This window comes from Delftia sp. CH05 (genome assembly GCF_009827015.1).
Taxonomy (GTDB): Bacteria; Pseudomonadota; Gammaproteobacteria; order Burkholderiales; family Burkholderiaceae_C; genus Comamonas; species Comamonas tsuruhatensis.
The window spans coordinates 1-53,735 of record NZ_WUMG01000041.1 but is presented as its reverse complement, the minus strand read 5'-3'; the positions used below and the strand labels follow the sequence as shown (position 1 = coordinate 53,735).

Here is a 53,735-nt window from a genome sequence, read left to right as displayed (position 1 = left end):
CTGTCGGCCACGGCCAGGGCGGCGACCTTGCCGCCGACGTAGGGCGCGATCGGTCCCCAGGTCATGAAGGTCGTGGGCACATGGCCGCCGATCAGGTCGTTGACGGCAGGTGCCACGCCCTTGTAGGGAATGTGGGCGATGCGCGTGCCGGCGGCGCGGTTGAACATCTCGCCCAGGATGTGCATGGGCGAGCCGCTGCCGGGGCTGGCGTAGGTCAGGCCGTCGCGCTTGCCCTGGGCGATCAGGGTCTTCATGTCCTTGATGCCCGAGGCCTGGTTGGTGGCCACGAACATGGGCTGCACGCTGGTCTGCACGATGGGCGTGAAGCCGTGCAGCACGTCGTAGCTGGAGCCCGAGGCCGTCTTGAGCACGAACTGCGCGATGGCGAAGGTATTGGGCGCCAGCAGCAGCGTGTAGCCGTCCGGCGAGGCCTTGGCCACATGCACGCTGCCGATGGTGCCGCTGGCGCCGGGGCGGTTGTCCACCAGCACGGGCTGGCCCAGGCGCGTGGACAGCTTCTCGGCATACAGGCGCGCCATGGCATCGGTGTCGCCACCGGCCGGATAGGCCACGATGATGGTGATGGGCTTGGCCGGATAGGCCTGGGCCATCGCGGTGCCGGACAGCGTGGCTGCAGCCAGGAATGCAGCGGCAAGAGAAACCTGGCGACGTGTCTTGTTCATGGTGGGGGCCGTGGGGTGGTTGGGTTGTGGGGGTAGGCCGTCAGGCGCGGTCTCAATGCCGCTTGTCGGTGATGAATTTCCCGTCGCTGGTACCCACGCCCTTTTGGCGCCGGGTGTTGCCGTCGATGCCGCCATCGATGGCCCATTCGGCAAACACCGTGGGGCCGGGCTCGAACTCGCGGGGCTGCCAGTCGGCGGTGAGCTGGTCCTCGTCGGCGTAGTACTCGACCAGGGCGCCGGCCGGATTGCGGAAGTACCAGAAATAGGCCGAGGACACGGGATGGCGGCCCGGGCCCAGCTGGGTGTCCCAGCCGCAGCGCGAGATGTGCATGCCGCCGCCGAAGACCTCGTGGATGTCGCGCACCGTGAAGGCCACGTGGTTCAGGCCCGCGTCCTTGGCGGGGCGCTGCAGCAGGAAGATGTCGTGGTGGCCGCCGTCGGGTGCGCAGCGCAGGAAGGCACCGCGCTCGGGGTAGCGGTCCGAGGCCGCGAAGCCGAAGTTGTCCACGTAGAAGCGCTCGCAGGCCTGCACGTCCTTGACGAAGAACACCACATGGCCGACCTCGATGGGCTGGGCGCGTTCGTAGGCCGGGCTGGCCTGGTTGACGCGGTCCTTGCGGTTCCAGGTGTTGTAGGCGGCGCCTTGCACATCCACATCACGCTTTTGCGTGACCTGCAGGCGCACGGACAGGCCGTTGGGGTCGGTGCAGCCTATGCGCCCCTGGCCCTGTGTGAAGCCCGGCAGCGCGGCAATGCGGCTGGCGTACAGCGCAAGGTCCGCCTCGCTTTCCACACCCCAGACCACTTCGCGCAGCGTGGGGCCGGCCTCGATGGCGGGCGGCAGATCGGGATGGTCCACGGCGGCCACGATCACGCGGCAGCCGTTGAGGGTCTCGAACACCAGCCGGTCGTCCGCTTCCTGCACCAGCGCCAGGCCCCAGTCCAGGAAGAAGCGGCGGCAGGTGGCCAGGTCGTCCGCGCCGTAGGTGATTTCGTCTATGCCCAGTACGCTCATGTCGTGCTCCTTCAATTTGCCCAAGCGATGGGGCTCTCGTTCAAGCCCCAGTACATGCTCTTTTGCTCCATGTACTGCTGTATGCCCAGCCGTCCCTTCTCGCGGCCCAGGCCGCTGTCGCGCCAGCCGCCGAAGGGCGTGGAGATGGAGAACTGCTTGTAGGTGTTGATCCAGACCGTGCCGGCCTGCACGGCGCGGCCAATGCGCCAGGCGCTCTTGTAGTCGCGCGTCCAGATGCCGGCGGCCAGCGCGTAGACGCTGTCGTTGGCCTGGGCGAGCAGGTCGTCCTCGTTGTCGAAGGGCATGGCCACGAGCACGGGGCCGAAGATTTCCTGCTGGCAGATCTGCCAGTCGTTCTTCACGCCGTCGATGATGGTGGGGCGGTAGTAGTAGCCGCGTTCGAACTGCGCGCCCTCGGGCCGCTGGCCGCCCGTGAGCAGCCGGCCGCCCTCGGACAGGCCCAGGGCCACATAGCTCTCTATGGATTCGCGGTGCTTGGCGGTGATCAGCGGCCCCATCTGCGTACGCTCGTCGGCCGGGTCGCCCACCTGCAGCGCGGCGGCCTTGGCCGTGAGGCGCTGCATGAATTCGGCATGCAGGCTGCGCGCCACGAACAGGCGCGAGCCCGCGATGCACGACTCGCCCGAGGAGCTGAAGATGCCGTAGAGCACGCCGTTGACGGCATGGTCGATGTCGGCATCGGCCAGCACCATGGTGGCCGACTTGCCGCCCAGCTCCAGCGAGACCGGCATCATCTTGTCGGCCGCGATGTGGGCGATGTGCTTGCCCGTGGACGTGCCGCCCGTGAACGACACGCGCTTGACCAGCGGATGCTTGGTGATGGCGTCGCCGATCACCGAGCCCCGGCCCGGCAGCACGCTGACTAGGCCCTTGGGCACGCCGGCCTCTTCGCAGATCTTCGCCAGCTCCAGCGCCAGCAGCGGCGTGGCCTCGGCGGGCTTGACGACCACGGCGTTGCCGGCGGCCAGCGCCGGAGCGAGCTTTTGCGCCTCGCTGGCGATCGGCGAGTTCCACGGCGTGATGGCCGCCACCACGCCCATGGGCTCGTACACGCTCATGGTCATGAAGTCGCCGCGCGAGGGCGTGATGGTTTCCTCCATGGTCTCGCAGGCCGCTGCAAAGAACTGGAAGGTGGCGGCGGCGCTGGCCACCAGCATGCGTGTTTCCTTGATGGGCTTGCCGTTGTCCAGGCGCTGCAGCTGGGCCAGGGGCTCGGCGCGCTCGCGGATCAGCTGGGCCACGCGGTGCAGCACGGCCGCGCGCTCATGGGGCTTTTTCTGGGCCCAGCCGCTGGTGCGGAAGGCGTGGTCGGCCTTCTGGATGGCCTCCTCCACATCCTCCAGGCTGGGCGCGCGCAGGCGGCCCACCACTTCGCCGGTGGCGGGATAGAGCGTGGTGGATTCGCCACCGCCGCCCAGGCGCCATTCGCCGGCGATGTTGATGGGGAGCAGTTCCAGGTTCGACATGGTGAGCCTCTCTCGTTCGTTCGAATCCAGCCGCCTCAGGCGGCCTTGGTGGCCGTGGTGGTGGCCGGGATCTGGTCCAGCTTGTTCACGGGCGGGCCAGAGAACGTGGCCTTGAAATTGCCGATGGCACGCATGTCGATCTCCAGCAGGAAGGGGCCCTTCTTCGTCCAGGCCGACTGCAGCACCGCCGGCAGCTCCTTGAGGTCTTGCACGCGGGCATGGGGCAGCTGGATGGAGGCGCACAGCTGCGCGTAGTCGGGCGTGTGCAGCTCCACATAGCAGCGGCGGCCGCCGTAGGAGGCGTCCTGGATGTTCTGGATCACGCCGTAGCGCTGGTCGTTCATCAGCACGATCAGGGTGTCGCACTCTTCCTGCACCAGCGTGGCCAGCTCGCCCAGGTTCAGGATGAAGCCGCCATCGCCCGCCAGGCCCAGCGTCTTGCGGCCCGAGCCGCTGACCGCCGCGCCCACGGCCGCGCCGATGGCCATGGGCATGCCCATGCCGATGCCGCCGCCCGTGGCGTGCACACCCGCGTTGGGCTCGAAAAAGCGCAGCTCGCGGTTGCCCCAGGTGCTGTTGGAGACGGTCACGTCGCGCACCCAGTTGAAGTTGCGGCCCACGGCCTTTTGCAGCTCCTGCACCAGCACGCTGTACGGGCCCAGGCCGTCGCGCATGGTGGCCACGGCCTCGTCGTGCACCTGGCGCAGGTCGGCCAGCAGCTCGGGGTCGGCCTTGTAGCCGCGCGCCTCCAGCCGGTCGGCCAGGCCTGTCAGCGCCAGGGCCGAGTCGCCGCAGACAAAGCCGTCATCGGCATAGCAGCGGCCCTGCTGGGCGGCGTCCACATCGATGCGCAGCAGCGGGCGCGGCAGCTTCAATTCGTACTTCAGCGTCTCGTTGCTGCGCAGGCGCGTGCCCACGGCCAGCATGGCGTCGCAGCGCTGGTAGAAGGCCTCCACGGGCTTTTGGATGTTGTAGGCGCCCAGCGAGGCCGGATCGTCCTCGGCCACGATGCCGCGGCCCTGGCCCGTGCTGACGATGCCGAAGCCCAGCGCCTTCAGGCGCTGCACGGCAGCGACTGCGTGGCGTGCGCCGCCACCCAGCCACAGCAGCGGGCGGCGTGCCTTGGCCAGCGTGTCGGCCAGCGCATCCAGCGATGCCTCGCTGGGGGCCAGCACGGCCACCGGCAGCGGCGACAGGTCGGCCGGCATGTCGATCACGGTCTGCTGGATGTCGATGGGAATCTCCACGCTCACCGGGCCGGTCGGCGCGGTCACGGCGGCCTGCACGGCGGCCTTCAGGGTGGACAGGCAGGTCTCGGCGCTGCGCACGCGGAACGCCGCCTTGGACACGGCGCCCAGCATGGTCAGCTGGTCGGGCGCCTCGTGGATGTACGACAGCTTCTGGTCCAGGTACTGCGTCTCGATCTGGCCCGTGATGTGCAGCAGCGGCGTGCCGGCCGTATAGGCCTCCACCAGGCTGCCCGCAATGTTGCCGGCGGCCGGGCCGGTGCTGGTGATGCACACGCCCAGGCTGGAGGTGGAACGCGCGCAGGCATCGGCCATGTTGCCGGCGCCGGCCTCGCCGCGCGCCATCACGAAGCGGACCCTGCCGCGCGCATGCATCGCGTCCAGGATGGGCATGTTGTGGATGGAGATCACCCCGAACGCGGCCTGCACGCCGCAGTGTTCGAGGAACTGGGCCACAACGGCGCCGACGGTGATTTTGGATGCGGAAGAAGTCATGTTCTGCTTTGAATGGGGTGAAGGGGCTGAAGCACTACGCTTGCCGTGCAAGGCCACCGGAGACGTCGATGTGGCTGCCGGTCGTGTAGGAGGACAGGGGCGTGGCGAGATAGAAGATGGCGCGCGCGGCCTCGTCGGGCGAGCCCAGGCGGCCCAGCGGAATGGACTTCTTGCGGGCGAGGTCGGCGCTCCAGGCGTTCCAGTCCTGGCTGCGGTCCTCACGCGCCTCGAAGCGGCGGCGCCACTGGCCGGACTCGATCAGGCCGACCAGGATGCCGTTGACGCGCACACCCTTGGGCGCGAACTCGGTGGCCATGGAGCGCACCAGGTTCTTGAGGCCGGCGCGCGCGGCCGAGGTGGCCACCATGTGCGGCTCGGGCTGCGAGGCCAGCAGCGAATTGACGCAGACGATGGCCGGCTGCGCCGTGCGCTCGAGCTGCGGCAAAAAGGCGCGCGTGGGATGCAGCACCGAGAAGAACTTCAGGTGCAGCTCCTCGGTCCAGGCCGCATCGTCGGTGCTGGCAAACGTCGAGACCCGGCCCTGGCCCGCGTTGTTCACGAGGATGGAGGCCGGACCCAGCGCAGCCTCGCTGTCACGCGCGAATTGCTGCACCTGGGCGGCGTCGAGCACGTCGCAGGCCTGGGCGAACAGGCGGGCCTCGGGATGGCGCCTGCGCAGCTGCTGCACGGCCTGCTCCAGGCGTTCGGCGCTGCGCCCGCACAGGGCGACACGCGCGCCCTGCGACAGCAGCAGATCGACCGTGGCCAGGCCAATGCCCGAAGAGCCGCCGGTGACGACGGCCGTGGTGTCCTTGAGTTGGGAATCAAACATGGCCGCCTCCTGCGCGCCGGGAATTGAGGGAAAGCAGCTGTGCCGTCTGCGTCTGCGTCTGCGTTTGCGCTTGCGGTCGGTAGTTCAGCAGCTCGGACAGCTCGGCCGCCGCGTCGCAGACGCCGGCGATCAGGGTCTCGGCACGGCCCTCCTCCACATGGGGCGCGGGGACCGTCGTGCCCAGCGCCGCCACCACGCGCCCGCTGTGGTCGCGCACGGGGGCGGCGATGGTGCAGATGGAGCTTTCGTAGAAGCCCTCGCTGAACACATGGCCGCGCTCGCGGTCGGCCTCAACCAGGTTGAACAGGTCCAGCACCGTGCGCGGCGTCTTGGGCGTGTGCGCTTCCAGGTGGTCCTCGGGGTAGAGCGCGCGCAGCTCGGGCAGGGACAGGTCGGCCAGCAGCACGCGGCCCAGGGCCGTGGCATGGGCGGGCAGGCGCGTGCCCACGCGCACCGAACTGGTCAGCGGCGTGGGTGGCGTGACCTTGGCCACATAGACGATGGAGCGGCCATCGCGCACCACGATGTTGCAGGGGTAGCGGATCTCGCCGCACAGCCGCGCGATCACGGGCTGGCCCAGCTCGGTCAGGTCCATGGACGATAGGAACTCGAAGCCCAGGCGCAGCACGGACAGGCCCAGCCGGTAGTCATTGCTGCCCTCGGCACGCTGCAGAAAGCCCATGGCCTCCAGCGTGTTGAGCATGCGGAACACCGTGGCGCGCGGCAGCTGCAGGCGGCGGGCCAGCTCGGGCGCGCCCAGCGTGGCATTGCCGCGCCCGAACTCCTGCAGCAGGCGCAGGCCGCGCTCCAGCGCGGGCACCATGTACTTGTCGGTGCCGTTGTCCGCGCTGTCGGCGCTCTCGGCATTCCCGGAAGAGGGGGTGTCGGTCATGGCGAAACCCCTTCAATTCATGACGAAGCCGCCGTTGACGGGCAGCACCTGCCCCGTCACGAAGCGCGCGCCATCGGACAGCGCATAGGCCACGGCGCCCGACACATCCTCGGGCCGCTGCTCGCGCTGCAACGCGCGCTGGTCGATGTACAGGCGGTGGCGGTGCTCGGGCACGTATTCCGTGGCCTCCACCAGCACCAGGCCCGGCGCCACGGCGTTGATGGTGATGCCGTCGGCGCCCAGCTCGCGCGCCATGGAACGCGTCATGGCCATCACAGCGCCCTTGCTGGCCACATAGGCCATCAGGTTCGGGGCGCCCCACATCGCGGTGTCGGACGCCAGGTTGACGATGGCGCCCCGGCCGCTGTCGCGCAGCGCGGCGCGGCAGGCGCGCGTCATCAGCCACACGCCGCGCACGTTCACGTTCATCACCTGGTCCCACTTGTCCAGATCGATGTCGTCCATGCCCTTGCCGCCCGAATCGGTCACGGCCGCGTTGTTCACCAGGCCGTCCAGCCCGCCCAGCGCCTGCACGGCCTGCTGCGCGCAGCGCTCTATCGACTCCGGATTGCCGGCATCCAGCCCGAAGCCATGGGCCTCGAAGCCCTGCGCACGCAGCCGGGCCACGGACTCGGCCAGCAGCTCCTCGCGCAGATCGGCCATGGCGACACGCGCGCCCTGCTCGCAAAAGGCCTTGGCGAACGCAAAGCCCAGGCCGCGCGCCGAGCCTGTGACGAGGATGCGGCGGCCGGCAAGCTGGCCTGTGGAGGGCGTGGTGTTCATGGCGTACCTCAATCGAAGGGGGGTTTGTGTCTGTTTCAAATTTGAAATGACACTTTTTTCTTGAAACAAGCGTGAGTTTAGGACTGATGGTTCGGGGTGGGATTGGGGAAAACACGGAGACGTGTGGGAAATGGATGACAGAGGTGTGTCTGGGTGTGTTTTGGATGGGGGCGTTTTATGGCTTGCGAGGACATGCCCGCCCTGCGGGCGGGAGCCGGGTTTCGGCCCGGCGGCCGACCGCAGCGAGCCAGATGACGAAGCAGTCCTGTCCTTCGGCAGGACTGCAACCCCGCAACCACCACGCCGCAGGCGCGTTCATACGGGGAGTGGGTGCGGGCCGTCGCTTCGCTCGGCGTGGGGTTTGAGGCGGGGTTGTGGAATGCCTCTATGATTTCGGTGGCCCCCTGTTCCGGGGCTGGTGCTTGAAAACACCATCAACACACAGCGGCAGAGCCTCCCCGAAAGTGAGGCCTCGTCACGTCTGAACACTTGGACAGTGGGCATCGCACCCGCACGTCCACACGGTTTTGGATGGGATGGGGCTACCCGCAAGGCTGCCCGCACGTCTGTGTGCGTGTTTTCAACATCCCATCCACCCTTTCTGCGCTTGAAAACGCAGGTCGGGTGTTTCCGTCTCGCACAGGAGTACGAAAACATGAACGATCAGCGCACCGCTCTTCCCACGCGCGCCAGCTTCGAGCAACTGGCTCGCACCATCACCGACACCAATGGATGGGTACAGGAAGGCTGCAACGAAATACGGGCCCTGGCCCAACTTGCATTGGCCAGCCTCCATGCCCCAGAAGACTTGCGACGTCCGCAAGCCATGGCTCACGCACTGCGCGCCATCCGCGACGGCGCTGAGTCACTGGCCGACTATGTGCAAGGCGAAGCCAGAAGCGTAGGTTGCGACCCCACTCAAAGCCCATAGCCGCGAGGGCGGCCACATCCGGCCGAGCGCAGCGAAGGGGTCGCAGGCATTCGGGTTGCCGTCTTTGACCTGACCTTTCTTGGCGCATCAAGATGGGCCATCGGCTGCCAGGCCAGGAACCAGGCATCGAAACCAAGCAATCGCAGTAGCAGGAATTCCCCTCGCGTCCAGCGTCAAGGCTTTGGCCTCCGATGACACACGGGCTACACGGTCATCAGCAACGACACGCAGCAAAATAGTACTTTTTTAGATACACTTTTCCGATGGAAGAGCCCATTCTTTCCGTTGTCTTCTACCGGTCCGATGCCGGCAAGGAGCCCGTGCGTGACTGGCTTCTTGAACTTACGGTGGAAGACCGCAAAGCCATCGGCGCCGATATCAAGACTGTCCAATACAACTGGCCTCTGGGCATGCCCGTAGTACGCAAGATGGAGCCAGGACTGTGGGAGGTGCGGTGCAGCATTGGCGATGGCATCGCACGTGTCCTATTCACGGCCCAGAATGGAAAAATGGTTCTGCTGCATGGCTTCATCAAGAAGTCGGCCAAGACCCCCGCGCCGGATCTGACAACTGCCAGAAACCGGCTCAAGAAGCTGAGGAATACCCCATGAACAAACATCTAGGCAGCAATTTCGATGACTTCCTCGAAGAAGAAGGCCTGCTTGAGGAGGCCACAGCTATCGCAGTGAAGCGGGTGATTTCCTCGCAATTCGCACAGGCGATGAAAGCCCAGAAAGTCAGCAAGACCGAGATGGCGACACGCATGCGCACCAGCCGCATGGTGGTGAACCGCCTGCTGGACGAAAACGACACCGGCGTCACCCTGGCCACGTTGGCCCGCGCCAGCGTGGCGCTTGGCACGGCTTTGCACTTTGAACTGGACGATGCGACGGTTTTCCAGGCATCAGCGGCATAAAAGCACGACCGCTCAGCGCTGCGCCGACAGCCGCCGCAAAAACCCATCCACCACCCGCAACGCATACCGACTCGCCACCACCCTCACAAACTCCGCAAAGTCCACATGCGCACTGTCATCCGCCCGATCGGAAACAGTCCGCATGGCCGCAAACGGCACGCCATAGTCCAGGCAGGCCTGCGCCACGGCGGCGCCTTCCATCTCCACCGCCAGCACCTCATGCCCTGCAGCACGCAGGCCCTGCGCCAGGGCGCAAGAAGCGCCCGCCGTGCCCACGAACTGGTCACCGCTGGCAATCAGCCCCTGGTGCGCGCGCGGCGCCGTGGTGGCGTGGGCGGCGCGCAGGTCTTCGCCCGCCTCGGCAACGCAGGCCTGGGCAGCCGCCAGCAGCGCGGCGGTCATTTCAGGGTCGCAGGGCAGGCGCGTGCGTCCGTAGCCGGGCATTTCCCAGCGCGGGAAGATGGGCGAGGCGTCCAGGTCGTGCTGCAGGTATTCGTCGGCCACGACGACATCGCCCACGCGCACGCCTTCGCCCAGGCCACCGGCCACGCCGGTGAAGGCGATGCGGCGCACGCCGAAGCGCTCGATCAGTGCCGTGGCCGTGGTGGCGGCCGCCACCTTGCCTATGCCCGACAGCGCGCAGACCACGTCGTGCCCATGCAGCCGCCCGCGCCAGAACATGCGGCCGGCGTGGGCCGTGCCCTGGGCGTCGGACAGGGCATGGACCAGGCCTTCCTGTTCCTGCGGCAGGGCACTGAGGATGGCGATGGTCATGGTGGCTTCTCTTTCAACGGCACAGGGAAAAAGCAAAGGCGGCCCGGGGGCCGCCTGCGGGGCGAAAGCGCCCATTGTGCCGCGAGCCTGTGCCCGGCGCGGCTCAGATGGCGATGGCCGTGGCCTGGTTGAGCACGGCGCGCACCACGCTGTAGACGGTGAGGGCCGAGGTCTTGGGGTTGGCCGCCAGCGGCTTGCCGCGCATGGTCAATTCCATGGATCCAAAGGCGCCGCGCGCGGCCACATGGTGCACGTTCTCGTCCACGCCCGGGTCGGCGTACAGGCGCACCGTGGTGCGGTCCAGGCCCATGCCGGCCAGCGACAGGGTGGCGGCCACGTTGGCGTTCTTGGGGTAGAGCTGGGCGGCCTCGCGTGCGCTGCCTTCGAAGATGCAGAAGGCTTCCTTGAGGCTGGCAAGGTCGCAGCGCTGTTCTGCGGGCGTGCCGGTCCAGGCCAGGGGCGGCTTGCGGCCGGTGTAGACCACTTCATCCAGGCCGCCGATGCGCGCAGCGGCCAGCGCATCCACGCCGCCGATGGCACCCGACAGCAATTGCACCTGGGTGCCTCCGGCCTCGGCCGCCGCCTGCACGGCCTCGGCCATGCCCGGGGCGCTGAGTGCGCCGATGGAGGCCACGACGGCAGGAATGCCGCGCCGCAGGGCGGGCAGCACATGCTCCTCGATGGCGGCATGGCCCGCGCACTCCACGATGAGGTCGGACCGGTCTTCGGCCGCCAGCGCAGGCACGGCACGCGCCTGGGGCGCATGCAGGGCCAGGGTGGCGCGCACGGCGTCCGTCACTTCGGGCACAAGCACCCAGCCCACCTGCACGGCGGCATGTCCCTTGAGCAGTTCGAGCACGCTGGCGCCAATCGCACCGCAGCCAATCACAGCAATCTTCATCGTCATATCTTTCTGGGAAGGAATGCGCTGGCGGCCGGTGTGCCCACCATCCGTTCAGCGCAGAAAACCGGGATGCTGGGTGCGCAGGTGGCCGGCCAGCTCATCGGCGGCGGCACGTACCTGCTCCACCCAGTCGGCCATGCGGCCGGGAGCGATTTCGGTGAAGGCCACGGCCATGCCCAGGCCCGCCACGATGCGCCCCTGCGCATCGCGCACGGGCGCGGCGATACTGGAGACGCCGGGCTCGTAGAAGCCCTCGCCCATGGCGTAGCCGCGTTCATGGTCCTGCTGCAGCAACTGCAGCAACTGCTCCACGCTGCGCGGCGTGCTTTCCGAGAACTGGGGCAGTTCGCTGCCGCCGAACAGGGCGCGCAGCTGGTCCGCGTCCATGTCCTGCAGCAGTGCCCGGCCCAGCACGGTGGCATGGGCCGGCAGCCGCGAGCCCACGCGCACGGCACCCTGGAAGGCGCCGGCCGGCGCAATGCGCGCCACGTAGACCACGGAGGTGCCGTCCAGCAGCGCCAGGTTGGTGGTGAAGCCCAGCCGGTCGCACAGCGACTGCAGCACGGGCTCGGCCAGCTGGGCCAGCGGCTGGGTGGACAGGTAGTCGTAGCCCAGGCGCAGCACGGCCAGGCCCAGCCGGTATTCGGTGCCCGAGCGTTGCAGATACCCCATGCCCTCCAGCGTCGTCAGCATCCGGAACACCGTGGACCGGGGCAGCGCCAGGGTGCGCGCCAGGTCGGGCGCGCTCCACACGGGCTGCGAAGGCGTGAAGCAGGCCAGCAGGCGCAGGCCGCGCTCCAGCGCGGGAACGGTGTAGCGGTCGTTGTCGGTGGAGAGGGTTTCGGAGGTATCGCTCATCGCAATTCGGGCCGGTAGGCCATCAGGTCAGCAGGGTGGCCAGCCTCTGTGCGACATCCGCAGGTTGTTCGACGACAGAGGCATGGCCGGCTGCCGCAAGCGTAACGTACCGCGCCCCCAGTCTTGCGGCCCAGGCCGCGCAGGCAGCCGGCGGCGTGACCACGTCGTGCTCTCCCACCCAGACCTCGACCGACATGGCAAGGCGCCCCGCCGCCTGCCCCAGGTCGCTGCCGCACAGCAGCTCCACGGCCTGGGCGTAGCCTGCGGCATGCAGGCGCGCCGTGTTCCAGCGCACCCATTGGCGCACGGGCTCGGGCGCGGCGGGCGAGACCAGGCGCTGGTCGATGGCGGCAGCCAGGCCTTCGATGCCTTTTTCCTGCAGGGCCGCAAGACGGCCCTGGCGTACCTTGGCCTGCTGCTCGCCCATGCCGGGTGCGCCATAGCCGCCAGCGGGGCTGATCAGCACCAGTTGCTGCACGCGCCCGGCACCGGCCTGCACCGCCCAGGGCGTGCCCATGAGCGCACCCAGCGAGTGGCCCACCAGCAGGCAGCGGCGCACGCCCAGCGCCTGCAGCGACTGCTCCAGCACGCGGGCGTAGTCGGCGCCCGTGGGCGCGGCGGGTGTCAGCGGTGTGGAGCGGCCATAGCCGGGCGCGTCCCAGGCCAGCACACGCGTGCGCGGCGCCAGCGCCAGGGCCACGTCCATCCAGGACGCGGCGCCCGAGCTGATGCCGTGCAGCATCACCACGGCAAAGTCCGAGGCCGTGTCGCCGGCCTCACGCCAGGCGACCTGAGCGCCCCCGGGCAGGGCGATGAGATGTTCGGGGAACTGCGCCTGAAGGCGCTGCTCCATGCATGCTGTTACCGAGGGGGTCATTTCAGTTATCCATGGCGATGGCATGGCCCTTCAGCCATGAGACTGGCACGATCCACGCCAGGGACAGCAAGCGAGGGCCTGCGCCGGCTGCACCGCCCCGCCGCGAGGCTGTCGTCCCCCTTTCAAGGGGGAAGGCGCGAAGCGCCTCAGGGGGTGCTCCATTTCTAGCGTTTGATTTTTGCCAGAGGGTGCTCGGGCGGGTATGTGGGCGTGATGGGCTTCTTGGCACCCAGCATCACGCACATCAGCGCGTCTTCGTCGCCGATGTTGATTTCCTCGCGGTACACGCCGGGCGGCACGGAGACCACGTCGCGGTCGGTCAGGATGGTCTCGAAGCGCTGGCCGTCCTTCTCCAGCACGAGCTTGAGCTTGCCGCGGATCAGGAAGAAGACTTCCTCCACATCGGTATGCAGGTGCGATGGGCCTTCATTGCCGGCCGGGATGACCATGGTGGAGAAGGTGAAGTGCTCGGCCGGGATGGTGTTGCTGTCCGCAGCCACGCCCGTGCCGCCCGTGCCGATGTAGCGCATCTGGCCACGGCGGTACTTGGGGTCGAAGTCGGCCTGGAACTTCAGCGCGTCGAAGTCGTACTTGCGCGTGGAAAACCGCGCCACGCGCGATTCCATCCATTGTTCGAAGCTGGAGCCTTCGGGCTGGTCCCAGGTGCGGGGCGTGTTCTGAGCGGATTCGGACATGTGTCTCTCCATCAACGTCGGTGGATCATGGCGGGGAAAGCGCCATTTGTTTTATCCATGAATCACAGTTCATGGGGTAAAACAATTATAGGAAGATTGATCGCACGCAACAAGGGCCACATGCGCAGCGGCATGTGGCCCCTTTGCTGCCCCGTCTGTTAGGGAACAGCGATGCGGGTGCAACAGCGATGGCCGTGCCTCAGGCAGCCATGCTGCGCCGCCCAGGCCGAAAGCCCGCATGGCTGGCCGGCCAGACCACGGACAGGCAGGCCAGCGCCAACACCCCCAGCGCCCAGGGCAAGGCGCGGGCACCCAGCCAGCCCAGCAGCAGTCCGCCGGCCACGCCGCCGCTCGCCACGGCCAGGTTGAAGACCGTCACCAGCATGGACTGGGCCACGTCGGCGCCCTCGCCTGCCGCGTCGGCCAGCGCGGTCTGCAGCAGCGTGGGCGCGCCGCCAAAGCTCAGGCCCCAGGCCGCAACGCCGATCAGAACGGCCACGGCCGACTGCCCGGCCAGGCCCAGCACCAACGCAGACACGGCGAACAAGGCCAGGCTCAGCACGGTGAGTGCGCGCAGCCAGCGGTCCACCAGCAGGCCCGTGAGCCAGATGCCGGCAATGGCCGCAAGGCCGAACAGCAGCAGCACCCCATCCACCCTTTGCCCCAGACCCGCCGAAGCCAGGAAGGGCGCGATGAAGGTGTAGAGCATGTTGTGGGCCAGCATCCAGCCGAACAGCGCCAGCAGCACGGGGCGCACGCCGGGCATGAGCAGGATGCGCGCCACGGGCAGGCGCTGCTGCGCCGTCTGCCCGGCGTAATCCGGCACACCCAGCCGCACCCAGGCCAGCAGCAGCAGGCACAGCGCCGACAGCGCCCAGAACACGCCGCGCCAGTCGAACAGGCTGCCCAGCCAGGCGCCCAGCGGCACGCCGGCCGCCAGGGCCAACGGCTGGCCCACGCCCGCCACGGCCAGTGCACGCCCCTGCAGATGCGGCGGCACCATGCGCCGCGCATAGCCGGCCACCAGCCCCCAGATCACGCCCGAAGCCATGCCTGCGGCAAAGCGGGCGGCCAGGGTCAGGCCGTAGTGGCCGGACAACGCGGTGAGGCTGTTGAACAGCAGCAGCCCGCCCACCGCCGCCATGAACAGCGGCCGGCGCCTGAGCCCGCGCGTGGCGGCCACGACGGGAATGGCGGCCAGTACCGAACCCAGCGCGTACAACGTGACCATCTGGCCGGCCATGGCTTCGGACACTGCCAGTCCCGTGCCGATCTGGGGCAGCAGGCCGGCCGGCAGGGCCTCGGTCATGATGGCCAGAAAGCCTGCCATCGCCAGGGCCAGCAGCCTGCCCAGTGGCAGGCCTGTGTCGAAGGAGGTGTCCATGGGCGAATTCATTGCCTTATCCTTGCTGCGCATCTCAGGCACGGGAGGCTGGATGGGATGCCAGGTGGGATGCCGCCATGTCCTTGTCGCCATGCCCGGCGGCCAGCGCGCGCTCGAAGCGGCGCAGCCCGGCCTGGGCGCCATCCAGCAGCAGGCCTGCGCCGGCGGCGGCATCGGCCACCAGCTGCGCGTCCTTGACGGCATTGGCCACGGTGAAGCTGGCGTCGTAGCGGCCTGACAGCATGGCAGCGGCCTTGGCCTGGAAGAAGCCGCTGTCCATGGGCCCGCCCGTGACGGCATCGACCACCAGGGCCGGTTCTATGTCCAGCCCCTTGGCCAGCGCCAGGCTTTCGGCCAGGCCATGCGTGAGTGCGAAGGCCCAGTGGTTGAGCGCCAGCTTGAGCCGGCTGGCGGCGCCTGCCTGCTGCGCAATCCACAGGCTGCGTTTGCCGATGGCATCGAACACCGGCTGCGCCTGGCCGCGCTGCGCCAGCGGGCCTGCGGCCAGGATGACCAGCTGGCCCTGCTCGGCCGGCTGGCGCGTGCCCTGCACGGGGCAGTCGTAGAACACCAGGCCATGTCGATCGGCGAACTGCGCCAGCGGCGCGATGGCATCCACACCCACCGTGCTCAGTTGCAGCCACAGTGTGCCCGGCTGCAATGCGGGCGCTGCAGCCTGCATGGCCTGCAGCACGGCCGGCCCGTCCTTGAGCACGGTGACGACGATGCGGGCGCCACGCACGGCGTCGGCCGCATCGCCGCAGGCCTGAACGCCGTCGGTCGCAAGGGCCTGGGCCTTGGCGGCCGTCCGGTTCCAGGCGCGGACGGTGAAGCCCTTGCGTTGCAGGTTGCGCGCGACGGGCGCACCGATCAGGCCCGTGCCGAGCACGGCAATGGTGGTTCGAAGGTTTGAATGCATGGGAGCTCCTGGGTGATGAGAGAGTGGAACAGACACGGAAAACTGAGATCCGGATTACTGGAACGATCATTCCAATTCAAGGAAAATAAAAACCCGCAACGGCACGACATGCGCGCGGCGGGTGGCGGGTGGCCGGCTATTGCGCCTGCAGCGCCATGTCGACCACGTCGACCACATCCATCAGGCACTGGCGGCGCTGCGGCGCGCTGCTGCCCTTGCCCAGCACGCGCAGGCCCTGCACGGTGTTCAGGACGAAGCGCGCCAGGGCGCGCGGCTTTTTGCTGTCGGTGATATCGCCTTCCTGCTGGCCGCGCAGGATGAGCTTTTCCAGCGCCTTTTGCAGGCGCTGGAAGTTGCCGGCCACCCTCTCGGCCACGGCCTCGTCATGGCCGGCCAGCTCCAGCGCGGCATTGGCGACCAGGCAGCCCCGGCGCCCGGCATCGCTCAATTCGTCCTGCACGATGCGCAGCAGCAGCTGCCGCACCAGGTCCCGGGCGCGTCCCGGGCCGGACAGCAGTTCCACGTTGGAGGTGGTCACGGCCTCATAGCGGCGCAGCGCATGCTGGAACAGCCCCTGCTTGTTCTCGAAGGTGCCGTACAGGCTGCTGCGCGACAGGCCCGTGCCGTCCACCAGGTCCTGCACCGAGGTGGCCGCGTAGCCGCGCTGCCAGAACACCTGCATGGCGGCGTCTGCAATGTCATCGGGGTCGAAGTCCTTGGTGCGCATGGTGGCTCATTGAATTGGAACGATCATTCCATTCAATGTAGGCGGCCGTTTAGCGGCTGTCAAGATTGCGCCAAAGGGCCTTCACTCGCAGGGAATTTCCAGCCCGACCTTCACGCGGTCCAGCGCCACGATGGTCTTGAACCATTTGACGTTGGGGTTCTCGGCGAACAGGCGCCGCGCCAGGGCCTCGTACTCCTGCATGGTGGCCACGGTGAGCACGAGCACGAAGTCCACCTCGCCCGTGACGTAGTAGCACTGCTGGACCTCGGGCACGGCGAAGTGCGATTTCATGGCGTTGAGCGCATCGATGCTGGTGCGCTCGGTCATGACCTCCACGATGATGGTGATGGGCCGGCCCACGCGCGTGGGGTCCACGGTGGCGGCCTGGCCGGTGATCACGCCTTCGGCCTGCATGCGCTTGAGGCGGCGCTGCACGGCGGCCGTGGACAGGTTGACCTGCTCGGCCAGCAGGCGCAGCGGCACCGTGCTGTCGCGCTGGACGATGGCCAGGATGGCGCGGTCGAAGCCGTCCAGATCGGCCAGGTGTGCAGGGTGGGCGGTGTGCTTGGTCATGGGAAGCGAGGACTTTTGGAGGGTGAGAAATTTTCTCGCAAACATCCTCAATTCAGAGACCAAAAAACAGGTGCCGCGAAATAGTATTTCGTCGTTTTCCGCATCCAACGCATGCGGACCTGCCTGCCGAGAAATCCCATCCCATGGCCACCCTGCTCCACCTGTCTCCCGTGTTTCTTGTGATGTCCATGCTCATGGTTTTGCGCCGCCCGCCTGTGCAGGCGGCCATGGCCGGGGCGGCGCTGGTCGCCCTGCTGTGGCTGGTCGATGCCTGGATGGCCAAGGGCACCGCCGCTTCCGGCGCCGCCCTGGCCGCAGCGCGCGACACGGGCGTGCTGTTCCTGAGCACGGCCTTCGTGATCGTGCCGGGCCTGGGTTTCGTGATCCTCATCGAACGCATGGGCGTCAACCAGGCGCTGAGCCAGTGGGTGCGCTCGCTGGGCCTGGGGCCCGCCGATCAGGTGGTGTTCATCGTGCTGGGCCTGGCGCCGCTGCTGGAGGCGATGACGGGCTTTGGCGTGTCGCTGATCGCCACCGTGCCGCTGCTGCTGAGCCTGTTCGAGCGGCGCGCCGCGCTGCGCATGGCGCTGGCGGGTATGGCCATCATGCCCTGGGGCACGCTGGGCCTGGCCACGGTGATCGGTGCCTCGCTGGCCCATGTGGATGCGGCCGCGCTGGCCGCTGTGTCCTCGCTGACCAGCGCGCCGGTGTTCCTGGTGCTGGGCGCCCTGTCCCTGCACCTGGCAGGCGAGCGCGGTGCGCGGGCCTGGCTGCTGCTGGGCGGCTTTGGCCTGCTGTTCGTGGTCGTGCTGCATGGCATCAGCCGCTGGCTGGGCCCCGAGGTGGCGGGTGTGGGCGCGGGCTTTGCGGTTGCGCTGGGCATGCTGGTGCGCGCGCTGCTGCTGCGCGGCACGGCCCAGGCGGCACCCGGCTGGCCGCGACAGGCCTGGCCGTATCTGGCGCTCGCCCTTGCCATCGTGCTGCTCAAGCTGCTGGCCCTGGCCACGCAGTGGGACCAGCGCTGGATCGTGCAGGGCGCCCAGGTGGCCTGGAAGCCGCTGGCCTCCCCGGGCGTGGCGCTGACCCTGGTGCTGGCCCTGCTGCTGGCTCGCGGGGCCGGCCGTGGCGTTGCCCTGGCTGGTGCACTGGCCGCCCGCGCCAAGCGCCCGCTGCTGACCATCTTCTTCTTCCTGGCGATGTCCCAGATGATGGTCAAGGCCGGTTTCCTGTCCGGCCTGGTGCAGATGCTGGCCGAACTGGCGCCTGCGGCCCTGGCGCCGATCGTGGCCGCCTTCGGTGCGCTGGCCGGCTACATGACGGGCTCCAACGTGGGCGGCAACGCGATCTTCATGCCCGCCATCGCCCTGCTGCCCGAGTCCTCGCGCCTGCTGCTGGCCGCCGTGCACAACAGCGCCGCCGGGCATGCGGCGCTGGGCTCTTTGTCCATCGTGATGCTGGTGCTGGGCCTGGCACGGACCAATGCCCAGGAAGAGGGAGAACTCGTGCGCTTCGGCTTTGCGCTGGCCTGCCTCAATGCGGCGGCCGTGGCGCTGGCGGCGCTGGTCCTGGCGGGTCCGGGCATGTTCTGAAGACGTGTTCCCTCCCAATGAAAAGAGGCGCCGCAGCGCCTCTTTGCAAACACGGCAAGCCGCCCGCGTTACTTGCTGTCGCGCAGCTCCCGGCGCAGGATCTTGCCAACCGGGGTTTTGGGCAGTTCGGTGCGGAACTCGATCACGCGCGGCCGCTTGTAGCCCGTGAGGTTGTCGTGGCAGAAATCGCGCACGGCCTGCTCGGTGAGGCTGTCGTCCTTGCGCACGATGACCAGCTTGACGGCCTCGCCGGTCTTCTCGTCGGGCACGCCGACCACGGCGCATTCGAGCACGCCGGGGCAGTTGGAGACCACGTCTTCCACTTCATTGGGATAGACGTTGAAGCCGCTGACCAGGACCATGTCCTTCTTGCGGTCCACGATCTTGAAGTAGCCGCGCTCGTCCATGGTGCCGATGTCGCCGGTGCGAAAGTAGCCGTCGGCGGTGAAGACCTTGGCGGTTTCGTCGGGGCGCTGCCAGTAGGCGGCCATGACCTGCGGGCCCTTGATGGCGACCTCGCCGCGCTCGCCGATGGTGGTCACGTCGTTTCCTTCGTCATCGACGAGCTTCATCCAGGTGCTGGGCAGGGGCACGCCGATGGTGCCCGAGAACTCGGTGGAGGTGACGGGGTTGCAGCTGACCGAGGGACTGGTCTCCGACAGGCCGTAGCCCTCGCAGATGGGGCAGCCGGTCTTTTGCAGCCACAGCTGGGCCACGGCGCTTTGCACCGCCATGCCGCCGCCGACCGAGACCTTCAGGTGCGACCAGTCCACGGTGTTGAAGTCCGGGTGGTTGGCCAGGCCGTTGAACAGCGTGCTCACGGCCGGGAAGCTGTGAAAGCGCTGCGTGGACAGTTCCTTGAGCGTGGCCTTGAGGTCGCGCGGATTGGGAATCAGGATGGTTTTGCCGCCCGTGCGCATGGACAGCATCATGTTCACCGTGAAGGCGAAGATGTGGTACAGCGGCAGCGCGCAGATGCTGGTGGGCTGCTCGCCGGCCGGCACCTTGCCCATGGCGGGCTGGTTCCAGGCCTCGGACTGCAGCACGTTGGCGATGATGTTGCTGTGCAGCAGCACCGCGCCCTTGCTCACGCCCGTGGTGCCGCCCGTGTACTGCAGCAGGGCCATGTCGGAGGCCTGCAGCTGCGGCGCCTGGAAGGGCGAGCGCATGCCCTTGGCCAGCGCGTCGTTGAAGCGCACGGCCCCCGGCAGCGAGAACGGCGGCACCAGCTTCTTGACCTTGCGCACCACGTAATTGACGATGGCGCCCTTGAGCATGCCCAGCTGGTCGCCCATGGTGCACAGCACCATGTGCTGCACGGGCGTGGCGGCCTTGCAGGCCTGCAGCGTGTGGGCGAAGTTCTCGATGATGACGATGGCCTTGGCGCCCGAGTCCTTGAGCTGGTGCTCCAGTTCGCGCGCCGTGTACAGCGGGTTGACGTTGACCACGACGAAGCCGGCGCGCAGCACGGCGGCCACGGCCACGGGGTACTGAGGCACGTTGGGCATCATCAGCGCCACGCGGTCGCCGCGGGCCAGGCCCAGGCTCTGCAGATAGGCAGCGAAGGCGCGGCTTTGCGCATCGACCTGTGAGTAGGTCAGCTCCTTGCCCATGAAGGAATAGGCCACACGGTCCGCGTAGCGGCTGAAGGCCTCCTCCATCAGGGCCACCAGCGAAGGGTATTGGGAGGGATCGATGTCGGCGGGCACACCTGCCGGATAGGCACCCAGCCATGGGCGGTCACTCATGCTGCTTGTCTCCTGGTTGTCTCGACTAATCGTGCATTCTCATAAAAAGCACGGTCGTTCGATACTGTGATAACCCTAGTACTACCCCTAGGGTCCGCATTGCGTTGCTCCAGGTCAAAGCTCGCCAGGCCGCCCAGGCCCTCCGTCACGACCGCGGTTCAATCCCAGGCCGGAGCCAGCCCGTCTGGGCTGACCTGGCGGTCGCCGCGTTCCAGCGCGGCGATGCGCTGCATGTCTTCGGCGCCCAGCACCAGCTGGCAGCTGTCCAGGTTGGCCTGCAGGTGGGCGCGCTGGGTGGACGAGGGAATGACGGCATAGCCCATGGCCATGGCCCAGGCCAGCGCCACCTGGGCGGGCGTGGCGCCGTGGGCGGCGGCGATGTCGGCCAGCACGGGATCGGCCAGCAGCTTGCCGTAGCCCAGCGTCATGTACGAGGTGGTGTGAATGCCCTGCTGGCGTGCGAAGTCGGTGACGGCACGGTTTTGCAGATAGGGGCTCAGTTCGATCTGGTTGGTGGCGATGTTCGCGGCGCCCACGGCGGCAATGGATTGCTGCAGCAGCGCGATGTTGAAGTTGGACACGCCGATGTGGCGCGTCAGCCCCTGGTCCCTGGCGCGCATGAGCGCGCCCAGGCTGTCCTCCAGCGGCACGCTGCGTGAAGGCCAGTGGATCAGCGTCAGCTCCACATGGTCGGTGCGCAGGGCTTCAAGGCTGCGCTCCAGGCTGGGGATCAGCGCGTCGGCGGACAGGTTCTCGGTCCAGATCTTGGTGGTGAGGAAGAGCTGATCGCGCGGCACGGCGCTGGCGGCGATGGCGGCCCCCACATCGGCCTCGTTGCCGTAGATCTGGGCGGTGTCGATGGCGCGGTAGCCCACTTCCAGGGCCTGGCCCACGGAGTGGCGCACCACCTCATCCTTGAGGCGGAAGGTGCCCAGGCCGAAGGCGGGCACCACGGAAGCGAGAGAGGCAGTCGATGTCATGCAGGTCTTTCAAAAAAGCAAACAAGGCGCGGAACAACGCCTCGAAGACTGCAGTCTGGCGCGTTCACGCTTGCAGATAAAGCCTGGTATCAGCAGAAAATATTTGACGCTGCAGCAACAATTGCGCCAAGCTGGCATCCCATGAAAACCACCCTGGACGAGTTGCAGGCCTTTCGCGCCGTGATTGACTGCGGCAGCATCACGGCGGCGGCCGAGCAGTTGGGACAGACCACCTCGGGCATCAGCCGCAGCCTATCGCGCCTGGAGAAAAAGCTGGCCACCACCTTGGTGCGGCGCACCACGCGCAGCCTGGAGCTGACCGAGGAAGGCGCGCGCTTCCTGGCCCGCACGCGCGAGGTGCTGCAGGCCCTGGACGCGGCCGAGGAGGAACTGGCCGCGCGCCGTGAGGCGCCGGCCGGGCTGCTGCGCGTCAACGCGGCCTCGCCCTTCATGCTGCATGCCATCGTGCCGCTGGTGGGTGAGTTCCGCGCGCTCTATCCGCTGATCACGCTGGAGCTGAACACCGATGACCTGCACATCGACCTGCTGGCCCAGCGCACCGACATCGCCATCCGCATCGGCGAGCTGCGCGACTCCACGCTGCATGCGCGGCTGCTGTGCCACAGCCTGCTGCGCGTGCTGGCCAGCCCCGCCTACCTGCAGGCCCATGGCCCCGTGGCGAGCGTGGCCGCGCTGGCGCGCCACCAGCGCATCGGCAACAGCCAGGTGCCGGGCCTGAACCACTGGCCGCTGCGCACGCCCGAGGGCGGCGACCGCTGGGATGCCGCGCCCCAGCTCACGGCCTCCAGCGGCGAGACCATGCGCCAGCTGGCCCTGGCCGGCCAGGGCGTGGTCTGCCTGGCCGACTTCATGACCGTGCGCGATCGCGCCCAGGGCGAGCTGGTGCAGGTGCTGGCGCGCGAGACCGTGCAGCAGCGCCAGCCCATCCACGCCGTCTACTACCGCAACACGGCGCTGGCCGCGCGCATCACGGCCTTCCTGGACTTTCTCACGCAGCGCATGGCGGCAGGTTGAGAGGTGGCGTCGCATTCCGGCGCCGCCCCGGGAACGACTGGGAGGCAGCCGGCCGCACCGTCAAGGCGGCCGGCGCGCGCATCGAATAGTCCGCAAGGCCGTCACAGCAGCTTGGTGCCCAGCGGCACCTCGCGGTCGGGCACGCACAGCGCGACCTCGCCGTTCTCGTTGTGGAATCCCGTGACCAGGCATTCCGAGCGCATGGGACCGATCTGCTTGCTGGGAAAGTTCAGCACGGCCACCACCTGGCGGCCTATCAGTTCCTCGGGCCGGTACAGCGCCGTGATCTGGGCGCTGGACTTGCGCAGGCCCAGTTCGGGGCCGAAATCGACCTGCAGCACATAGGCCGGGCGGCGCGCCTCCTTGAACACCTGGGCGTCCACGATGCGGCCCACGCGCAGCTCCACCTTGAGGAAGTCGTCAAAGCCAATGGTCTCGTGCAATGCGGATGAAGTAGTCATGCGGCCATGATGCCGCGCCGCCGGTGCCGGCTTTGTCGAGCAACGCTTGCAGTGCCGGGGCACACTGTCCGCCATGAAAAAGGCCGGCATCGCGTCCGATGCCGGCCTGGTGCGAGGCCCTTCGACAGGCCCCGCAGCGGTTCACGCCAGGATTACTTGGCGGCGACCACGCGCACCATTTCCAGGCACTTGTTGGAGTAGCCCCACTCGTTGTCGTACCAGGACACGACCTTCACGAAGGTCTTGTCCAGGGCGATGCCGGCTTCGGCATCGAACACCGAGGTGCAGGACTCGCCGCGGAAGTCCGTGGCCACGACCTTGTCTTCGGTGTAGCCCAGCACGCCCTTGAGCGCGCCTTGCGACTGGGCCTTCATTTCGGCGCAGATCTCTTCGTAGCTGGCTTCGCTGTTCAGCTCCACCGTCAGGTCCACCACCGACACGTCGGAGGTGGGCACACGGAAGGACATGCCGGTCAGCTTCTTGTTGAGCTCGGGAATCACCACGCCCACGGCCTTGGCTGCGCCCGTGCTGGAGGGAATGATGTTTTCCAGGATGCCGCGGCCGCCGCGCCAGTCCTTGTTGCTGGGGCCGTCCACGGTCTTTTGGGTGGCGGTGGCAGCGTGCACGGTGGTCATCAGGCCGCGCTTGATGCCCCACTTGTCGTTGAGCACCTTGGCCACGGGAGCCAGGCAGTTGGTGGTGCAGGAGGCGTTGGAGATCACGTCCTGGCCAGCGTAGGTCTTGCAGTTCACGCCGAAGACGAACATCGGGGTGCTGTCCTTGGAAGGCGCGGACATGATGACCTTCTTGGCGCCGGCAGCCAGGTGCTTGCGTGCGGTCTCGTCGGTCAGGAACAGGCCGGTGGCCTCGATCACGATGTCGGCGCCGACTTCGTTCCACTTCAGGTTGGCGGGGTCGCGCTCCTGCGTCAGGCGGATGGTCTTGCCGTTGACGATCAGGTTGGAGCCCTCCACCGAGACCTCACCCTTGAAGCGGCCGTGCACGCTGTCGTACTTGAGCATGTAGGCCAGGTAGTCGGGCTCGAGCAGGTCGTTGATGCCCACGACTTCGATGTCGCTGAAGTTCTGCACGGCAGCGCGGAACACCATGCGGCCGATGCGGCCGAAGCCGTTGATACCGATCTTGATCGTCATATTTGCCTCTTGGATTGACGGATTGCGAAAAACGGAAAAACTGAAACGGTGAGGGCCAGGCCGGGCCTGGCGGGCGGCAAAAAGGGGCCACAGGCCCCTTCTCGCAGCTTTACTTGCCGGCGCGCTGCAGCGCAGCCTGCACGGTGTCGGCCACGTTCTCGGCCGTGAAGCCGAAGTGCTTGAACAGCACGGGCGCTGGAGCCGATTCACCGTAGGTGTCGATGCCGACGACGGCGGCGCAGCCGTACTTCCACCAGAAGTCGGTCACGCCCATTTCCACGGCGATGCGCGGCAGGTTGGCCGGCAGCACCTGGCTCTTGTACTTGGCGTCCTGCTTGTCGAAAGTGGTCGTGCTGGGCATGGAGACCACGCGCACGGCGACCTTGCGCTCGGCCAGCAGCTTCTGGGCGGCCAGGGCCAGCTGCACTTCGGAGCCGGTGGCGATGATGACGGCCTGGGCCTTCTTGTTCAGGCCGACGGCCTTGGGCTCGGACAGCACGTAGGCGCCGCAGGCGATGTCGTCCAGCGCGTCTTCGGTCTTGGCTGCGTAGGCCAGGTTCTGGCGCGACAGCAGCAGGGCCGTGGGCTTGTTCTTCTGGCTCAGGGCCACGGTCCAGGCGACGGCGGTTTCCGTGGTGTCGGCAGGGCGCCAGACATCCAGGCCAGGGATCAGGCGCAGCGAGGCGGCGTGCTCGATGGACTGGTGGGTGGGGCCGTCTTCGCCCAGGCCGATGGAGTCGTGCGTGAAGACGTGGACCACGCGCTGCTTCATCAGCGCGGCCATGCGGATGGCGTTGCGGCTGTAGTCGCTGAAGGTCAGGAAGGTGCCTGCGTAGGGGATGTAGCCGCCATGCAGGGCGATGCCGTTCATGATGGCGGCCATGCCGAACTCGCGCACACCGTAGTTGATGTGGCGGCCGATCTTGCCGTCTTCGGTCAGGACCACGGCACCCTTGTCGTCCACGCGCAGCGAAGGCGTGCTCTTGGTATTGGTCAGGTTGGAGCCGGTCAGGTCGGCCGAGCCGCCCAGCAGTTCGGGCAGGGCTGCGGTCAGGCCTTCCAGGGCCAGCTGGCTGGCCTTGCGGCTGGCCACGGTGGCGCCTGCGTCATGCGCGTCGGAGGCGATCTGCGCGGCGATCTCGCCGAAGTTGGCGGGCAGGTCACCGGCCATGCGGCGCTTGAATTCGGCAGCCAGTTCGGGGAAGGCCTTGGCATAGGCGGCGAACTTCTTGTTCCAGGCCGCTTCGGCCTTGGCGCCGGCGGCCTTGGCATCCCAGTCGCCGTAGACGCTGGCGGGGATGTCGAAGGGGCCGTGCTCCCAGCCCAGGGCCGCGCGGGTCAGTGCGATTTCCTCGGCGCCCAGGGGCTCGCCGTGGGCCTTGGCCGTGTCCTGGCGGTTGGGCGAGCCCTTGCCGATGCTGGTCTTGCAGCAGATCAGCGTGGGCTTGTCGCTGCTCTTCTTGGCGGCGGCGATGGCGGCATCGATGGCCTGCACGTTGTGGCCGTCCACGTCGCGCACCACGTTCCAGCCATAGGCTTCGAAGCGGGCGGGCGTGTTGTCGATGAACCAGGGGGCGACCTTGCCGTCGATGGAGATGCCGTTGTCGTCGTACAGCGCCACCAGCTTGCCCAGCTTCCAGGCGCCGGCCAGGGCCGCGGCCTCGTGGCTGATGCCTTCCATCAGGCAGCCGTCACCCAGGAACACGTAGGTGTGGTGGTCGACGATGGCGTGGCCTGCGCGGTTGAACTCGGCGGCCAGCAGCTTTTCGGCCAGCGCGAAGCCCACGGCATTGGTGATGCCCTGGCCCAGCGGGCCGGTGGTGGTTTCCACGCCGGGGGTGATGCCCACTTCGGGGTGGCCGGCCGTCTTGCTGTGCAGCTGGCGGAAGTTCTTGAGTTCGTCGATCGGCAGCGCGTAGCCCGTGAGGTGCAGCAGCGCGTAGATCAGCATGGAGCCGTGGCCGTTGGACAGGATGAAGCGGTCACGGTCAGCCCATTGCGGGTTGACGGGGTTGTGCTTGAGGTGACGGCTCCACAGTGCCACGGCCATGTCGGCCATGCCCATGGGGGCGCCGGGGTGGCCGGAGTTGGCTTGTTGAACGGCATCCATTGCGAGTGCGCGGATCGCATTCGCCATTTGTTGAGTGTTGGCCATCAGGGCGCTCCGTGAAGGAGGGGGTAATCAGAGTAAGCCGGCTATTTTAAAGGACGCGGGTTTTCGGCTCCCGCGCGCGGGGCAATGGCCGCTGGCAATGGTCTACAGTTGCGCTCCATGACCGCCTCGCCCATCCAGCCGTTCCCCGCCGCCAAGGCGCTTTTCCTCACCGAGCAGCCACCGGCCATGCTGCTGGCCGCAGGCCGTGGCGAGCGCATGCGGCCGCTGACCGACACCTGCCCCAAGCCGCTGCTGCAGGTGCAGGGCCGGCCACTGCTGCAGCACCACCTGCAGGCCCTTGCGCAGGCCGGCGTGCGCCGCGCCGTGGTCAACACGGGCTGGCTGGGCGAGCAGATTCCCGCGCGCTTCGGGGAGCGCTTCGCGCCCGACACAGGTGGCGAGCCGCTGCATCTGGCCTATTCCCCCGAGCCCGAGCAGGCGCTGGAGACCGCAGGAGGCATTGCGCGCGCGCTGCCGCTTCTGGACACGGTGTTCTGGCTGGCGGCCGGCGATGTCTACGCGCCCGACTTTGATTTCCCGTTCGAGGCGGCCCGCGAATTTGCCGCCAGCGGACGGCTGGCCCATCTGTGGCTGGTGCCCAACCCCGAGCACCATCGGCGTGGCGACTTCGGCGTGGACGAACTGGGCCTGGCCTGCGACTGGCCCGAGGGCGATGCCCGCCCGCGCCAGACCTACGGCACCATTGCGCTGCTGCGCGCCGAGCTGTTTGCCGCGCCCTGGTGCGACATCCCGCCCGGCAACCCCGACGGTTGGCGCGTGCCGCTGGTGGCGCTGCTGCGCCGGGCGATGGCCGCCGGCCAGGTGAGCGCCAGCCTGTATACCGGGCGCTGGACCGACGTGGGCACGCCCGAGCGGCTGCAGCGGCTCAACACGCCAGCCGCCTGAGACGTCGGACTGACACGCCGGCCTGGCACGTTGGCCTGGGGCGCCCGCTGGTGACTTCGGCGCCCGGGCAGGCGAAGGCGCTCCGTGTTAGCGTCGCCGGTTCGGCGCAGCGGCGCGCCAGAAAGCCTTTCGATGAGCGTGATCCAGTATGTGATGTTCCTGGCCCTGGTGGGCCTGGCGACGTTTTGCCAGAACCTGACGGGCTTTGCCTTCGGGCTGATCTTCGTGGGCGTGGCCGGTGCCACGCACCTGATGGGCATTGGCGATGCGGCCAACGTGGCCTGCCTGCTGTCCGTGGTCAACGGCGTGGCCTACCTGCGCGCCCACCGCCAAGTGCCGCAGTGGACGCTGCTCAAGCCCATGCTGATCAGCAGCGTCATCGGCGTGATCGGCGGCGTGCTGCTGCTGCAGTGGCTCAGCGGCAATGCGCTGAGCGGGCTGCGCATGCTGCTGGGCCTGGCCATCGTGGCCTGCGCGCTGTTGCTGTTGCTGCAAAAGCAGGTCAACGCGCAGGTGTCGGGGCCGGTGTCGCTGTGGGTGGCCGGTGTGGCCTCGGGGCTGCTGGGCGGGCTGTTTGCCACGCCGGGCCCGCCCATGGTCTACCACCTGTACCGCCAGCCGCTGGACCGCCTGGTGGTGCGCCAGTGCCTGTTTGCCATGTTCCTCACCTGCGCGCTGCTGCGCCTGGCGATGGTGGCCTGGGAGGGCGAGATCACCGCCAGCGTGCTGCTGGCCGCAGCCCTGGCCTTTCCCGTGGTGACGGTGGTGACCTGGCTGCACATGCGCCATCCGCCCGCCCTGCCCAAGCGGCTGGTCGAATGGATGGTCTGCCTGCTGCTGGTGCTGTCGGGCACCAGCCTGCTGGTGTCGGGCTGGAACGCCAGCCACCCCCAGCCCGTGGTGCCCGATGACGAGATGGCCATGGCCGTACCCCAGCGGTCCCAGGCTGCGGCCCCCGCGCCGCGCTGACAACAAAAAAGCCCGCCGGGCGGACCGGCGGGCTTTTTTTGAAGGGGGAAGGAACCGATCAGTTCACGACCTGCTGCAGCGAACCGGCAGCGTACTTGGCGGCCATCTGCTCCAGCGTGTAGCCCTTGATCTTGGCGCCCTGGCCTTCGCAGCCGAACTCGATGTAGCGGGCCTTGCAGATCTGCTTGGCGGCTTCGCGGGCAGGCTTGAGCCATTCTCGGGCATCGAACTTCTCGGGGTTCTCGGCCAGGAACTTGCGCACGGCGCCGGTCATCGCCAGGCGGATGTCGGTGTCGATGTTGATCTTGCGCACGCCGTGCTTGATGGCTTCCTGGATTTCCTCGACGGGCACGCCGTAGGTTTCCTTCATGGCGCCGCCGTACTGGCGGATGATTTCCAGCAGTTCCTGGGGCACGGAGGAGGAGCCGTGCATGACCAGGTGGGTGTTGGGCAGGCGCGCGTGGATTTCCTTGACGCGCTGGATGGACAGGATGTCGCCCGTGGGCTTGCGTGTGAACTTGTAGGCGCCGTGGCTGGTGCCGATGGCAATAGCCAGCGCGTCCAGCTGCGTGGCCTTGACGAACTGGGCCGCTTCCTCGGGGTCGGTCAGCAGGGCCGAGTGGTCGAGCACGCCTTCGGCGCCCACGCCGTCTTCCTCGCCGGCCATGCCGGTTTCCAGCGAGCCCAGGCAGCCGAGCTCACCTTCGACGGTGGCGCCCAGCTTGTGGGCCATTTCCACGACCTTGCGGGTCACGTCCACGTTGTATTCAAAGGAGGAAGGCGTCTTGCCGTCTTCCATCAGCGAGCCGTCCATCATCACCGAGCCGAAGCCCAGGTTCAGCGCGCCCTGGCAGATGGCGGGCGAGGTGCCGTGGTCCTGGTGCATGACCAGGGGGATGTGGGGATACTGCTCGGCGGCGGCCTGGATCAGGTGCTTGATGAAGGGCTCGCCGGCGTACTTGCGGGCGCCTGCGCTGGCCTGCAGGATGACGGGCGCGCCCACTTCGTCGGCGGCCGACATCACGGCTTGCACCTGCTCCAGGTTGTTGACGTTGAAGGCGGGAAGACCGTAGCCGTTTTCGGCAGCGTGGTCCAGCAGTTCGCGCATCGAAACGAGAGGCATGTGTAGGGTCCGTATCAAGTTGTTGAGAGGGGGATGCCCCTGCCGCATGGCGGCCGCCGCTGCGTCATGGGTTCGCTGCGGGGCTGCGGCCGGGGGATCGCGGCAGTAACCGCTTGGTAACTGGCGATTTTAACCAGCTGCCGCCAACCCTGTCCCGGGCATTCCCATGCGGTAGCAGGTCGTGAAGCCTTCGGGCGGCGCGGCCTCGCCAAAGCTTCCCTGGTGGGCGCGCAGCACGCGCGCCACGATCTCGTGGCCCAGGTGCAGGCTGTCCACGGGCGCTGCCGCGCGCTCTGCGCCGTCACGGCGGCCGTCGCTACGGCGGCCGTCATCGCAGACCTGCAGCCAGACCTCGCCATCCGGCCCCTGCCCGGCCTGCACCTCGATCTGCGTGCCGTGCGGCGTGTGCTTGAGGGCGTTTTCCACCAGGTTGCGCAGCGCCAGCTCCAGCAGCACGGCATTGCCCATCACGCCCAGTGCCTCAGGCGCCTGCACGGACAGGCTGCAGCCGCGCTGCCAGGCCGCCTGCGCATGGGCGGCCACCACCTGACGGGCCAGCGCGGCCAGGTCCACGGGCACGGGCGGGTCGGCCAGCATGGCGCGTCCTGCGCGCGCCAGTGCCAGCAGCTGGCTGAGCACATGGCCGGCGTGCAGCGCGTCCTGGCCTATGCGCGCCAGCGCGGCGCGCTGGGCCGGGGCATCCATGGCGCCGGCCGGCGCATCGCCCAGGGCACGCGCCTGCAAGGCGATGGAGGCCAGCGGCGTGCGCAGTTCATGGGCCACTTCGTTGGCCAGGCTGCGCTCTCGCTCCAGCGCCTCCTGCTGGCGGTCCAGCAAGGTGTTGATGGAGTTCACCACGGGCATGAATTCCCGAAGCGCGTGGCGGTGCGAGACGCGCTCGGCCTGGGCCAGGTCCAGGCGCTCGACCTCGCGCGAAAGTTCGTTGAGCGGCCGCATGCCGCGTCGAATGGCCAGCCCCAGCGCCAGCGCGACCACAGGCAAAAGCCACAGGCCCGGCTCGATCATCTGGCCCGCGATGTCGTCGGCCAGTTCGTCGCGCTCCTGCAACTCGATCATCACGCTGACCTTGCGTGCATGGTCGCGGCTCCATTGGGTGAAGCTGCGCCAGGCCCGATGCTCGGGACCCAGGCGCAGGGTGGCAAAGCCCTGCTCGGTGTCGAAGGCGGGCTCGGGCGCATCGCCCGTGCGCGAGATCAGCCGCCCCGCGCCATCCCACAGGGCCACGCTCAGCGACTGCTGGTAGTCGTGGGCCATGAGGCCGGGGGGCTCATGCACGGGCGTGGCTGCTCCCTGGCCTACGGCGCCTGCGACTTCCAGGTTGAGCACCAGCGCAGCGACGCCGGCCAGGTGGCCGTCGGTGAGCTCGTCTGCCTCGTGCACGCCGGTCTGGTAGCCCAGTGCCACGAAGCTGGCCCAGACCACGACCAGCGCGCCCAGCATCCAGGCCATCAGATGCCAGATCAGCGAGGGGCGGCGCTGCTGCGCGGTGCTCATGGGTTCTCCGCAGGAAGAAAGTAGCCCACGCCGCGCATGGTGACGATGCTGGCATTGCCCAGTTTCTTGCGCAGGTGGTGGATATGGACCTCGACGGCATTGCTTTCCACGGCCGTGCCCCAGCTGTAGAGATGTTCCTCGATCTGCTGGCGCGAGAGCACGCGCCCGCGCGCCTGCAGCAGCACCCAGAGCACGGAGAACTCGCGCGGCGACATCTCCACCAGCTTTCCGTCGCGGCGCACGGTGCGCGCGGCCGGATCGACCTCCAGCTCGCCATGGCGGATCACGGGTGCCGCCTGCCCGCCTGCGCGGCGCAGCATGGCGCGCAGCCGCGCCTCCAGCTCGTCGATGTCGAAGGGCTTGACCAGGTAGTCATCGGCACCCAGGTCCAGCCCGGCGATGCGTTCGCGCACCTGGTCGCGCGCGGTGAGGATGAGCACGGGCGTGTTGGGGTCCGGCAGGGCGTGGCTGTCGCCACCCGGACGGCGCGGGCTCCGCAGGCGGCGCAGGATTTCGCTGCCATCGCCATCGGGCAGGCCCAGGTCCAGCAGCACGGCGTCGAAGCGCTCCATCTCCAGCGCATGCCAGGCATCGGCCACGGTGGAGCAGACGTCGACCGCATAGCGGCGCTGTTGCAGATTGGCCTGCAGGCCTGCGGCAATGCCCGCGTTGTCTTCGACGACCAGTATTCGCATGCGCGCATTGTGCAATGGCCGCTGCCGGCTGCGGCGCCAGACGATGGCCGCACGCCGGGGCATGCGTTAAGACGGGTTTAAGCCGCGCTTCTCATGCTGCCGGCCATGCCGACACCCGACCCCCGAGATTTCTCCGCCACCCCCGCGCAGGGCCCCTCCTTCAAAAGCACCCTGCTGTGGACCCTGGCGGCCCTGGCCGTGGTCCTGGCCTGGGATGCCGGCGCCCTGGACCTGGCCATGGCCCGCTGGTTTGGCGACGCCGATGGCTTTGCGCTGCGTTCGGACTGGTTCTTCGTGAACATCGCCCACGAAAGCGCACGCCGCCTGGCCTGGCTGGTGGTGCTGGGCCTGACGCTGTGCGTCTGGCGGCCCATCGGCCCGCTGCGCCTGCTGCCTCACGGGCGGCGCGTGCAGCTGGTGGCGGGCATCTTGCTGTCGCTGGCCCTGATCTCGCTGCTCAAGTACACCAGCGCGACCAGCTGCCCCTGGGACCTGGCCGAGTTCGGCGGCGTGGCGCGCCATGTCTCGCACTGGTCGCTGGGCCTGGCCGACGGCGGGCCGGGCCGCTGCTTTCCCGCAGGCCATGCCTCGGCAGGCTTCGCCTTTCTGGCCGGCTATTTCGCGCTGCGCCGCCATGCACCCCGCGCAGCCTGGATCTGGCTGGCCGTCTCGCTGGCCGCAGGCCTGTCGATGGGCCTGGCCCAGCAGATGCGCGGCGCCCATTTCATGAGCCACACGCTGTGGACCGGCTGGCTGTGCTGGACGGCGGGCTGGCTTTTCGACCTGGCGGTCACGCGTGCGCTGCGCACCCGGGACAGCGCGCCTGACTCCCTGTGGCCCGCCGCCAGCCTTCCGCCTTCCACTCCCTGATCAAGCGTTGCCATGCTGCCCCTGGACCCCGCCCTGTTCACGCTGCTGAACGCCAACGCGCAAACGCCCGCCATCTCGATCGAGGCGGCGCGCGCCATCTCCTCCTGGCTTCCCTCGCTGTGCGCCCTTCCCGTGATGGCCGGGCTGCTGCGCGGCTCGCCCGCCCTGCGCCGCACGCTGGTGCTGGCCCTGCTGTCCATGCTGGCCGCCTGGGCCGTGGCACGGCTGATCCGCTGGGGCTTCCCGGCGCCGCGTCCTGCCCAGCTGGGCATGGGCGTGCAATGGGTGGAACACGCGCTGCGGTCCAGCTTTCCGAGCATGCACGCCACGGGCGCCTTTGCCCTGGCCCAGGCGCTGACCCTGGGCTGCACGCTCCACCGCCGCTGGGTCATGGTGTCCGCCTGGTCGCTGGCCCTGGGCATGGCCTGGAGCCGCGTGCACCTGGGCGTGCACTTCCCGTCCGATGTGGTCGGCGGCGCCATCGTGGGCATCTGCAGCGCCACCCTGGTCTGGCATGCCGCGCTGTGGCGCCGCCTTGCCGTCATGCCCAACCTGCTGCCCTACAACGCACGAACCCACTCAGGCAGGCCCCGATAGACCATGGCGAAGGCATAGCGCACGGCACATAAAACTGGCGCTCCCCAGAACGAGGGACACCGAGCAAGGGCCGCCCCGCCGCGAGGGTGTCGTCCCCCCCGCGTAGCGAGAGGGGGAAGGCGCGAAGCGCCTCAGGGGGTTAGTTCACACGACATATCTTCAGCATGTTCGTGCCGCCGGGCTGGCCCATGGGCTCGCCGCAGGTGATGGCGTAGACATCGCCGCTTTGCACGATGTTGCGCGCGCGCAGATGGCCTTCGGCCTGGTCCAGCGCGGTGTCGCGGTCGGCGCTGGTGTCCATGAGCAGGGGGCGCACGTTGCGGTACATGGCCATCTTGCGCTGCGTGGAGATCTTGGGCGTGAGCGCGTAGATGGGGATGTGGATGCGGTGGCGGCTCATCCACAGCGCGGTGGAGCCGCTGTCCGTCATGGCGACGATGGCCTTGGCGCCCAGGTGGTGGGCCGTGAACAGCGCGCCGATGGCGATCGACTGGTCGATGCGCGAGAACTGGCGGCCGGTGAACTCGGCATCGCTGTCCGGGTCTTCGGCCGCTTCCGCGGCGGCGCAGATCTTGGCCATTTCCTGCACGGTCTCCAGCGGGTACCTGCCGGCGGCGGTCTCGGCGCTGAGCATGACGGCGTCCGTGCCGTCCAGCACGGCGTTGGCCACGTCGCTGACCTCGGCGCGCGTGGGCACGGGGTTGGTGATCATGCTCTCCATCATCTGCGTGGCGGTGATCACGAACTTGTCCATGTCGCGCGCCATGCGGATCATCTTTTTTTGCAGCGCGGGCACGGCCGCGTTGCCCACTTCCACGGCCAGGTCGCCGCGCGCCACCATGATGCCGTCGGAGACATGCAGGATCTCTTCCAGGCGCGGAATGGCCTCGGCGCGCTCGATCTTGGCGATCAGGCCGGGCTTGTGGCCGTACTGGGCCGCAGCCACGTTGCACAGCTGGCGCGCCATTTCCATGTCGGTGGCGTTCTTGGGAAAGCTCACGGCCACGTAGTCGGCCTGGAAGCTCATGGCGGTCTTGATGTCCTCCATGTCCTTGGCCGTCAGCGCCGGGGCCGTCAGGCCGCCGCCCTGCTTGTTGATGCCCTTGTTGTTGGACAGTTCGCCGCCGAGCTTGACGGTGGTGTGCACCTCGTCGCCACGCACATGGTCCACGGTGAGCACGATCAGGCCGTCGTTGAGCAGCAGCACGTCGCCGGGCTTCACGTCGCGCGGCAGTTCCTTGTAGTCCAGGCCCACACCGTTGATGTCGCCGGGCTCGGTGCGCGACGCGTCGAGCACGAAGCGCGCGCCGGGCTCCAGCATGACCTTGCCTTCGGCGAACTTGCCGACGCGGATCTTGGGGCCCTGCAGGTCGGCCATGATGGCCACCTCGCGGCCTGCGCGCTGGGCCGCCTCGCGCACCATGGTGGCGCGGTCGATGTGGTCCTGCGCCTTGCCGTGGCTGAAATTCAGGCGCACCACGTTGACGCCTTCGCGCACCATCTGTTCCAGCAGTTGCGGGTCGCTGGAAGCGGGGCCCAGGGTGGCGACGATCTTGGTGGCACGGCTCACTTGCATGGAATGTCTCTCGCTCAGGGTTTGTAATCGGGTTTCAATTCTCACACGAATGCGGTTACATGAAGGCAACATTCCGGCATGCGGTGCGGGCCTGAAGACCCCGCGTCCTGAGCCTGCGCAAGGGGGCGGCCGGATGCCGTTGCCATCGCCGAACACTGCGGTGCACTGCCTTTGCCGCTATTGCTTTTGATGCTGCACGGCAGCATTCCCGGCAAAGGCGCTGTGCCATGCCGGCCTCCTGTGAAAGCAGTTTTGCCCGCCGCGTTCGCAATGCTCACCGCGCCGCAGGACACCACAGAATCAGACTGGTCCACATTGACGCGGCCCGCCCCTGCTTCCTAGCATCGCCTTCATATTCCTGTGGTCCACCCGGCCCGCAGGCCGCAGCCAGAACATACGGTTCCCCTTGGTTTCGCATGCTCAGCCAGCCCATCCACAGCTTTGCCATGCCACCAGGAAATCCACCATGCTTGACCGCAGACGCTTTGTTCTGACCACCCTGGCCTCCCCGGCGCTGACCGCCTGCGGCGCAGGTGGCGATGTTGCCGCCAACCGCTATGTCCAGACTCCCCTGCTCGCCAGCCATGCGCGCTACGGCGCGCGCTTCACGCAGCCCGGCTTCGTCAACGGCTGGGGCATCGCCATCCGCCCGGCCGGCGCGGGAGGCCATTTCTGGATTGGCGGCGGGGGCACGTCCTGGCAGTTCATCGGTGACGTGGCTCGCTCGGCCGATCACGGGATACGCGCCCTGCACCAGGACGGCCTGCGCGAAGTGGCCGTTCCGCGCTCCGATGCCCTGACCGGCGATGACAGTGCCGGCAAAGTCACCGGCGTGGTCTACAACGGTGCGCCCCTGGACTCGCAGCTGCTGCGGGTCCGGCAGCAGCCTGCCGCCGGACGACTGCTCGAGGGCTCGGCCCGCTTCGTCTTCGTGACCGACAGCGGCAGCGTCAGCGCCTGGACGGAGCGCGATGCGCAGACGGGCGCCATCGTCCGGGTGGACGGCCCTGCAGTGGAAATGTTCAATGGCGCCGACCAGGGCATGGCTTTCTTCGGGGCCGCCATCCACACGGGCCGATGGGACCGCGTGTGGATGGCCGACTTCGGCGCCCGGCCCCAGATCCGCACGCTGGACGCGCAGTGGCAACTGGTGCCCACCCAGGGCTTCGCCAACCCGTTCGCATCAGGCGCGGCAGGCGAGGCCCGGCCCGGTGATCCGGTGCCCTTCAACATCCAGGTCGTCAACGACGGCCGCCGCGACCGCGTGTTCGTGCTCTATGCGATCAGCCAGCCCGACCCGGACGATCCCCTGGCGTTCCATGCCGGCGAGGAGGATGCTCTGGACGCAGCCGCAGAAGCGGCCAGCGGCAACCAGCCTGCGCGCGGCAGGCTGGCCGAGTTCGACCTCGACGGCCGCCTGCTGCGCATGTATGAGGACGATGGACGCCTGAATGCGCCCTGGGGCGTGGCCATCGCTCCTGACGGCTTCGGCGCACTGGCGGGGCACCTGCTGGTCGGCAACTTCGGGGGAGCAGGCCGCATCTGTGCCTTCGACCTGTCCACGGGCCGCTATGTGGACGATCTGCGCGACGCGCAGCACCGCCCCGTGGCCATCCCCGGCCTGTGGGCCCTGCAGTTCGGCAACGGCGTGGCCCTGGGCGACAGCGACGCGCTCTACTTCGCCGCCGGCCCCGAGGACGAAACCGAGGGCCTGTTCGGCTCGCTGAGGCTTCTGTGACGCTTCATCCTGGCGGTGTCATTGCGCAGACGCCAGGCCTCACACCAGCCCGTGCGAGAGCAGGTAGGTGATGGCATGGGCCACCATGGCCGCCTCCAGGCCATAGCGCCAGAACAGGAAGCCGCCCACGGCGCCGTGGACGACCTCGAACAGCAGCAACTGCAGCACCAGCGCGTCCGACAGGCCGCCCCAGGTGCTCCAGGCCAGGGCCAGCTGCAGCATGCCCCACAGCAGGGCCGACAGCATGACGGACCACCAGCCCAGCGTCCATCCCGGGCGGCGGTCTGTGCGCCCGCTCAGCCGCCACAGCAGCCACATCACCAGCGTCATGCCGCCCAGCCGCATCACCAACTCGGCCGTGATGCCCGCGTACAGCATCTTGGCGCCCAGCGGCATGGCGTAGACGGGGTCGATCAGGGTCAGGTCGTCGGGCCAGGCCAGGGCCAGGGTCACCAGCCAGGCCGCGCCGACCACGCCCCCGGCCAGCCCCGGCAGCGTGAGGTAGCGCACGGCGCGCTGGGGCGAACGCCCGGCCACCCAGGTGGTCAGCAGCGGTGCGGACAGGCCCAGCCGCGGCCCCAGCCACACGCCCACGCCCACGGGCAGGGCCAGCAGCGCGGCCATCACGCCAATGCCGGTGAGCGGCGTGACCAGCGGCTCCACGGGCAGGCCCAGCATGCGCATCCAGTCGGGCAGCACGAACCAGGCCATGGCCGCCACGCCGGGCAGCCCCAGCAGCCAGAGCACCGTGAAGATGCGCCAGCTCAGCCGGGGCAGTGCGGGTGCGGCATAGGCCGATGGGGCGGGCATGAGAGTGGACACGGGGCCGGTGGTGGGCAGGCTGGCGTTGTCAGTCACGCATCAAGGCTTCTATCTCGTCGGGCTCCACGGGCACGCCGCGCGTGATCAGCTCGCAGCCGGTCTCGGTGACGATGGCATCGTCCTCGATGCGGATGCCGATGTTGTGGAACTGCTCGGGCACGCCGGCCGCAGGGCGCACGTAGATGCCCGGCTCGATGGTGGTGCACATTCCCGGACGCAGGATGCGGCTGGGGCGGTTGGTGATGGTCTCGCCCGACAGCGGGTCCTTGCGCTCGTGCGACTGGCCCAGCTCCGAAGGCTCCACATAGCTGCCGCAGTCATGCACGTCCATGCCCAGCCAGTGGCCGGTGCGGTGCATGTAGAACTGGAAGAAGGCGCGCTGCTCGATCACGTCCTGGGCATTGCCATAGACCTTTTTGTCCAGCAGGCCCAGATCCAGCATGCCCTGCGCCAGCACGGCCACGGTGGCGTCGTGCGGATCGTTGAAGCGCGCGCCGGCCCGCGTGGCCGCCACGGCAGCCTTCTGGCTTTCCAGCACCAGTTCGTAGAGAGCGCGCTGCGGGCCGGTGAAGCGGCCATCGGCGGGGAAGGTGCGCGTGATGTCGCTGGCGTAGCCGTCGAGCTCGCAGCCGGCGTCGATCAGCACCAGTTCGCCCGCGCGCACGGGGGCCTTGTCGGCCTGGTAGTGCAGCACGCAGGCATTGGCGCCGGCGGCCACGATGGAGCCGTAGGCCACGTACTGCGAGCCCTGCTGGCGGAATTCATGCAGCAGCTCGGCATCCAGGTGGTATTCACGCACTTCCTGGCCCGCGCGCAGCATGCGCGCCGAGCGCTGCATGGCGCGGATATGGGCCTGGGCGCTGATGGCGGCGGCGCGGCGCATGATGTCCTGCTCGTGGGCGTCCTTGACCAGGCGCATCTCGTCCAGCAGCGTGCACAGGTCGCCCTGCTCGGACGGGCACAGCGCGCCAAAGCGCACCCGTGCGCGCACCTGGCCCAGCCAGCCTTCCACGCGCACGGCCAGCCCTTCATGCGTGGCGAACGGATACCAGAGGCGGCCCCGGTTCTCCAGCAGGCGCGGCAGGCGCGTATCGATCTCGGCGCTGGAGAACGCCTGGCTCACGCCCAGCGTGGCCACGGCAGCCTCGGGGCCCAGGCGGATGCCGTCCCAGATTTCGCGCTCCAGGTCCTTGGGCTGGCAAAACAGCACGCTGGTGCCATCGGCGGCCAGTACCAGGCAGGCATTGGGCTCGGCAAAGCCGGTCAGGTAATAGAAATAGCTGTCGTGGCGGTACAGATAGCCGGTGTCCCGGTTGCGCTGGCGCTCGGGAGCGGTGGGAATGATGGCGATGCCGCCGGCGCCCAACTGGGCGGCCAAGCGTGCGCGGCGTTGGGCATAAACAGATGTCATGCAGCTATCGTACTGCCGTCCGGGGTTCTCCACAGTCCCCGGAACAGGGGAAGGAGGGGGGGCAGCCGGCCGGCGTCAGGTGGACTTCAGCGCAGACACCGTCACTGCCCCAGGGCGCGCCGATTCCAGGGCGCCTTCATCAGCATGCGCGCCAGTCCGCAAAAGCCGGTGGCACCAGCCACGATCAGACCGCAGCCCACGAAGGCCGAAAGCAGGTGCCACCACGGTGAAACCGTGGCACCGAGCACGGCGCCCAGCAGAGCCAGCCCGCCCGCACCCAGTTGCACCTGGCGCTGCAGCTCCAGCGGCTGGCGGCTGTCGTGCAGCACGGGCAGGCCTTCGGCCTTCCAGGCGTCCAGGCCGCCGTCGAGCACATGGCCGGCACAGCCGGGCGGCAAGGCAGCCGCCAGGGCCTGGGCGTTGAGCCGCGTGCGGTTGCCGGAACGGCAGTGAAAGACCACGGCGGCCGGCGCATCGCCCCAGGCCTGGGCGCCCAGGCGCTCCATGGGCATGCTGCGGGCGCCTGCCATGCGTTCGCGCGCATGTTCGTCGGGCGCGCGGATGTCGATGAGCCAGGCGCCTTGCGCCTGCAACTGGCGGGCGGCCTGGGCCGAGATGAGGGGAAGGGACATGGGACGACTCCTGGGGTGGGTGTTTTCAGGGACAGAAGATGCTCTTGAGTGCCGCCACCAGCTTTTGCGCATCGGGATCGGCGATGCGGTAGTACAGGGTCTGCGACTCGCGGCGGTAGGCGACCAGGCCCTCCTCGCGCATGCGCGCCAGATGCTGGGACAGGGCCGACTGGCTCAGCGGGATGCGCTCCAGCAGCCCGCCCACCGACAGCTCGCCATGCTCGATCAGCAGGCACAGCACCAGCAGGCGCCTCTCGTTGCCCACGGCGCGCAGCAGGGCGGCGGCGCGCGCCGCACCCTGCTGCAGGAAAGCCTGTTCGGAGGAGAGGATGGGTTGGTTCATGATTAAGAAAAATCTAATTTAGCAAATTCTAATATACTTGCCGGCAGGCTGCACTGGAGCCATCGACAAAGGAGTGCTTTCATGACCTCGCCGCTGCGCATCGCGCCATTCTTCGACGAAGCCACCCATACCGTGACCTACCTGGTCTGGGATGCGAACACGGGCGAGGCCGCCGCCATCGACCCCGTGCTCGACTACGACCATGCCAGCGGCCAGGCCCACACCGGCTCGGCCGATGCCGTGCTGGCCGCCGCGCAGGCCCAGGGCCTGCGCCTGCGCTGGATCCTGGAAACCCATGCGCATGCCGACCACCTCAGCGCGGCCCCGTACCTGCGCGAGCGCACAGGCGCCCCGATCGCCGTGGGCGAGCACATCCGCGAGGTGCAGCGCATCTTCCGCCCCGTCTTCAACCTGCCCGCGCCCGCCGGGGAGCCGCCTTTCGACCGACTGCTGGCAGACGGCGACAGCCTGCCCCTGGGCGGGCTGCACATCGAGGTGCTGCACACGCCCGGCCATACGCCCGCCTGCGTGTCCTACCGCATCGAGGATGCGGTCTTCGTGGGCGATACGCTGTTCATGCCCGACTACGGCACGGCGCGCGCCGACTTTCCGGGCGGCGATGCGCGCACGCTGTTCCGCTCCATCCAGCGCCTGCTGGCCCTGCCGCCCGCAACACGCCTGTTCATGTGCCATGACTACAAGGCGCCGGGCCGCGACCGCCACGCCTGGGAAACTACCGTGGCCGACCAACGTGCCGGCAACGTGCATGTGCACGCGGGCGTGGACGAGGCCAGCTTCGTGGCCATGCGCAACCGGCGCGACGCCACGCTGTCGGCGCCCGCCCTGCTGCTGCCAGCCATCCAGGTCAACATGCACGCAGGCCATTGGCCCGAGGCCGAGGCCAACGGCGTGCACTACCTCAAAATTCCGCTGCGCATGAAGCATCGGCCCCAGGCAGCGGACGCCAAGCAGGCGTAGAGTCGTCCGTTGGCTCCCCCACCCCTCTTGCGACACCCCCAGGACAAAGGACCTTCCATGATCCACAGCGCCCATGCCACCAGCACGGACACCCCCTATCGCGTCACGCTTGGCGACCCCCAAGGCCACAGCTGGCATGTGGAAGAGCCCGCGGACAAGGGCGGCGGCGACACGGCGCCCAACCCCCTGCAGCTGCTGCTCTCGGCCCTGGGCGCCTGCACCACGGTCACGCTGCAGATGTATGCGGCGCGCAAGCAGTGGAAGCTGGAGCAGGTGGATGTGCAATTGCGCCTGAACCCCGAAGGCACGCCGGCCAGCGGCAATCTGATCGAACGCCAGATCACCCTGCAAGGCGACCTGGACGACGAACAGCGCCAGCGCCTGCTGCAGGTGGCCGAGGCCTGCCCCGTGCACAAGCTGCTGGCCGGCGAAGTGCGCATCCAGACCGCGCGCTGCAGCTGCCCGCCTGAGCGAAGGACTGGCCACCATGCAAAAGGCCCTGCGGCAGGTATGCCGCAGGGCCTTCGGAGTGGACGGGGACATGGCCGGCGTCAGGCTTCGCTGACCTCGATCTCCCCCGTATCGACATAGAGTTCGAACTCCCGCTTGGCCAGCGACACGGTGATCGGCTGATCCTCCTGGGTCCAGGACAGCACATAGCTTCCGATGGCCGTGGCCACCTGCACACGGGTGCCACGCGGAATGTCTTCCAGTTGGCCATCGCCTACCCGGTGCTGCACATTGCCGGTGACCGTGGCTTCAAATTTCTCGGGGAATCGCTGGACTTCCACGGCGCTCTGGACCGCCTCTTCAGCGGCTTCGGCGTGCGTCTGTACGGATGTATTCATGGCGTTTTCTCCTGTAAGAGTGAGGCCGGCGCCCGCCAAAAGGACGGGCGCCGGGCCGTTCCTCGAATGTAAACAATGTTCCTGAGAATGCGCTGTCAGCGAACAGGCCCAATATCTGCGATCCTGGTTTGCCTGCTGCGCCGAGCTGCACGACACTGGTGGCCTCCCCCACGAACCAGGCCGATCCGCCCATGTCCGACACGTCCCCACCCAACTCCCAGCCCCAGCACCTTCCCACCCGCACCGCCGACGTGGGCGGCATTCCCATCCAGCGCGCCATTCCGCAGCGCGCCCTGCGCAAGGTCGGTGCCTGGTGCTTTCTCGACCACGCCGGCCCCGCCGATCCCGCGCCGCCCGGCATGCAGGTCGGCCCGCATCCCCATATCGGCCTGCAGACCTTCACCTGGATGATCCGCGGCGAAGTGCTGCACCGCGACAGCCTGGGCAACACCCAGATCATCCGGCCCGGACAGGTCAATCTGATGACGGCAGGCCACGGCATCGCCCATTCCGAGGAAAGCCAGACGCCCTCGCACATCCACGCCGCCCAGCTGTGGATTGCGCTGCCCGAATCGCACCGCAACGGTCCGCCCCGCTTCCAGCACTACCCCGAGCTGCCCAGGACCACGGTGGGAGACTTCACGGCCACGGTGCTGGCCGGCGAGGCGCTGGGCCTGACGTCGCCCGCCGAGGTGCACACGCCCCTGATGAGCGTGGACCTGCATGCGGACAGCGCACGCAGCGCCAATGCCGTCGCCACGTTGCCGCTGCGCGCCGATTTCGAGCATGCCGTGCTCAGCCTGGAAGGCGACGTGCGCGTGAATGGCCAGCCGCTGCCGGTAGAGGAATTGCTCTACCTGCCCCTGGGCACGCCCTCGGTCGCCATCGAAGCGGCGCCCGGCAGCCGCCTGCTGGTCATTGGCGGCGAGCCCATGGATGAAGCCATCTTGCTGTGGTGGAACTTCGTGGCGCGCACGGGAGAGGAAATCGCCGAGGCCCGCGCGCAGTGGGAGGCCGAGACCCGGCAGCCCGCCACTGCGGCGCGCCGCTTCGGACCGCCGCTGGCTTCGCCCCTGGCGCCGCTGCATGCGCCTTCGCTGGACGGCGTGGTGCTGCGCGCCTCGCGCTGAAACGCGCCGTACCGCAGTCTTCGCGGCGATCGCCGCCCCAGCAAAAAGGCGCCCCGAAAGGGGCGCCTTGCCGTTGATGTTGCGGGAGTTTCGAGGGTCAGGCCGGGCTGGCCGCATCCACCTCGGTGCCATCTTCCACGCCGCGCACGCTCTCGCGGCCATGCTTGTCCTTGAGCTTGCCCAGATCGGTTTCCACCGCCCGCTTCAGCTTATCGATGGCGGCATTGAAGGCGTCCTTGACCTTCTCGGCCTCGGCGTTCACGGCGATCGGCGGGCGTCCATTGGCCCGGGTCTCCAGAACGCAGCGCTTGCCGGGAGCCCCCGAGGTCTTGAGCGCATCGACACCCGTGAGGAACACCTCCACGCGCACCACATAGTCCTTCAATCTCGCCAGCTTGGCGTTGATTTCTTCCTGCGCCCATTGCGCCAAGGACTCGCCACCCTGGATCGAATCGTCGGCATGAACCTGAACTTGCATGCATATCCTCCTAGTCGCCAAAAGCCGCACCACCGGCGCGGCGGGGTTGTCGGGGCCATTGATGAACTGGCGAAACCATCGTAACGCCATGCGGGCTGCCTGCACAGCAAGTCGCACCCTGCGTCGTCAGGTTTTTCGCACTGCAGCATCCGCAGTCCCCACCCTGCCTACAGGCTACACCCAGAGGGGCGACGCCGGGTTCAGCGCGCTGAAGAAGCTTGAGATGCCTCAAGACAACTCTTGCATTCACCTACACCTATTTGCGGTGATGGCCCTGCGCCGGTCGCGGGCGTTCAACCCCTTCCTACAGGTCGCAGGCACGATTGGGCTTACAACGTGACCATCAGGACTTTCCCCTTGCCCACCACCCCATGAGCCCACTTGCCTCACGCCGCCTCAAGATCGGCCTTTCGGCCTGTTTCTCCCATGCGGACCCGCAGCGTCCGCTTTTCACGGGCAAGACGCTGCAGTACGTGGAGCAATCGATAGCGCACTGGATCATGTCGGCCGGCGCCATGGTGGTGATGGTGCCCTGCCCCACAGGCGAGACCGCACGTGGCGACGTGACGCTGGAGCACTATGCCGAGTGGCTGGATGGGGTGGTCATGCATGGCGGCGCCGACGTCTGGCCCGGCAGCTATGGCGAGGAACCCATGCGCCCCGAATGGCTGGGCGACCGCGTGCGCGACCTCTACGACCTGGCCGTGGTTGAGGCGTTTTCCCAGGCCGGCAAGCCCATCTTCGGCGTCTGCCGCGGTCTGCAGCTGATCAACGTGGCCTTCGGCGGAACGCTCTACCAGGACATCGAGACCCAGGTGCCCGGCTCGCAGCTGCACCGCAATCCCACGGAGTACGACCGCCACTACCACGACATCGCCATCGTGCCCGGCAGCCGGCTGGAGGCGCTGTATCCCACGCTGGACCGCGCACGCGTCAACAGCATCCACCACCAGGGCATCAAGGACGTGGCGCCTGAGTTCGATGTGGAGGCCTGGAGCCTGCCCGACCGCATCCCCGAGGCCATCTTCCGCAAGCCCGGCACGCTCAAGAGCTACATCGCGGCCACGCAGTGGCACCCCGAATTCCAGTTCCGCAACCCGGACACCAGCACGCTGGATGACAGCGTGCTGCTGCGCGACTTCCTGGCCGCCTGCTCACGCGCCCGCGTGAGCCCGGCCGTGAGCCACAGCCCCTTCCAGATCCGCAACCGCGCCGCGCGCCTGCTGCGCCGCGCCTTGCTTCGCAGGCATTGACGGCCCGGCGCCGCCAAGCGCCTGCGCCACCACCTGCTGCAACTGCCCACGCAGCCACGCATGGGCGGGATCGGCCTGGTGGCGCGCGTGCCAGATCATGAACATGGGCAGCGGCGGGCAGTCCACGGGCACCGCAACGCTGGCCAGCGATGACAGGGCCGTGCAGCCCAGCAGCGACGGCGCCGTCGCAAGCAGCGGCGTGCCGCGCACGAAGGCGGCCAGCGCCGCAAAGCCCGGCACGCGCACGGCAAAGCGGCGCTCCAGCCCGCGCGCCTGCAGTTGCAGGTCCAGGTCCAGCGCCTGTCGGTCGGCATAGGCCACGGTGGCGTGGTCGGCCTGCAGATAGTCGGCCAGGCTGGCCGGCGGCTGTCGCACGGCGCTGTCATAGAAGACGGCGTACTCATCGCTGAACAGGCGCTTTTGCACGATGTCCGTGGCATCGGGCGGGCGCGGGCTGATGGCCAGCAGGCAGGCGTCCGAGCGCAGCAGTTCGGCATCGGGCGCGCCGCTGTCGATCACGCGCAGCACCGTCCGGGGCGCGGCTGAGCGCAGGCGCCGGACCAGTGCGGGCAGCAGCAGCTCGCGCTGCAGGTCGTTGGCGGCAATGGTGATCTCGGCACGCCAGTGCACGGGGTCAAAGCTGGGCCCCTGGCCGAACTGCTGCATCTGCAGCAGCAGCTCGCGCGCAGGGTCCTGCAGCGCCAGTGCATGGGCCGTGGGCGCAATGCCCCGCCCCTGCCGCACGAACAATCGGTCGCCCGTGATGGCGCGCAGCTTGTCCAGCAGATGGCTGACGGCCGATTGCGTCACGCCCAGGCGCTGCGCCGCCGCCGTGACGCTGCCGGTCTCCAGCACGGCCAGCAGCAGTTGCAGCAGCCTGCCATCGAGCTGCGATCCATCGATTTGTCTCATGCATTCCATGATTGGCCGCCGCTTTATCTTTGGCAACGCGGGCCGGACACTGCCGCTGATCCAACGCAAATACCGGAGACAAAACATGGCCGATCAGCCGCAGATTCCCGGCACCACCCTGTTCGACGGCAGGCAGGCCCGCAAGGGCTATGCGCTCAACAGCATGTGCTTTTCCTTCAACGAGCTGGCCAACCGCCAGGCCTTCCTGGCCGACGAAGAGGCCTATATGCGCAGCTACGGGCTGAACCAGGAGCAGGCCGAGGCCGTGCGCGCGCGCAACGTGCTGCAGATGATCGCGGCCGGCGGCAACGCTTACTACCTGGCCAAGCTGGCCGGCATCTTCCACCTGGACATGCAGGACATAGGCGCCCAGCAGACCGGCATGACCAAGGCCGAATTCCAGGCCCTGCTGCGCTCGCACGCCTGAGCCCCGCCGCAGCCCACACGCAAGAGACAGCACAGGAGACACCCACCATGGCACATCTCATCGGCGGCCTCGGCACCTCGCACATTCCCGCCATCGGCAACGCCATCCACAAGGGCCTGCAGAACGAGCCGTACTGGAAGCCCTTCTTCGACGGCTTTCCGCCCATCCGCGAATGGCTGGTCGCCCAGCGCCCCAACGTGGTGGTGGTGTTCTACAACGACCACGGCCTGAACTTCTTCCTCGACAAGATGCCCACCTTCGCCGTGGGCGCGGCCGAGCGCTACTGCAACGCCGACGAAGGCTGGGGCATTCCCACGCTGGCACCGCTGCGCGGCCACACGGAGCTGTCATGGCACCTGATCGAGTCCCTGGTGGGCGAGGATTTCGACGTGGTCAGCTGCCAGGAGATGCTGGTGGACCACGCCTGCACGCTGCCGCTCAAGCTGTTCTGGCCCGAGGGCGACTGCCCGGTGGCCGTCGTGCCGGTGTGCATCAACACCGTGCAGTTCCCGCTGCCCTCGGCGCGCCGCTGCCATGCGCTGGGCCAGGCCGTGGGCCGGGCCATTGCGCGCTGGAACAGCGACCAGCGCGTGGCCGTCATTGCCTCAGGAGGCCTGTCGCACCAGCTCGATGGCGAGCGCGCGGGCTTCATCAACAAGGCCTTCGACCTGCAGTTCCTTGAAAGCATGGCCACCAATCCCGAATGGGCCACGCAGTTCAGCGTGCATGAACTGGTGGAAAAGACCGGCACCCAGGGCGTGGAACTGCTGATGTGGCTGGCCATGCGCGGCGCCCTGTCAAGCGCCGCGCCCGGCGTGCGGCGCGTGCACGGCAACTACCACATACCGATCTCCAACACCGCCACGGCGCTGCTGGCGCTGGAGGCGGTCTAGTCGGAAAACACAAAGGCCGCCGGGCATGCCGGGCGGCCTTTGGCTTTGCGGGGCCGTGCGGACCGGGTGTATCCCGGCCCCGCCTCTCAATGGTGGTGGCCGTGGCCGCCGTGCACGTGGCGGTGCTCGATTTCCTCGGGCTTGGCCGCGCGCACTTCGGTGACCTTGCAGGCAAAGTGCAGCGCCATGCCGGCCAGCGGATGGTTGCCGTCCAGCAGCACCACGGGGCCCTTGATCTTGACCACGTGGTAGATCTGGGGCTGGCCCTGGTCATCCGTGCCGCGCAGCTGGCCGCCGACCTTCACGCCGGGCGGGAACTCGCCCTTGGGAATGGTGCGCGTCAGGCTCTCGTCGCGCGCGCCGAAGGCGTCTTCCACGGCCAGATCCACGGTCAGCGTGTCGCCCACGGCCTTGCCGTCCAGGGCGGCTTCCACCTTGGCGAAGATGTTGTCGTAGCCGCCGTGCAGATAGGCCACGTCGCCCTTGTCGAGCAGTTTGCCCAGCTTGTCGGTGATCTTGTAGTTGATGGTGACGGCGGTGTCTTTGGTGATGTTCATGGCAAAGGCCTTGGAAAACCGCAGCGCAAAAGGCGCGCCGCGCAAAGCCGCCATTGTCGGCGACCTGGGGCATTCCAGCGTCGGGACCGGGGGTTCACCGGCTGCCCAGCCTCAGCCCAGGCACTCGCGCGCGCATTCGAGCAGGCTGCGCGCCCAGCGCGCGCGGGCCGAGGTGTTCAGCCACAGCAGGCCGACCTTGCGCGCATCGGCAGGCCGGGGGCCCTCGCCGCCGGCCTGATCGGGCAGCGCCAGCACCCGCACGTCGCGGCCCTGGGAGAGCACGGGGCCGATGTCGGGCACCAGGCCCACGCCCAGCCCCTGGTCCACCATCATGGCCACCGCCAGCACCGAGTTCAGCTCCATGCGCTCCAGCGGCGCAATGCCCTGGGAGCGCAGATAGCGGTCGGCCAGCCGGCCACCGGCCAGGGAGCGGTCGTAGCGCACCAGGGGCCGGGTGCGCAGCAGGGCCAGCGGGTCCTGCTGCGCGTCGCGAGCGCGGCACAGCACGACCAATGGCTCCTGGCGCAGCTCGGCCCAGCACACGGTCTTGGGCAGGTCGAACGAGGGTTGCAGGCAGATCAGCACGTCCAGCTCGGACTGGACCAGGGCCGTGTACAGCTCGGGCGTGAGGCCGGCGCGCACGCTGATGCGCACCTCGGCGTGGCGCGCCACGAAGGCCCGCATCACGGCGGGCACAAAGCCGTGCAGCGCCGTGTTCACGGTGCCCAGCCGCAGCTCGCCGCCGTCCGCGTCCGAGGCCACCCATTCGCGCAAGCCCTCGAAGTCCTGCAGCAGCTGGCGGCCGCGCTCGAGCAGCCGCTCGCCCGCCTCGGTGGCGCGCACGCTGCGGCCATGGCGCACCAGCAGCGGCGCACCCAGCTCGCCCTCCAGCACGCGCATTTGCTGGGCAATGGCCGAGGGGCTCAGATCCAGCTGGCGAGCAGCTTCGGACATGGAGCCGGTGTCCACCACTCTCAAGAAATTGTGTATGTATCTCACGTCCATTTCACACATTTTCTTGAATCACAACGCAGATGCAACTGCTGTTTTCCCAGGCTGCGCTGCACCACACTGCGTGACAACGACTATTTCAGGAGACAGACGCATGGATTCCCGGCCCACCTCTCAAACCGCTCAAGCCTCTCAGACCTCTTTGCCGCGCCGGATGTGGCTGTCCACCGCCGCCGCCGCGCTGGCCGCCTGTGCGCTGCCGGCCTGGGCCCAGAAGCGCGGCAGCCGCCTGGTGGTGCCGTTTGCGCCGGGCGGCGGCAACGATGTGTTCGCGCGGCAGATGGCGCATGGCCTCAACGAGTCCTTCGGCTACGGGATGATCGTGGAGAACAAGGCCGGCGCGGGCGGCAACCTGGGCACGGAAGCCGTGGTGCGCGCGGCCGGCGACGGCGGCACCTGGCTGCTGGGCCATACGGGCACGGTGTCCATCAATCCCTCGCTGTACCCGGGCCTCAAGTTCAATGCGGCCACCGATCTGCAGCCGGTGGCCATGTTCGCCTCGTCGGCCCTGCTGCTGGTGGTGCCGGCTTCCTCGCCCGTGCGCAGCGTGGCCGACCTGGCCGAGCAGATGCGCAAGCGCAGCGGCGAGATGAACTACGCCTCCAGCGGCTCGGGCACGGGCGGCCACCTGACGGGCGAGATGTTCGCCCACGCGCTGGGCGCCAAGGCCATCCATGTGCCGTACAAGGGCACGGCCCCATCGCTGACCGACCTGGTGGGCGGCAATGTGGACTTCAGCTTTGGCGTGATTCCCGCGGCCATGGCCCTGGTGAAGGCCGGCAAGCTGCGCGCCCTGGCCGTGACCGGCGCCAAACGCCAGCCCCAGCTGCCCGACGTGCCCACGGTGGCCGAGTCCGGCGTGCGTGCGCTGGCCGACTTCGAGAGCTCGCTGACCTACGGCATCCTCGCGCCCAGGGGCACGCCCGCCGAGACGGTGCGCGCGCTGGGGCGCGACGTCCTCAAGGTGGCGTCTTCCGAATCCTTCCAGTCGCGCCTGGGCATCGAGGGCGCCGTGCCGCTGCTGGGCGATGGCGCGCAGTACGCGGCCCGCATCCAGGTGGAGAGCGCCAAGTGGGCCGCCGTGATCAAGGCCTCGGGCGCCACGGCCTGAGACCGGCAAGGACAGCATGTCATTGGTGAAGGACTATCTGGGCCCGGCCGACAGCGGCCACTGGTTTGCGGACGCGCGCTGGCTGGACGCGCTGCTGCGCTTCGAGAGCGCGCTGGCCCAGGCCCAGGCCGACTGCGGCCTGGTGCCGCGCCCGGCCGCCGAGGCCATTGCGCGCGCCTGCGCGCAGGCGCCGCTCACGTGCGAAGGCGTGGTGGAGCAGGCACGCGCCAGCGGCGCGCTGGGCCTGGCCGTGGTGCGGCCGCTGCAGCAGTGGCTGCAGGCCCACGCCCCGGAAGGCCTGCCCTGGCTGCACTGGGGCGCGACCACGCAGGACGCCGTGGACACGGCGCAGGCCCTGCTCACGCAGCAGGCCCTGCAGGCGCTGCTGGCCGAGCTGGGCGGGCTGCAGTCCGCGCTGCAGGCCCTGGCCCGCACGCACGCGGCCACGCCCATGCTGGCGCGCAGCCTGCTGCAGCCCGCGCAGATCACCAGCTTCGGCTTCAAGTGCGCGCAGTCGGCAGCCGCCGTGGGGCGCAGCATCGAACAGTTTGAAAGGCTTGCCACCGCTGCGCTGTGCGTGCAATTGGGCGGCGCCGTGGGCAATGGCGCCGTGCTGGGAAGCCACCGTGCCGAGGTGGAGCAGGCACTGGCCCGGCGCCTGGGCCTGTCGGCCTGCGGCCGCAGCTGGCATACCCAGCGCGACGACTGGATGCGCCTGGCCATGGAGGCCGCCGTATGCGGCGGCAGCCTGGCCAAGCTGGCCAAGGACTGGTCGCTGATGGCGCAGTACGAGGTGGGCGAGGTCAGCGAGGCGCCGCGCGGCAGCACCTCCAGCGCCATGCCGCACAAGCGCAATCCCGTGCACCTGATGCAGGCGGTGGCACAGGCCCAGGCCGTGCCCCCGCTCGCGGCCCTGCTGCTGGGCTGCATGGCCCAGGCCCATGAGCGCGCGCTGGGCGAGTGGCAGGCCGAGGTCGCGCACTGGCCCGACCTGTGGCGCCATGTGCATGGCGCCGCCGCCGCATTGCGCCAGGCCGCGCAGTCGCTGCAGGTGCATCCGCAGCGCATGCTGGGCCATGTGCGGGGCCTGCACGGACTGGTGTTTTCAGAGGCCTGCGTGCACGCCATGGCGCCCTGGACAGGCAAGCCCGAGGCCCTGGCCGCCGTGGAGCTGCTGGCCCCGCAGGCGCTGGAGCAGGGGCGCGAGCTGCGCCTGCTGCTGGCCGAATGGGCCGCGCCCCGGCTGGACGCAGCGGCCCTGCAGGCGCTGCAAGATGCGCTGGCCCGGGCCTGCGACCCGGTACGCGCCGTGCAGGCATCGCATGATGCGTGCCTGACGCTGCTGGCAGCGCCGCAGACCCACGCCAACGCCTATGCCCATTCCCATGCTTGACACAGGAACCCCCGCCATGACCGAATCTTCCGCCGACGCCCTGCAGCGCGGCCTTGCCAACCGCCGCCGCGTGCTGGGCGATGAATGGGTGGACCAATCCGTGGCGCGCGCCAACGAACTGAATGTGGAGTTCCAGCGCATGATCACGGCCTATGCCTGGGACGGCATCTGGAGCCGCCCCGGCCTGGAGCGCCGCACGCGCCGCATCATGGTGCTGGCCATCACGGCCTCCATGGGCCGCTGGGAAGAGTTCGAGCTGCACATCCGCACCGGCCTGCTGGCCGACCCGGCCGATGCCGAGGCCGCGCCGCTGGACCTGGACACCATCCGCGAAGTGCTGCTGCAGACCGCCGTCTATGCCGGCGTGCCCGCAGGCAACACCGGCATGGCCATCACGCTGAAGATCCTCAAGGAGCTGGGGCGCACGCCCGCGCCGGCCAGCTTTCATCCACCCTCAGACACGGCCTGACGCGGCCTGACCGGACTCAGGCGGCCGGCGGCTGTTCCTCGGCCGCAGCGCCCGGGTAGCGCGCAAAGCGCCGGTTCTCTGCGCCATGCACCGGGTCCTGCTCGGCCCAGGGCCACCCGCCGAACTGGGTGCGCCGGTAGTCCTGCATGGCCTGCATGATTTCCTGCTGCGTGTTCATCACGAAGGGGCCGTACTGCGCCACGCTCTCGCCAATGGGGCGGCCTTGCAGCACCAGGCATTCCACGGCGTCGGCGCCGCTGTTGTGCAGCTCCCAGTCCTGCGTGGCATCCACATGCAGGGCCGCATGCTGGGCCAGCGCCGTGGGCCCGACCTGCAGTGCCTGGCCCGCAAAGAAATACAGCATGCGCTGCGTGTCCGCGCCGGCTGCGCGCGGCAGCGTCCAGCGTGCGCCGGGCTCCAGGCGCAGCGTCCAGATGGCCACGTCGCCCTCGGGTTGCGAGGCCCAGGATTCGGGCGGCGGCGGCAGGGCGGCCGCCGTGCCGGGCAGGCTGCCTGCGACCACGGTGACCACGGTCCTGCGGCCTGCGGCGTCTGCGTGCTCCAGGCGCGGGATGCGCTCATTCCAGAACATGGTGAAATGCGGCTCCACCATCTTGGAGCGCGCAGGCAGGTTCAGCCAGATCTGGAACAGCTCCAGCGGATTGGGCGCGTCGCTGTTGAGCAGCGGGAACATCTCCGAATGCTGGATTCCCTTGCCGGCCGTGAGCCACTGCACGTCGCCGCCGCCAAAGCGCGCGGCCGCGCCCAGCGAATCGGAATGGTCGATCAGGCCCTTGCGCACCAGGGTCACGGTCTCGAAGCCGCGGTGCGGATGGCCGGGAAAGCCCGGCACGCCATCGCCGTGGTACATGGAAAAGCCGTCCTTGCGGCTGAAGTCGCTGCCCATCTGGCGGCCCTCCAGGTCCACGGCCTGCACGCCCAGTCGGCCATCGCTGGGCGGATAGGCATCGTCATGGTGGGCACAGAACAGGAAGGGGTCCATGGTGGGCCACAGCGGGCCCAGCGGCTGGCTCTGGAGGACGGGGGTGGTGGCTGCGGTCATCGTGGCTCCTGTGAGGCTGCGCCCGCAAGAAAAAAGGGGGCGCTGCATTCTCGGACAGATGCGGCCCCCGCGCCCGTTTTGAAAGCCACCATGGCTGGGACAGTGCGACCCAGGAATGCAACGCCCGCCGGGTCAGTTGCGCGGCGGCGTCACCAGGCCCTTTTGCACGGCCGGGCGCGCCACGAAGGCGGCCAGCACGCGCTGCAGCTCGGGAAAGCGCTCCCAGCCCAGCAGTTCGGCCGCGTTGTAGCCCTGCTCCACCACCATGTTGCGCACCCAGGGCCACAGGGCGATGTCGGCAATGGTGAATTGCTCACCCATCACCCAGGCGCGGCCTGCGAGGCGGCGCTCCAGCACACCCAGCAGGCGCACGGACTCGTTCACGTAGCGGTCGCGCGGGCGCTTGTCCTCGAAGTCCTTGCCCGCGAATTTGTGGAAGAACCCCAGCTGGCCGAACATGGGGCCGACGCCACCCATCTGGAACATCAGCCACTGCAGCGTTTCATAGCGCGCGGCCGGGCCGGCGGGCAGCAGCGGGCTGCCGGACTTCTCGGCCAGGTAGACCAGGATGGCGCCCGACTCGAACAGCGCCAGCGGCTTTCCGCCCGGACCCTGCGGGTCCAGGATGGCCGGGATCTTGTTGTTGGGAAAGGTGTCCACGAACTCGGGCGAGAGCTGGTCATTGCTCTCGAAGCCCACGCGGTGCGCCTCATACGGCAGGCCCATCTCCTCCAGAGCGATCGACACCTTGACGCCGTTGGGCGTGGGCAGGGAATACAGCTGGATGCGGTCCGGCTGCATGGCCGGCCACTTGCGCGTGACGGAAAAGGCGGAAAGCGGATTCTGTGGAGTCATGGGGCACCTTGAAGGCTGGACGGGTTCGCCAAGAAATCGATGGCCGCTGCATCGTAGCGTTCGGCGCCCAGCCATGCTTGGCACGCCAAATAACGGCGGACCCGGCCCTGCCGCCGGGTCATGACAACCCACGCAGATTGCATGGCCAGTCTCCCCGCTCGCCGCCATGCACCGGCTACCGAGGCGCTCGGATGGAGGCGCACGGCTGAACCGAGCACCGCCCGCCCGGCGCAGCTCTCAGCGCGGCGCGACGGGCTTCTGGACCAGGGCCACGCTCAGGCCGTCCGGCGTCACCGTGATGGCGCCGGGCTCCATGTTCAGAGAGTCCATCAGGGCCAGGTCCTTGTCCTGCAGCTGGTAGAGCACGAGCTGGCCCAGCGCCTGCTCGGCCAGGGCGCTGGCGTAGGTGGTGATCATGTCGCTCATGGCGGGGGCCAGGTCGTTGATGACCAGGCTGTTGACCTTGATCTGGTGGGCGCGCAGCGTGCGGTCCGTGGGCTCGTAGCGCAGCGCGAAGTCCAGGTTCAGATGGCCGCCATAGGCTTGCTTGAGCACGGGTCCCGACAGATCGGCCTGCAACACCGCATTGAGCGCGTTGCGCTCGGGCAGCAATCCCAGCACCGGCGAATGCAGCTTGAGCTGCAGCATGCCGGCCACGGGGAATTGCCGTGGAAAGCGCTGGGCCACCACCTCCTGCAGCCTTTGCCGCGAAATCGAGACATTTCCAGGCCCGGACTTTCCCGAACATCCGGTCGCAGCCAGGCTGCAGCCCGCGGCCAGGACCATCAACAAAAAGCGGCGATTCATCACGACAGCACAAGCCCCAGAAAGCCCGACACGAAACCCTGAAGCGCCATGCATGCCATACGCATGGCGCTATGTTTTTTGAGATCGGCATTGTCCCGCCAGGGGCTATTCCCTGTCCCTGCAGTGGGTGTTGCCCGGCACCTGCGCGAAGGCGCTTCACAGCGAGTGCCCATCGGACATAGGCAGTACCGCCACCCGTACGGAAACATCACCCAATCCTTCTGGCCGGCGCTCCCGCC

General features: G+C 68.4%; 55 protein-coding genes and 1 pseudogene (1 of these 56 running past the window's edge). 19 read left to right on the top strand and 37 right to left on the bottom strand.

The annotated features are described in order from the left end of the window. The 7 genes in view from GRX31_RS23900 to GRX31_RS23870 are tightly spaced (at most 52 nt apart) and all read right to left on the bottom strand, a layout consistent with a single transcriptional unit that may run on beyond the window. A protein-coding gene (locus GRX31_RS23900) for a Bug family tripartite tricarboxylate transporter substrate binding protein (RefSeq protein ID WP_016449102.1) crosses the window boundary here: on the bottom strand, nt 1-683 show its 5' portion. 295 nt of this gene lie to the left of the window's left edge; 683 of the gene's 978 nt are visible here — the first part of the coding sequence; it begins with the start codon at nt 681-683; its stop codon lies off the left edge, out of view. A 52-nt stretch (nt 684-735) separates the two neighbouring features. Continuing rightward, nucleotides 736-1,698, bottom strand: a complete 963-nt coding sequence (locus GRX31_RS23895) for a VOC family protein (RefSeq protein WP_047217885.1) — start codon at nt 1,696-1,698, stop codon at nt 736-738. Nucleotides 1,699-1,709: 11 nt separating this feature from the next. Next, a complete protein-coding gene (locus GRX31_RS23890) occupies nt 1,710-3,185 on the bottom strand; it encodes an aldehyde dehydrogenase (protein ID WP_017406709.1) in 1,476 nt (491 codons plus the stop codon). A gap of 35 nt (nt 3,186-3,220) precedes the next feature. Further along, nucleotides 3,221-4,927 (bottom strand): thiamine pyrophosphate-binding protein, encoded by a 1,707-nt coding sequence (locus tag GRX31_RS23885; protein WP_160855217.1) that lies wholly within the window; start codon nt 4,925-4,927, stop codon nt 3,221-3,223. 34 nt (nt 4,928-4,961) lie between these two features. Further along, complete coding sequence (locus tag GRX31_RS23880) at nt 4,962-5,759, bottom strand: SDR family oxidoreductase (protein WP_126311150.1); 798 nt, start codon at nt 5,757-5,759, stop codon at nt 4,962-4,964. Then, complete coding sequence (locus GRX31_RS23875) at nt 5,752-6,651, bottom strand: IclR family transcriptional regulator (protein ID WP_160855215.1); 900 nt, start codon at nt 6,649-6,651, stop codon at nt 5,752-5,754. The genes GRX31_RS23880 and GRX31_RS23875 overlap by 8 nt, the downstream gene beginning before the upstream one ends. Nucleotides 6,652-6,663: 12 nt before the next feature. Next, nucleotides 6,664-7,434 carry an SDR family oxidoreductase gene (locus tag GRX31_RS23870; RefSeq protein WP_012202888.1) on the bottom strand — a complete coding sequence of 257 codons (771 nt, stop codon included), beginning with the start codon at nt 7,432-7,434 and terminating at the stop codon, nt 6,664-6,666. 655 nt (nt 7,435-8,089) lie between these two features. On the opposite strand from GRX31_RS23870, the gene GRX31_RS23865 reads away from it, so the two are divergent. The 3 genes from GRX31_RS23865 to GRX31_RS23855 all read left to right on the top strand — a co-directional run bounded on the left by GRX31_RS23865 (nt 8,090) and on the right by GRX31_RS23855 (nt 9,281). Then, entirely contained in the window at nt 8,090-8,365 is a 276-nt protein-coding gene (locus GRX31_RS23865) for a hypothetical protein (RefSeq protein ID WP_074931722.1), read from the top strand. Between the two features lie 263 nt (nt 8,366-8,628). Next, on the top strand, nt 8,629-8,976 hold the full coding sequence (locus tag GRX31_RS23860) for a type II toxin-antitoxin system RelE/ParE family toxin (RefSeq protein WP_017406311.1): 348 nt from the start codon (nt 8,629-8,631) through the stop codon (nt 8,974-8,976). Continuing rightward, complete coding sequence (locus GRX31_RS23855) at nt 8,973-9,281, top strand: XRE family transcriptional regulator (RefSeq protein WP_016452050.1); 309 nt, start codon at nt 8,973-8,975, stop codon at nt 9,279-9,281. Before GRX31_RS23860 ends, GRX31_RS23855 begins: the two co-directional genes overlap by 4 nt. 12 nt (nt 9,282-9,293) lie before the next feature. Here the strand turns inward: GRX31_RS23855 and GRX31_RS23850 are convergent, their stop codons facing one another. The 9 genes from GRX31_RS23850 to GRX31_RS23810 form a co-directional block, all read right to left on the bottom strand. Then, nucleotides 9,294-10,055 (bottom strand): 5'-methylthioadenosine/adenosylhomocysteine nucleosidase, encoded by a 762-nt coding sequence (locus GRX31_RS23850; protein WP_016452051.1) that lies wholly within the window; start codon nt 10,053-10,055, stop codon nt 9,294-9,296. 103 nt (nt 10,056-10,158) lie between these two features. After that, nucleotides 10,159-10,956 carry an aspartate dehydrogenase gene (locus tag GRX31_RS23845; protein ID WP_160855213.1) on the bottom strand — a complete coding sequence of 266 codons (798 nt, stop codon included), beginning with the start codon at nt 10,954-10,956 and terminating at the stop codon, nt 10,159-10,161. Nucleotides 10,957-11,010: 54 nt separating this feature from the next. Next, the gene (locus GRX31_RS23840) at nt 11,011-11,817 is read right to left on the bottom strand and encodes an IclR family transcriptional regulator (protein WP_126311145.1); all 807 of its coding nucleotides are present in this window, start codon (nt 11,815-11,817) and stop codon (nt 11,011-11,013) included. A gap of 22 nt (nt 11,818-11,839) precedes the next feature. After that, the gene (locus GRX31_RS23835; protein ID WP_237426765.1) at nt 11,840-12,670 is read right to left on the bottom strand and encodes an alpha/beta fold hydrolase; all 831 of its coding nucleotides are present in this window, start codon (nt 12,668-12,670) and stop codon (nt 11,840-11,842) included. A 188-nt stretch (nt 12,671-12,858) separates the two neighbouring features. Continuing rightward, entirely contained in the window at nt 12,859-13,389 is a 531-nt protein-coding gene (locus tag GRX31_RS23830; protein ID WP_016449821.1) for a cupin domain-containing protein, read from the bottom strand. A 199-nt stretch (nt 13,390-13,588) separates the two neighbouring features. Then, nucleotides 13,589-14,785 carry an MFS transporter gene (locus GRX31_RS23825; protein ID WP_160855209.1) on the bottom strand — a complete coding sequence of 399 codons (1,197 nt, stop codon included), beginning with the start codon at nt 14,783-14,785 and terminating at the stop codon, nt 13,589-13,591. Nucleotides 14,786-14,807: 22 nt separating this feature from the next. Continuing rightward, entirely contained in the window at nt 14,808-15,692 is an 885-nt protein-coding gene (locus GRX31_RS23820) for an NAD(P)-dependent oxidoreductase (protein WP_160855207.1), read from the bottom strand. A 136-nt stretch (nt 15,693-15,828) separates the two neighbouring features. Further along, nucleotides 15,829-16,419, bottom strand: coding sequence for a TetR/AcrR family transcriptional regulator (locus GRX31_RS23815; protein WP_013804518.1), 591 nt, complete (start codon nt 16,417-16,419; stop codon nt 15,829-15,831). A gap of 81 nt (nt 16,420-16,500) precedes the next feature. Then, nucleotides 16,501-16,992 (bottom strand): Lrp/AsnC family transcriptional regulator, encoded by a 492-nt coding sequence (locus tag GRX31_RS23810; protein WP_016449824.1) that lies wholly within the window; start codon nt 16,990-16,992, stop codon nt 16,501-16,503. Between the two features lie 143 nt (nt 16,993-17,135). On the opposite strand from GRX31_RS23810, the gene GRX31_RS23805 reads away from it, so the two are divergent. Further along, on the top strand, nt 17,136-18,581 hold the full coding sequence (locus GRX31_RS23805) for an L-lactate permease (RefSeq protein ID WP_160855205.1): 1,446 nt from the start codon (nt 17,136-17,138) through the stop codon (nt 18,579-18,581). A gap of 68 nt (nt 18,582-18,649) precedes the next feature. Here GRX31_RS23805 and GRX31_RS23800 read toward each other — a convergent pair whose 3' ends face one another. Next, nucleotides 18,650-20,329 (bottom strand): long-chain-fatty-acid--CoA ligase, encoded by a 1,680-nt coding sequence (locus GRX31_RS23800; protein ID WP_016449826.1) that lies wholly within the window; start codon nt 20,327-20,329, stop codon nt 18,650-18,652. Between the two features lie 158 nt (nt 20,330-20,487). Then, nucleotides 20,488-21,309, bottom strand: a complete 822-nt coding sequence (gene dkgB, locus GRX31_RS23795; RefSeq protein ID WP_160855203.1) for a 2,5-didehydrogluconate reductase DkgB — start codon at nt 21,307-21,309, stop codon at nt 20,488-20,490. Nucleotides 21,310-21,450: 141 nt separating this feature from the next. Between dkgB and GRX31_RS23790 the strand changes: the two genes are divergently transcribed. Beyond that, nucleotides 21,451-22,344: a LysR family transcriptional regulator gene (locus GRX31_RS23790; RefSeq protein WP_160855201.1), complete on the top strand. Its 894-nt coding sequence runs from the start codon at nt 21,451-21,453 to the stop codon at nt 22,342-22,344. Between the two features lie 101 nt (nt 22,345-22,445). Here GRX31_RS23790 and GRX31_RS23785 read toward each other — a convergent pair whose 3' ends face one another. The 3 genes from GRX31_RS23785 to tkt form a co-directional block, all read right to left on the bottom strand. Next, on the bottom strand, nt 22,446-22,805 hold the full coding sequence (locus tag GRX31_RS23785; protein ID WP_026062619.1) for a tRNA-binding protein: 360 nt from the start codon (nt 22,803-22,805) through the stop codon (nt 22,446-22,448). Between the two features lie 152 nt (nt 22,806-22,957). Further along, nucleotides 22,958-23,959 carry a type I glyceraldehyde-3-phosphate dehydrogenase gene (gene gap / locus GRX31_RS23780; protein WP_012202871.1) on the bottom strand — a complete coding sequence of 334 codons (1,002 nt, stop codon included), beginning with the start codon at nt 23,957-23,959 and terminating at the stop codon, nt 22,958-22,960. A 109-nt stretch (nt 23,960-24,068) separates the two neighbouring features. Beyond that, complete coding sequence (gene tkt, locus GRX31_RS23775) at nt 24,069-26,114, bottom strand: transketolase (protein WP_016449833.1); 2,046 nt, start codon at nt 26,112-26,114, stop codon at nt 24,069-24,071. Between the two features lie 117 nt (nt 26,115-26,231). On the opposite strand from tkt, the gene GRX31_RS23770 reads away from it, so the two are divergent. Further along, the gene (locus GRX31_RS23770) at nt 26,232-27,020 is read left to right on the top strand and encodes a nucleotidyltransferase family protein (protein WP_160855199.1); all 789 of its coding nucleotides are present in this window, start codon (nt 26,232-26,234) and stop codon (nt 27,018-27,020) included. 132 nt (nt 27,021-27,152) lie between these two features. Beyond that, nucleotides 27,153-27,989, top strand: coding sequence for a sulfite exporter TauE/SafE family protein (locus GRX31_RS23765; protein ID WP_154836081.1), 837 nt, complete (start codon nt 27,153-27,155; stop codon nt 27,987-27,989). A gap of 58 nt (nt 27,990-28,047) precedes the next feature. Here GRX31_RS23765 and fba read toward each other — a convergent pair whose 3' ends face one another. From fba to GRX31_RS23750, 3 genes are all read right to left on the bottom strand, one after another. Then, nucleotides 28,048-29,112 (bottom strand): class II fructose-bisphosphate aldolase, encoded by a 1,065-nt coding sequence (fba, locus tag GRX31_RS23760; RefSeq protein WP_013804528.1) that lies wholly within the window; start codon nt 29,110-29,112, stop codon nt 28,048-28,050. Between the two features lie 129 nt (nt 29,113-29,241). Continuing rightward, nucleotides 29,242-30,627, bottom strand: coding sequence for a two-component sensor histidine kinase (locus tag GRX31_RS23755; protein ID WP_016449836.1), 1,386 nt, complete (start codon nt 30,625-30,627; stop codon nt 29,242-29,244). Beyond that, complete coding sequence (locus tag GRX31_RS23750) at nt 30,624-31,322, bottom strand: response regulator transcription factor (RefSeq protein ID WP_026062623.1); 699 nt, start codon at nt 31,320-31,322, stop codon at nt 30,624-30,626. The genes GRX31_RS23755 and GRX31_RS23750 overlap by 4 nt, the downstream gene beginning before the upstream one ends. Nucleotides 31,323-31,415: 93 nt before the next feature. Between GRX31_RS23750 and GRX31_RS23745 the strand changes: the two genes are divergently transcribed. Beyond that, nucleotides 31,416-32,192, top strand: coding sequence for a phosphatase PAP2 family protein (locus tag GRX31_RS23745; protein ID WP_160855197.1), 777 nt, complete (start codon nt 31,416-31,418; stop codon nt 32,190-32,192). Nucleotides 32,193-32,204: 12 nt separating this feature from the next. After that, complete coding sequence (locus GRX31_RS23740) at nt 32,205-32,789, top strand: phosphatase PAP2 family protein (protein ID WP_160855195.1); 585 nt, start codon at nt 32,205-32,207, stop codon at nt 32,787-32,789. Nucleotides 32,790-32,928: 139 nt separating this feature from the next. On the opposite strand, the gene pyk is transcribed toward GRX31_RS23740, so the two are convergent. Further along, nucleotides 32,929-34,365, bottom strand: a complete 1,437-nt coding sequence (gene pyk, locus GRX31_RS23735) for a pyruvate kinase (RefSeq protein ID WP_016449840.1) — start codon at nt 34,363-34,365, stop codon at nt 32,929-32,931. 466 nt (nt 34,366-34,831) lie between these two features. Between pyk and GRX31_RS23730 the strand changes: the two genes are divergently transcribed. Beyond that, nucleotides 34,832-36,103 carry a TIGR03118 family protein gene (locus GRX31_RS23730; protein WP_160855193.1) on the top strand — a complete coding sequence of 424 codons (1,272 nt, stop codon included), beginning with the start codon at nt 34,832-34,834 and terminating at the stop codon, nt 36,101-36,103. A 39-nt stretch (nt 36,104-36,142) separates the two neighbouring features. Here GRX31_RS23730 and GRX31_RS23725 read toward each other — a convergent pair whose 3' ends face one another. The 4 genes from GRX31_RS23725 to GRX31_RS23710 form a co-directional block, all read right to left on the bottom strand. Beyond that, nucleotides 36,143-36,961, bottom strand: coding sequence for a hypothetical protein (locus GRX31_RS23725; protein ID WP_016449842.1), 819 nt, complete (start codon nt 36,959-36,961; stop codon nt 36,143-36,145). After that, complete coding sequence (locus tag GRX31_RS23720) at nt 36,954-38,336, bottom strand: aminopeptidase P N-terminal domain-containing protein (protein ID WP_016452064.1); 1,383 nt, start codon at nt 38,334-38,336, stop codon at nt 36,954-36,956. The genes GRX31_RS23725 and GRX31_RS23720 overlap by 8 nt, the downstream gene beginning before the upstream one ends. Before the next feature lie 101 nt (nt 38,337-38,437). Further along, nucleotides 38,438-38,968 carry a rhodanese family protein gene (locus tag GRX31_RS23715; RefSeq protein ID WP_017404647.1) on the bottom strand — a complete coding sequence of 177 codons (531 nt, stop codon included), beginning with the start codon at nt 38,966-38,968 and terminating at the stop codon, nt 38,438-38,440. Nucleotides 38,969-38,993: 25 nt separating this feature from the next. After that, the gene (locus GRX31_RS23710) at nt 38,994-39,311 is read right to left on the bottom strand and encodes an ArsR/SmtB family transcription factor (protein ID WP_017404646.1); all 318 of its coding nucleotides are present in this window, start codon (nt 39,309-39,311) and stop codon (nt 38,994-38,996) included. An 81-nt stretch (nt 39,312-39,392) separates the two neighbouring features. Between GRX31_RS23710 and GRX31_RS23705 the strand changes: the two genes are divergently transcribed. Together GRX31_RS23705 and GRX31_RS23700 are read left to right on the top strand one after the other, a co-directional pair. Next, entirely contained in the window at nt 39,393-40,289 is an 897-nt protein-coding gene (locus GRX31_RS23705; protein ID WP_160855191.1) for an MBL fold metallo-hydrolase, read from the top strand. A gap of 57 nt (nt 40,290-40,346) precedes the next feature. After that, nucleotides 40,347-40,759, top strand: a pseudogene (locus GRX31_RS23700) (OsmC family protein). 81 nt (nt 40,760-40,840) lie between these two features. On the opposite strand, the gene GRX31_RS23695 reads toward GRX31_RS23700, so the two are convergent. Continuing rightward, entirely contained in the window at nt 40,841-41,137 is a 297-nt protein-coding gene (locus GRX31_RS23695) for a hypothetical protein (RefSeq protein WP_016449848.1), read from the bottom strand. 191 nt (nt 41,138-41,328) lie between these two features. Here GRX31_RS23695 and GRX31_RS23690 point away from each other — a divergent pair, with 191 nt between their 5' ends. Next, a complete protein-coding gene (locus GRX31_RS23690; RefSeq protein WP_016452068.1) occupies nt 41,329-42,267 on the top strand; it encodes a pirin family protein in 939 nt (312 codons plus the stop codon). A 97-nt stretch (nt 42,268-42,364) separates the two neighbouring features. On the opposite strand, the gene GRX31_RS23685 is transcribed toward GRX31_RS23690, so the two are convergent. After that, nucleotides 42,365-42,745, bottom strand: coding sequence for an HPF/RaiA family ribosome-associated protein (locus GRX31_RS23685; protein ID WP_016449850.1), 381 nt, complete (start codon nt 42,743-42,745; stop codon nt 42,365-42,367). Nucleotides 42,746-43,116: 371 nt separating this feature from the next. On the opposite strand from GRX31_RS23685, the gene GRX31_RS23680 reads away from it, so the two are divergent. Then, nucleotides 43,117-43,998, top strand: coding sequence for a gamma-glutamyl-gamma-aminobutyrate hydrolase family protein (locus GRX31_RS23680; RefSeq protein ID WP_012202849.1), 882 nt, complete (start codon nt 43,117-43,119; stop codon nt 43,996-43,998). Here the strand turns inward: GRX31_RS23680 and GRX31_RS23675 are convergent. Next, a complete protein-coding gene (locus tag GRX31_RS23675; RefSeq protein ID WP_160855187.1) occupies nt 43,900-44,919 on the bottom strand; it encodes a LysR family transcriptional regulator in 1,020 nt (339 codons plus the stop codon). The two genes, GRX31_RS23680 and GRX31_RS23675, sit on opposite strands and share 99 nt — an antisense overlap. 76 nt (nt 44,920-44,995) lie before the next feature. Here GRX31_RS23675 and GRX31_RS23670 point away from each other — a divergent pair, with 76 nt between their 5' ends. Both GRX31_RS23670 and GRX31_RS23665 read left to right on the top strand, forming a co-directional pair. Beyond that, the gene (locus GRX31_RS23670; RefSeq protein WP_016449852.1) at nt 44,996-45,337 is read left to right on the top strand and encodes a protocatechuate 4,5-dioxygenase subunit alpha; all 342 of its coding nucleotides are present in this window, start codon (nt 44,996-44,998) and stop codon (nt 45,335-45,337) included. A gap of 47 nt (nt 45,338-45,384) precedes the next feature. Next, on the top strand, nt 45,385-46,230 hold the full coding sequence (locus tag GRX31_RS23665) for a class III extradiol dioxygenase family protein (RefSeq protein WP_160855185.1): 846 nt from the start codon (nt 45,385-45,387) through the stop codon (nt 46,228-46,230). Nucleotides 46,231-46,316: 86 nt separating this feature from the next. Here the strand turns inward: GRX31_RS23665 and GRX31_RS23660 are convergent, their stop codons facing one another. Further along, nucleotides 46,317-46,787, bottom strand: coding sequence for an FKBP-type peptidyl-prolyl cis-trans isomerase (locus GRX31_RS23660; RefSeq protein WP_034399899.1), 471 nt, complete (start codon nt 46,785-46,787; stop codon nt 46,317-46,319). 111 nt (nt 46,788-46,898) lie between these two features. Beyond that, on the bottom strand, nt 46,899-47,792 hold the full coding sequence (locus GRX31_RS23655) for a LysR family transcriptional regulator (RefSeq protein ID WP_160855183.1): 894 nt from the start codon (nt 47,790-47,792) through the stop codon (nt 46,899-46,901). Nucleotides 47,793-47,892: 100 nt separating this feature from the next. Here GRX31_RS23655 and GRX31_RS23650 point away from each other — a divergent pair, with 100 nt between their 5' ends. Genes GRX31_RS23650 through GRX31_RS23640 form a run of 3 tightly spaced genes read left to right on the top strand, consistent with a single transcriptional unit; the run spans nt 47,893 to nt 50,771 of the window. Continuing rightward, entirely contained in the window at nt 47,893-48,909 is a 1,017-nt protein-coding gene (locus GRX31_RS23650; RefSeq protein ID WP_160855181.1) for a Bug family tripartite tricarboxylate transporter substrate binding protein, read from the top strand. A gap of 16 nt (nt 48,910-48,925) precedes the next feature. Then, nucleotides 48,926-50,302, top strand: a complete 1,377-nt coding sequence (locus GRX31_RS23645; protein ID WP_160855179.1) for a lyase family protein — start codon at nt 48,926-48,928, stop codon at nt 50,300-50,302. A 16-nt stretch (nt 50,303-50,318) separates the two neighbouring features. Continuing rightward, nucleotides 50,319-50,771 (top strand): carboxymuconolactone decarboxylase family protein, encoded by a 453-nt coding sequence (locus GRX31_RS23640; RefSeq protein WP_016449858.1) that lies wholly within the window; start codon nt 50,319-50,321, stop codon nt 50,769-50,771. A gap of 16 nt (nt 50,772-50,787) precedes the next feature. Here GRX31_RS23640 and GRX31_RS23635 read toward each other — a convergent pair whose 3' ends face one another. The 3 genes from GRX31_RS23635 to GRX31_RS23625 all read right to left on the bottom strand — a co-directional run bounded on the left by GRX31_RS23635 (nt 50,788) and on the right by GRX31_RS23625 (nt 53,376). Further along, entirely contained in the window at nt 50,788-51,834 is a 1,047-nt protein-coding gene (locus GRX31_RS23635; RefSeq protein WP_012202840.1) for a pirin family protein, read from the bottom strand. A gap of 132 nt (nt 51,835-51,966) precedes the next feature. Then, nucleotides 51,967-52,689 (bottom strand): glutathione S-transferase C-terminal domain-containing protein, encoded by a 723-nt coding sequence (locus GRX31_RS23630; RefSeq protein ID WP_160855177.1) that lies wholly within the window; start codon nt 52,687-52,689, stop codon nt 51,967-51,969. A gap of 237 nt (nt 52,690-52,926) precedes the next feature. Further along, nucleotides 52,927-53,376: a DUF1439 domain-containing protein gene (locus GRX31_RS23625; RefSeq protein ID WP_223275342.1), complete on the bottom strand. Its 450-nt coding sequence runs from the start codon at nt 53,374-53,376 to the stop codon at nt 52,927-52,929. Nucleotides 53,377-53,735: the final 359 nt, after the last annotated feature.

Coding starts and splice junctions, on each gene's coding strand:
- GRX31_RS23635 (WP_012202840.1), bottom strand. CDS start 51,834: ATGACCGCAGCCACCACCCCCGTCCTCCAGAGCCAGCCGCTGGGCCCG.
- fba (WP_013804528.1), bottom strand. CDS start 29,112: ATGCCTCTCGTTTCGATGCGCGAACTGCTGGACCACGCTGCCGAAAAC.
- GRX31_RS23855 (WP_016452050.1), top strand. CDS start 8,973: ATGAACAAACATCTAGGCAGCAATTTCGATGACTTCCTCGAAGAAGAA.
- GRX31_RS23885 (WP_160855217.1), bottom strand. CDS start 4,927: ATGACTTCTTCCGCATCCAAAATCACCGTCGGCGCCGTTGTGGCCCAG.
- GRX31_RS23840 (WP_126311145.1), bottom strand. CDS start 11,817: ATGAGCGATACCTCCGAAACCCTCTCCACCGACAACGACCGCTACACC.
- GRX31_RS23655 (WP_160855183.1), bottom strand. CDS start 47,792: ATGGACGTGAGATACATACACAATTTCTTGAGAGTGGTGGACACCGGC.
- GRX31_RS23665 (WP_160855185.1), top strand. CDS start 45,385: ATGGCACATCTCATCGGCGGCCTCGGCACCTCGCACATTCCCGCCATC.
- GRX31_RS23825 (WP_160855209.1), bottom strand. CDS start 14,785: ATGAATTCGCCCATGGACACCTCCTTCGACACAGGCCTGCCACTGGGC.
- GRX31_RS23850 (WP_016452051.1), bottom strand. CDS start 10,055: ATGACCATCGCCATCCTCAGTGCCCTGCCGCAGGAACAGGAAGGCCTG.
- GRX31_RS23690 (WP_016452068.1), top strand. CDS start 41,329: ATGTCCGACACGTCCCCACCCAACTCCCAGCCCCAGCACCTTCCCACC.
- GRX31_RS23715 (WP_017404647.1), bottom strand. CDS start 38,968: ATGTCCCTTCCCCTCATCTCGGCCCAGGCCGCCCGCCAGTTGCAGGCG.
- GRX31_RS23785 (WP_026062619.1), bottom strand. CDS start 22,805: ATGACTACTTCATCCGCATTGCACGAGACCATTGGCTTTGACGACTTC.
- GRX31_RS23745 (WP_160855197.1), top strand. CDS start 31,416: ATGCTGCCGGCCATGCCGACACCCGACCCCCGAGATTTCTCCGCCACC.
- gap (WP_012202871.1), bottom strand. CDS start 23,959: ATGACGATCAAGATCGGTATCAACGGCTTCGGCCGCATCGGCCGCATG.
- GRX31_RS23740 (WP_160855195.1), top strand. CDS start 32,205: ATGCTGCCCCTGGACCCCGCCCTGTTCACGCTGCTGAACGCCAACGCG.
- GRX31_RS23710 (WP_017404646.1), bottom strand. CDS start 39,311: ATGAACCAACCCATCCTCTCCTCCGAACAGGCTTTCCTGCAGCAGGGT.
- GRX31_RS23755 (WP_016449836.1), bottom strand. CDS start 30,627: ATGAGCACCGCGCAGCAGCGCCGCCCCTCGCTGATCTGGCATCTGATG.
- GRX31_RS23770 (WP_160855199.1), top strand. CDS start 26,232: ATGACCGCCTCGCCCATCCAGCCGTTCCCCGCCGCCAAGGCGCTTTTC.
- GRX31_RS23810 (WP_016449824.1), bottom strand. CDS start 16,992: ATGACCAAGCACACCGCCCACCCTGCACACCTGGCCGATCTGGACGGC.
- GRX31_RS23675 (WP_160855187.1), bottom strand. CDS start 44,919: ATGGAATGCATGAGACAAATCGATGGATCGCAGCTCGATGGCAGGCTG.
- GRX31_RS23895 (WP_047217885.1), bottom strand. CDS start 1,698: ATGAGCGTACTGGGCATAGACGAAATCACCTACGGCGCGGACGACCTG.
- GRX31_RS23640 (WP_016449858.1), top strand. CDS start 50,319: ATGACCGAATCTTCCGCCGACGCCCTGCAGCGCGGCCTTGCCAACCGC.
- GRX31_RS23695 (WP_016449848.1), bottom strand. CDS start 41,137: ATGAATACATCCGTACAGACGCACGCCGAAGCCGCTGAAGAGGCGGTC.
- GRX31_RS23800 (WP_016449826.1), bottom strand. CDS start 20,329: ATGAGTGACCGCCCATGGCTGGGTGCCTATCCGGCAGGTGTGCCCGCC.
- GRX31_RS23835 (WP_237426765.1), bottom strand. CDS start 12,670: ATGGAGCAGCGCCTTCAGGCGCAGTTCCCCGAACATCTCATCGCCCTG.
- GRX31_RS23765 (WP_154836081.1), top strand. CDS start 27,153: ATGAGCGTGATCCAGTATGTGATGTTCCTGGCCCTGGTGGGCCTGGCG.
- GRX31_RS23820 (WP_160855207.1), bottom strand. CDS start 15,692: ATGCATTCAAACCTTCGAACCACCATTGCCGTGCTCGGCACGGGCCTG.
- GRX31_RS23880 (WP_126311150.1), bottom strand. CDS start 5,759: ATGTTTGATTCCCAACTCAAGGACACCACGGCCGTCGTCACCGGCGGC.
- GRX31_RS23645 (WP_160855179.1), top strand. CDS start 48,926: ATGTCATTGGTGAAGGACTATCTGGGCCCGGCCGACAGCGGCCACTGG.
- GRX31_RS23865 (WP_074931722.1), top strand. CDS start 8,090: ATGAACGATCAGCGCACCGCTCTTCCCACGCGCGCCAGCTTCGAGCAA.
- GRX31_RS23750 (WP_026062623.1), bottom strand. CDS start 31,322: ATGCGAATACTGGTCGTCGAAGACAACGCGGGCATTGCCGCAGGCCTG.
- GRX31_RS23845 (WP_160855213.1), bottom strand. CDS start 10,956: ATGAAGATTGCTGTGATTGGCTGCGGTGCGATTGGCGCCAGCGTGCTC.
- GRX31_RS23730 (WP_160855193.1), top strand. CDS start 34,832: ATGCTTGACCGCAGACGCTTTGTTCTGACCACCCTGGCCTCCCCGGCG.
- GRX31_RS23805 (WP_160855205.1), top strand. CDS start 17,136: ATGGCCACCCTGCTCCACCTGTCTCCCGTGTTTCTTGTGATGTCCATG.
- GRX31_RS23650 (WP_160855181.1), top strand. CDS start 47,893: ATGGATTCCCGGCCCACCTCTCAAACCGCTCAAGCCTCTCAGACCTCT.
- GRX31_RS23705 (WP_160855191.1), top strand. CDS start 39,393: ATGACCTCGCCGCTGCGCATCGCGCCATTCTTCGACGAAGCCACCCAT.
- tkt (WP_016449833.1), bottom strand. CDS start 26,114: ATGGCCAACACTCAACAAATGGCGAATGCGATCCGCGCACTCGCAATG.
- GRX31_RS23660 (WP_034399899.1), bottom strand. CDS start 46,787: ATGAACATCACCAAAGACACCGCCGTCACCATCAACTACAAGATCACC.
- GRX31_RS23830 (WP_016449821.1), bottom strand. CDS start 13,389: ATGTCCGAATCCGCTCAGAACACGCCCCGCACCTGGGACCAGCCCGAA.
- GRX31_RS23875 (WP_160855215.1), bottom strand. CDS start 6,651: ATGACCGACACCCCCTCTTCCGGGAATGCCGAGAGCGCCGACAGCGCG.
- GRX31_RS23870 (WP_012202888.1), bottom strand. CDS start 7,434: ATGAACACCACGCCCTCCACAGGCCAGCTTGCCGGCCGCCGCATCCTC.
- GRX31_RS23815 (WP_013804518.1), bottom strand. CDS start 16,419: ATGCGCACCAAGGACTTCGACCCCGATGACATTGCAGACGCCGCCATG.
- GRX31_RS23890 (WP_017406709.1), bottom strand. CDS start 3,185: ATGTCGAACCTGGAACTGCTCCCCATCAACATCGCCGGCGAATGGCGC.
- pyk (WP_016449840.1), bottom strand. CDS start 34,365: ATGCAAGTGAGCCGTGCCACCAAGATCGTCGCCACCCTGGGCCCCGCT.
- GRX31_RS23680 (WP_012202849.1), top strand. CDS start 43,117: ATGAGCCCACTTGCCTCACGCCGCCTCAAGATCGGCCTTTCGGCCTGT.
- GRX31_RS23720 (WP_016452064.1), bottom strand. CDS start 38,336: ATGACATCTGTTTATGCCCAACGCCGCGCACGCTTGGCCGCCCAGTTG.
- GRX31_RS23685 (WP_016449850.1), bottom strand. CDS start 42,745: ATGCAAGTTCAGGTTCATGCCGACGATTCGATCCAGGGTGGCGAGTCC.
- GRX31_RS23790 (WP_160855201.1), top strand. CDS start 21,451: ATGAAAACCACCCTGGACGAGTTGCAGGCCTTTCGCGCCGTGATTGAC.
- GRX31_RS23670 (WP_016449852.1), top strand. CDS start 44,996: ATGGCCGATCAGCCGCAGATTCCCGGCACCACCCTGTTCGACGGCAGG.
- GRX31_RS23630 (WP_160855177.1), bottom strand. CDS start 52,689: ATGACTCCACAGAATCCGCTTTCCGCCTTTTCCGTCACGCGCAAGTGG.
- dkgB (WP_160855203.1), bottom strand. CDS start 21,309: ATGACATCGACTGCCTCTCTCGCTTCCGTGGTGCCCGCCTTCGGCCTG.
- GRX31_RS23860 (WP_017406311.1), top strand. CDS start 8,629: ATGGAAGAGCCCATTCTTTCCGTTGTCTTCTACCGGTCCGATGCCGGC.